General features: G+C 42.2%; 53 protein-coding genes, 1 pseudogene and 1 other annotated feature (2 of these 55 cut by a window edge). Of the genes and pseudogenes, 41 read left to right on the top strand and 13 right to left on the bottom strand.

What is annotated here, in order from left to right; translation table 11 throughout:
- The 7 genes from ACSLGF_RS07875 to ACSLGF_RS07845 form a co-directional block, all read right to left on the bottom strand.
- On the bottom strand, nucleotides 1–415 hold the 5' portion of the coding sequence (locus ACSLGF_RS07875; protein WP_327924856.1) for a response regulator transcription factor. The gene continues 275 nt to the left of window position 1, outside the view; the window shows 415 of its 690 coding nt (coding positions 1–415); it begins with the start codon at nucleotides 413–415; its stop codon lies beyond the left edge, outside the window.
- Between the two features lie 110 nt (nucleotides 416–525).
- Nucleotides 526–1,443 (bottom strand): iron-hydroxamate ABC transporter substrate-binding protein, encoded by a 918-nt coding sequence (locus ACSLGF_RS07870; RefSeq protein ID WP_099726872.1) that lies wholly within the window; start codon nucleotides 1,441–1,443, stop codon nucleotides 526–528.
- Between the two features lie 199 nt (nucleotides 1,444–1,642).
- Nucleotides 1,643–2,242, bottom strand: coding sequence for a response regulator transcription factor (locus ACSLGF_RS07865; protein WP_099726873.1), 600 nt, complete (start codon nucleotides 2,240–2,242; stop codon nucleotides 1,643–1,645).
- Between the two features lie 11 nt (nucleotides 2,243–2,253).
- Nucleotides 2,254–3,375, bottom strand: a complete 1,122-nt coding sequence (locus ACSLGF_RS07860; RefSeq protein ID WP_456004082.1) for a sensor histidine kinase — start codon at nucleotides 3,373–3,375, stop codon at nucleotides 2,254–2,256.
- Nucleotides 3,376–3,491: 116 nt separating this feature from the next.
- The gene (locus tag ACSLGF_RS07855) at nucleotides 3,492–4,541 is read right to left on the bottom strand and encodes a fatty acid desaturase (RefSeq protein ID WP_456004079.1); all 1,050 of its coding nucleotides are present in this window, start codon (nucleotides 4,539–4,541) and stop codon (nucleotides 3,492–3,494) included.
- 189 nt (nucleotides 4,542–4,730) lie between these two features.
- Nucleotides 4,731–6,173 carry a DEAD/DEAH box helicase gene (locus tag ACSLGF_RS07850; protein WP_456004076.1) on the bottom strand — a complete coding sequence of 481 codons (1,443 nt, stop codon included), beginning with the start codon at nucleotides 6,171–6,173 and terminating at the stop codon, nucleotides 4,731–4,733.
- Nucleotides 6,174–6,286: 113 nt separating this feature from the next.
- Nucleotides 6,287–7,090, bottom strand: a complete 804-nt coding sequence (locus ACSLGF_RS07845) for an NAD kinase (RefSeq protein ID WP_456004074.1) — start codon at nucleotides 7,088–7,090, stop codon at nucleotides 6,287–6,289.
- Nucleotides 7,091–7,536: 446 nt separating this feature from the next.
- Here ACSLGF_RS07845 and sppA point away from each other — a divergent pair, with 446 nt between their 5' ends.
- The 13 genes from sppA to ACSLGF_RS07780 all read left to right on the top strand — a co-directional run bounded on the left by sppA (nucleotide 7,537) and on the right by ACSLGF_RS07780 (nucleotide 20,211).
- Entirely contained in the window at nucleotides 7,537–8,538 is a 1,002-nt protein-coding gene (gene sppA, locus ACSLGF_RS07840; RefSeq protein ID WP_456004071.1) for a signal peptide peptidase SppA, read from the top strand.
- A 14-nt stretch (nucleotides 8,539–8,552) separates the two neighbouring features.
- Entirely contained in the window at nucleotides 8,553–9,077 is a 525-nt protein-coding gene (locus ACSLGF_RS07835) for an RDD family protein (RefSeq protein ID WP_456004069.1), read from the top strand.
- Between the two features lie 98 nt (nucleotides 9,078–9,175).
- The gene (locus ACSLGF_RS07830) at nucleotides 9,176–9,883 is read left to right on the top strand and encodes a DUF2953 domain-containing protein (RefSeq protein ID WP_456004066.1); all 708 of its coding nucleotides are present in this window, start codon (nucleotides 9,176–9,178) and stop codon (nucleotides 9,881–9,883) included.
- Nucleotides 9,884–9,897: 14 nt separating this feature from the next.
- The gene (gene ytfJ, locus ACSLGF_RS07825; protein ID WP_099681457.1) at nucleotides 9,898–10,350 is read left to right on the top strand and encodes a GerW family sporulation protein; all 453 of its coding nucleotides are present in this window, start codon (nucleotides 9,898–9,900) and stop codon (nucleotides 10,348–10,350) included.
- Nucleotides 10,351–10,462: 112 nt separating this feature from the next.
- Nucleotides 10,463–10,963: a thiol peroxidase gene (tpx, locus tag ACSLGF_RS07820; protein WP_456004064.1), complete on the top strand. Its 501-nt coding sequence runs from the start codon at nucleotides 10,463–10,465 to the stop codon at nucleotides 10,961–10,963.
- A gap of 88 nt (nucleotides 10,964–11,051) precedes the next feature.
- Entirely contained in the window at nucleotides 11,052–12,026 is a 975-nt protein-coding gene (locus tag ACSLGF_RS07815; protein ID WP_456004062.1) for a class I SAM-dependent methyltransferase, read from the top strand.
- Between the two features lie 230 nt (nucleotides 12,027–12,256).
- Complete coding sequence (locus ACSLGF_RS07810; RefSeq protein ID WP_456004060.1) at nucleotides 12,257–13,441, top strand: acetate kinase; 1,185 nt, start codon at nucleotides 12,257–12,259, stop codon at nucleotides 13,439–13,441.
- A gap of 248 nt (nucleotides 13,442–13,689) precedes the next feature.
- Nucleotides 13,690–14,205 carry a MogA/MoaB family molybdenum cofactor biosynthesis protein gene (locus ACSLGF_RS07805; RefSeq protein WP_456004123.1) on the top strand — a complete coding sequence of 172 codons (516 nt, stop codon included), beginning with the start codon at nucleotides 13,690–13,692 and terminating at the stop codon, nucleotides 14,203–14,205.
- Between the two features lie 174 nt (nucleotides 14,206–14,379).
- On the top strand, nucleotides 14,380–15,591 hold the full coding sequence (locus ACSLGF_RS07800; RefSeq protein ID WP_456004057.1) for an argininosuccinate synthase: 1,212 nt from the start codon (nucleotides 14,380–14,382) through the stop codon (nucleotides 15,589–15,591).
- Nucleotides 15,588–16,961 (top strand): argininosuccinate lyase, encoded by a 1,374-nt coding sequence (gene argH, locus ACSLGF_RS07795; RefSeq protein ID WP_456004055.1) that lies wholly within the window; start codon nucleotides 15,588–15,590, stop codon nucleotides 16,959–16,961. The genes ACSLGF_RS07800 and argH overlap by 4 nt, the downstream gene beginning before the upstream one ends.
- 275 nt (nucleotides 16,962–17,236) lie before the next feature.
- A complete protein-coding gene (locus ACSLGF_RS07790; RefSeq protein WP_456004053.1) occupies nucleotides 17,237–17,992 on the top strand; it encodes an SDR family oxidoreductase in 756 nt (251 codons plus the stop codon).
- A gap of 65 nt (nucleotides 17,993–18,057) precedes the next feature.
- Entirely contained in the window at nucleotides 18,058–18,741 is a 684-nt protein-coding gene (locus ACSLGF_RS07785; RefSeq protein ID WP_456004051.1) for a metal-dependent hydrolase, read from the top strand.
- A gap of 147 nt (nucleotides 18,742–18,888) precedes the next feature.
- Nucleotides 18,889–20,211, top strand: a complete 1,323-nt coding sequence (locus ACSLGF_RS07780) for a DRTGG domain-containing protein (RefSeq protein ID WP_456004049.1) — start codon at nucleotides 18,889–18,891, stop codon at nucleotides 20,209–20,211.
- 37 nt (nucleotides 20,212–20,248) lie between these two features.
- On the opposite strand, the gene ACSLGF_RS07775 is transcribed toward ACSLGF_RS07780, so the two are convergent.
- Entirely contained in the window at nucleotides 20,249–20,551 is a 303-nt protein-coding gene (locus ACSLGF_RS07775; RefSeq protein ID WP_099726889.1) for a YtpI family protein, read from the bottom strand.
- 147 nt (nucleotides 20,552–20,698) lie between these two features.
- On the opposite strand from ACSLGF_RS07775, the gene ACSLGF_RS07770 reads away from it, so the two are divergent.
- Entirely contained in the window at nucleotides 20,699–21,640 is a 942-nt protein-coding gene (locus tag ACSLGF_RS07770) for a DHH family phosphoesterase (protein ID WP_456004047.1), read from the top strand.
- 51 nt (nucleotides 21,641–21,691) lie between these two features.
- Here the strand turns inward: ACSLGF_RS07770 and ACSLGF_RS07765 are convergent, their stop codons facing one another.
- From ACSLGF_RS07765 to ACSLGF_RS07755, 3 genes are all read right to left on the bottom strand, one after another.
- On the bottom strand, nucleotides 21,692–21,877 hold the full coding sequence (locus ACSLGF_RS07765; protein WP_008346082.1) for a hypothetical protein: 186 nt from the start codon (nucleotides 21,875–21,877) through the stop codon (nucleotides 21,692–21,694).
- Between the two features lie 108 nt (nucleotides 21,878–21,985).
- The gene (ytrI, locus tag ACSLGF_RS07760) at nucleotides 21,986–22,489 is read right to left on the bottom strand and encodes a sporulation membrane protein YtrI (protein WP_007501718.1); all 504 of its coding nucleotides are present in this window, start codon (nucleotides 22,487–22,489) and stop codon (nucleotides 21,986–21,988) included.
- Nucleotides 22,486–22,827, bottom strand: a complete 342-nt coding sequence (locus tag ACSLGF_RS07755; protein WP_034320977.1) for a YtrH family sporulation protein — start codon at nucleotides 22,825–22,827, stop codon at nucleotides 22,486–22,488. The genes ytrI and ACSLGF_RS07755 overlap by 4 nt, the downstream gene beginning before the upstream one ends.
- A 137-nt stretch (nucleotides 22,828–22,964) precedes the next feature.
- Between ACSLGF_RS07755 and dnaE the strand changes: the two genes are divergently transcribed.
- From dnaE to ACSLGF_RS07720, 7 genes are all read left to right on the top strand, one after another.
- Nucleotides 22,965–26,300, top strand: coding sequence for a DNA polymerase III subunit alpha (gene dnaE / locus ACSLGF_RS07750; protein WP_456004045.1), 3,336 nt, complete (start codon nucleotides 22,965–22,967; stop codon nucleotides 26,298–26,300).
- Between the two features lie 141 nt (nucleotides 26,301–26,441).
- Entirely contained in the window at nucleotides 26,442–27,674 is a 1,233-nt protein-coding gene (locus ACSLGF_RS07745) for an NAD(P)-dependent malic enzyme (RefSeq protein ID WP_025092260.1), read from the top strand.
- Nucleotides 27,675–27,979: 305 nt separating this feature from the next.
- Nucleotides 27,980–28,855, top strand: coding sequence for an acetyl-CoA carboxylase, carboxyltransferase subunit beta (gene accD, locus ACSLGF_RS07740; protein WP_099726893.1), 876 nt, complete (start codon nucleotides 27,980–27,982; stop codon nucleotides 28,853–28,855).
- Nucleotides 28,840–29,817 carry an acetyl-CoA carboxylase carboxyl transferase subunit alpha gene (accA, locus tag ACSLGF_RS07735; protein ID WP_034320966.1) on the top strand — a complete coding sequence of 326 codons (978 nt, stop codon included), beginning with the start codon at nucleotides 28,840–28,842 and terminating at the stop codon, nucleotides 29,815–29,817. The genes accD and accA overlap by 16 nt, the downstream gene beginning before the upstream one ends.
- A 342-nt stretch (nucleotides 29,818–30,159) precedes the next feature.
- Complete coding sequence (gene pfkA, locus ACSLGF_RS07730; protein ID WP_456004043.1) at nucleotides 30,160–31,119, top strand: 6-phosphofructokinase; 960 nt, start codon at nucleotides 30,160–30,162, stop codon at nucleotides 31,117–31,119.
- 27 nt (nucleotides 31,120–31,146) lie between these two features.
- Nucleotides 31,147–32,907: a pyruvate kinase gene (pyk, locus tag ACSLGF_RS07725; RefSeq protein ID WP_456004041.1), complete on the top strand. Its 1,761-nt coding sequence runs from the start codon at nucleotides 31,147–31,149 to the stop codon at nucleotides 32,905–32,907.
- Nucleotides 32,908–33,006: 99 nt separating this feature from the next.
- Nucleotides 33,007–33,393: an FxsA family protein gene (locus tag ACSLGF_RS07720; protein WP_456004039.1), complete on the top strand. Its 387-nt coding sequence runs from the start codon at nucleotides 33,007–33,009 to the stop codon at nucleotides 33,391–33,393.
- Between the two features lie 24 nt (nucleotides 33,394–33,417).
- Here the strand turns inward: ACSLGF_RS07720 and ytvI are convergent, their stop codons facing one another.
- The gene (gene ytvI / locus ACSLGF_RS07715) at nucleotides 33,418–34,536 is read right to left on the bottom strand and encodes a sporulation integral membrane protein YtvI (RefSeq protein WP_456004037.1); all 1,119 of its coding nucleotides are present in this window, start codon (nucleotides 34,534–34,536) and stop codon (nucleotides 33,418–33,420) included.
- A gap of 100 nt (nucleotides 34,537–34,636) precedes the next feature.
- Here ytvI and ACSLGF_RS07710 point away from each other — a divergent pair, with 100 nt between their 5' ends.
- The 20 genes and pseudogenes from ACSLGF_RS07710 to ACSLGF_RS07615 all read left to right on the top strand — a co-directional run bounded on the left by ACSLGF_RS07710 (nucleotide 34,637) and on the right by ACSLGF_RS07615 (nucleotide 57,095).
- Nucleotides 34,637–35,101: a DUF441 domain-containing protein gene (locus ACSLGF_RS07710; protein ID WP_456004035.1), complete on the top strand. Its 465-nt coding sequence runs from the start codon at nucleotides 34,637–34,639 to the stop codon at nucleotides 35,099–35,101.
- Nucleotides 35,102–35,476: 375 nt separating this feature from the next.
- Nucleotides 35,477–36,595 (top strand): citrate synthase, encoded by a 1,119-nt coding sequence (gene citZ / locus ACSLGF_RS07705; RefSeq protein ID WP_456004033.1) that lies wholly within the window; start codon nucleotides 35,477–35,479, stop codon nucleotides 36,593–36,595.
- A 147-nt stretch (nucleotides 36,596–36,742) separates the two neighbouring features.
- Entirely contained in the window at nucleotides 36,743–38,014 is a 1,272-nt protein-coding gene (icd, locus tag ACSLGF_RS07700) for an NADP-dependent isocitrate dehydrogenase (protein WP_099726899.1), read from the top strand.
- Nucleotides 38,015–38,048: 34 nt separating this feature from the next.
- On the top strand, nucleotides 38,049–38,987 hold the full coding sequence (gene mdh / locus ACSLGF_RS07695; protein ID WP_008356047.1) for a malate dehydrogenase: 939 nt from the start codon (nucleotides 38,049–38,051) through the stop codon (nucleotides 38,985–38,987).
- Between the two features lie 188 nt (nucleotides 38,988–39,175).
- Nucleotides 39,176–39,904, top strand: a complete 729-nt coding sequence (locus ACSLGF_RS07690) for a response regulator transcription factor (protein WP_034320946.1) — start codon at nucleotides 39,176–39,178, stop codon at nucleotides 39,902–39,904.
- Nucleotides 39,897–41,639 (top strand): two-component system histidine kinase PnpS, encoded by a 1,743-nt coding sequence (gene pnpS, locus ACSLGF_RS07685; protein ID WP_456004031.1) that lies wholly within the window; start codon nucleotides 39,897–39,899, stop codon nucleotides 41,637–41,639. The genes ACSLGF_RS07690 and pnpS overlap by 8 nt, the downstream gene beginning before the upstream one ends.
- Nucleotides 41,640–41,892: 253 nt before the next feature.
- Entirely contained in the window at nucleotides 41,893–44,532 is a 2,640-nt protein-coding gene (gene polA, locus ACSLGF_RS07680; protein ID WP_456004029.1) for a DNA polymerase I, read from the top strand.
- A gap of 26 nt (nucleotides 44,533–44,558) precedes the next feature.
- Nucleotides 44,559–45,392, top strand: a complete 834-nt coding sequence (mutM, locus tag ACSLGF_RS07675; RefSeq protein WP_456004027.1) for a DNA-formamidopyrimidine glycosylase — start codon at nucleotides 44,559–44,561, stop codon at nucleotides 45,390–45,392.
- 173 nt (nucleotides 45,393–45,565) lie between these two features.
- Entirely contained in the window at nucleotides 45,566–46,198 is a 633-nt protein-coding gene (gene ytaF / locus ACSLGF_RS07670; RefSeq protein ID WP_456004025.1) for a sporulation membrane protein YtaF, read from the top strand.
- A gap of 13 nt (nucleotides 46,199–46,211) precedes the next feature.
- Nucleotides 46,212–46,817 carry a dephospho-CoA kinase gene (gene coaE, locus ACSLGF_RS07665; RefSeq protein ID WP_456004023.1) on the top strand — a complete coding sequence of 202 codons (606 nt, stop codon included), beginning with the start codon at nucleotides 46,212–46,214 and terminating at the stop codon, nucleotides 46,815–46,817.
- Between the two features lie 171 nt (nucleotides 46,818–46,988).
- Complete coding sequence (locus ACSLGF_RS07660; protein WP_099726907.1) at nucleotides 46,989–48,011, top strand: glyceraldehyde-3-phosphate dehydrogenase; 1,023 nt, start codon at nucleotides 46,989–46,991, stop codon at nucleotides 48,009–48,011.
- A gap of 234 nt (nucleotides 48,012–48,245) precedes the next feature.
- Nucleotides 48,246–48,626 (top strand): adenosylmethionine decarboxylase, encoded by a 381-nt coding sequence (speD, locus tag ACSLGF_RS07655; protein WP_456004021.1) that lies wholly within the window; start codon nucleotides 48,246–48,248, stop codon nucleotides 48,624–48,626.
- 184 nt (nucleotides 48,627–48,810) lie between these two features.
- Nucleotides 48,811–49,197 (top strand): cytosolic protein, encoded by a 387-nt coding sequence (locus tag ACSLGF_RS07650; RefSeq protein ID WP_456004019.1) that lies wholly within the window; start codon nucleotides 48,811–48,813, stop codon nucleotides 49,195–49,197.
- 4 nt (nucleotides 49,198–49,201) lie between these two features.
- Nucleotides 49,202–49,660, top strand: a complete 459-nt coding sequence (nrdR, locus tag ACSLGF_RS07645) for a transcriptional regulator NrdR (RefSeq protein ID WP_003216720.1) — start codon at nucleotides 49,202–49,204, stop codon at nucleotides 49,658–49,660.
- 101 nt (nucleotides 49,661–49,761) lie between these two features.
- A complete protein-coding gene (locus tag ACSLGF_RS07640) occupies nucleotides 49,762–51,186 on the top strand; it encodes a replication initiation and membrane attachment family protein (protein ID WP_456004017.1) in 1,425 nt (474 codons plus the stop codon).
- Between the two features lie 17 nt (nucleotides 51,187–51,203).
- Entirely contained in the window at nucleotides 51,204–52,133 is a 930-nt protein-coding gene (gene dnaI / locus ACSLGF_RS07635) for a primosomal protein DnaI (RefSeq protein WP_456004015.1), read from the top strand.
- A 33-nt stretch (nucleotides 52,134–52,166) separates the two neighbouring features.
- Complete coding sequence (locus ACSLGF_RS07630; protein ID WP_456004013.1) at nucleotides 52,167–52,805, top strand: TVP38/TMEM64 family protein; 639 nt, start codon at nucleotides 52,167–52,169, stop codon at nucleotides 52,803–52,805.
- Nucleotides 52,806–52,865: 60 nt separating this feature from the next.
- On the top strand, nucleotides 52,866–53,735 hold the full coding sequence (gene ytxC / locus ACSLGF_RS07625) for a putative sporulation protein YtxC (RefSeq protein WP_456004012.1): 870 nt from the start codon (nucleotides 52,866–52,868) through the stop codon (nucleotides 53,733–53,735).
- A gap of 43 nt (nucleotides 53,736–53,778) precedes the next feature.
- Nucleotides 53,779–54,027: a binding site (T-box leader), on the top strand.
- Nucleotides 54,028–54,072: 45 nt separating this feature from the next.
- Nucleotides 54,073–56,013 (top strand): threonine--tRNA ligase, encoded by a 1,941-nt coding sequence (gene thrS / locus ACSLGF_RS07620; RefSeq protein WP_456004010.1) that lies wholly within the window; start codon nucleotides 54,073–54,075, stop codon nucleotides 56,011–56,013.
- A 166-nt stretch (nucleotides 56,014–56,179) separates the two neighbouring features.
- Nucleotides 56,180–57,095: pseudogene (locus tag ACSLGF_RS07615) on the top strand (methyl-accepting chemotaxis protein).
- A gap of 211 nt (nucleotides 57,096–57,306) precedes the next feature.
- On the opposite strand, the gene ACSLGF_RS07610 reads toward ACSLGF_RS07615, so the two are convergent.
- Nucleotides 57,307–57,671: the end of an HAD family hydrolase gene (locus ACSLGF_RS07610; protein WP_456004008.1), read on the bottom strand. 415 nt of this gene lie beyond the right edge of the window; only the last 365 of its 780 coding nucleotides appear in the window; its start codon lies beyond the right edge, outside the window; the stop codon is at nucleotides 57,307–57,309.

Genomic DNA, 57,671 nt, shown 5'->3' with positions numbered 1-57,671 from the left:
GGTCAATGGTAGCGCCGCACCAAACCTTTAAGTTGGCCGGTTCTGCATTATAATCATGTACGCGGCGAAGAACAGCACTTACTTTGGCGATGAGGACGTCAAAGTGAAAGGGCTTCTGCACAAAATCATCGGCACCGAGCTGCATCGACATGACCATATCAGCAGGGTGGTCTCGAGATGAGAGGAAGATGATCGGAACATTTGAATGATGCCGAATCATCCGGCACCAATGAAAGCCATCGTATTTTGGCAGCTGAATATCAATAATGACTAGATCAGGCTGGATGGAAGTAAACTCCTGCATGACCTGATGAAAATCGTGAATCCCATAGACATCATAGGACCAGTTAACTAAGCGTTCTTTGATTTCTTGGAAGAGGGTTGTATCGTCCTCAATCAGCAAAATTTTAAACAAAACCAGCACCACACTTTTTGAATTAGCTTGTATGTAATTGTAGCGGAAAAAAGGCGCTGCCGCTAGAAGCAGACAAGAAAAAAGCAAGGGAAGAGGTCCCTTGCTTCAGCTTATTTACCTAAAAAATGCTTTTTAAAGAATGATAGTTGATATTCAAGTGTGAGTGGATCGTTAAAGTAAAATTCTTCAGCATTTGCTTCGAACACACGATGTTTTTTCACGGCAGGAATGGACTTGTAGATTTCACTGTTTTGATAGGAATTGTCCATTTCACTGTTTTTGCTAATGATCATATAGTCTCCAGCAAATTCAGGGATGACCTCTTGCGAAACTGCATAGTACCCGGCTTTTAACGCTTTTTCCTTAACCTTCTCAGGCATTTTCAGTTTCATTTCTTGATAGAGGATTTCTGTACCGCGACCCCATGCATCTCCAAACACATAAAGATCTTTTGTGCCGCTTTCAAATACAGAAACAGTCGCATCTTCACCGATCTTTGCTTTGATTTCTTTTCCAGCTTCAGCTGCGCGTTCTTTGAAATCTTTCACCCATGCTTTGGCTTCTTTTTCTTTGTTTAATACTTTTCCAATTTCAATGTGCTGCTGAAGGTAATCGACTTTGTTATACGTGAACAAGACCGTTGGTGCGATTTTTTTCAGTTTCTCTACATTTTTTGTATTGCTTAAGCCAATGATGACATCAGGCTTTAGCTTCATGATTTTTTCTACATTTTCATCCGATACTTCTTCCACATTTTTTAATTCCTTTTGGAAGCGTGGATTCTTTTTTGACCAAGAGTCAACGCCAACAAGGTTCACACCAAGTGACATGACATTGCCCGTGTAAGAGCCGAGAACAACGACACGTTTTGGATGCGCTGGCAGCTTAACAGGGCCATTTTCAGATTGATATGTAATCTTGTCTGACGTTGATTGTTTTCCTTTATTTGAGGAAGAGTTGCTGCTATTGCCACATGCGCTCAACGCAAGTACAAAGATGAGCATCAGAGGGAACAATATTTTCTTCATGAATGTAGACTCCTTTGAAATCGGCATATATGCCGGATATTTGGTTGTATTAGTGATAATGATAATTATTATCACTTGGATATCATATCATAAGACTGCGGTCTGTTGTCAATTACATTTTGTCAGTTGCTGATAAAAAATAGAGGGAATCTTTTAGAAAGAAAAAAAGATCAAGGCAGCGTATGACCTGATCTTTTTTCTATTTAAACCAGCCTTTTTCTTTAGAGCGTGTGATGGCCTCAATTCGGTTTTTGACTTCTAGTTTATCTAAAATAATGGAAATGTAGTTACGGACAGTGCCGCTTTTAATACTGAGTTCCTTTGCAATTTCTTTTGTGTTTTTGCCGTCTGCGACGAGTTCAAGGACGGATTTTTCTCGTTCGGTTAAAGGATTTTCGTCGCTATATAAATCCTCCATCAATTCCGGGGCGTACACCTTTTTTCCTTTCATCACGCTGCGAATGGCACTTGCCAGATCTTCACTTGGGCTGTCTTTCAGCATATAGCCGCTAACGCCAGCTTTCAGCGCCCTTTGGAAATATCCAGAACGGGCAAAGGTTGTTAAAATGATGATTCTCACATCTGATTCCTTGAGTTCTTCGGCTGCATCAAGTCCAGATTTCCCTGGCATTTCAATATCCATTAAACATATATCAACGGGGTGTTTTTTAGCAAAATCAATGGCGTCCTGGCCGTTTGTGCCTTTTCCAACAACCGTCATATCGTCTTCTAAATCAAGTAGTGAACCGAGTGCACCAAGCAGCATTTGCTGATCTTCTGCGATAAAGATGTTGATCATTTCATTCCCTCCTATTCTTTGGCTGCTGAATCATTTGGAATGCTCATGATCAGCTTCGTCCCATGTTTTGTCTCAATATGAAGGCGTCCATTTGCAAATTCCAATCTTTCTCTAATCCCTAAAAGGCCATGTCCCTTCGTTTGAGAGGAGGGGTGATCTCCTTTAAATGTTCCATCATCTTCAACCGTGATGACGGCTTCTTTTGCCTTTTGGTGAATGGTGATTTTACAGACAGTAGCTTCACTATGTTTAACGACATTCGTAACGGCCTCTTTTATGCACATGCTCACAATGTTTTCATTGAGAAGAGAGATGTGTTTCGGTGCTCCCTTTTCATCATAGATCAATTCAATCCCGGCCGCTTCGAGAATTTGCTTTATGTTCGACATTTCATCCTTGATTCGAATGCCTTTCATGGAGGAAACGATCTTCCGCACTTCATTAAGAGACGTTCTAGCGGTCTGCTGGACGCTTTTTAGTTCGGCACGAGCTTGTTCAGGATCTTTATAGATGAGTTTTCGAGCAAGGTCACTCTTTAAACCGATAAGAGAAAGCTTTTGGCCAAGGGTGTCATGCAGATCACGTGCAATGCGCTGCCTTTCTTCAAGCTTCACAAGATCGGCGATCCGTTCATTGGCATCTTCTAATTTCTCTTCAAGCCGTTCACGTTCTTTCCTGCTTCGAATGCTGAGAGGGAGGAGAATGGCACTAATGAGTGTGATCACAACAAAAGGAATTTGTGTGAGAAACCATCCCTTTTTTAAAATCAAGCTAAAGTTCACCGCAACAGCGGCGCTCCCGACATGAATATAGTATAAGATATAAAAAGGTACTTTTCTTTTAATATGTCCATTGAAATAGGCGATGCAAAAAGCGAAATAAATGTAGCTGTAGAGCATCACGTAGCCAGTAGAAATTGCAATCAATAGAAGGCCGAATACATATAAAGCCCAGCCTTTTGCGACAAAGGCAAAACGATACACGGCAAAAAAGATGACGTTTAAAATGATGCCGATCACAATACCTAAAGTCGAAGGCGTCTTAAGGATAAAATAAAAGGGCAGGATGAAAAAAACGGCCCATATATATGGGGAAATCCCATGCAATTTTTGAATTTTAAGTTGTTTTTTCATCCGTGAATCACCTTTTCCATTTTCATTCTTTTTCACTACTTTATCAAATTGAACACGATGCCGCATCCTGCAAATACCAACAAGCTCCTTCTATTGTAAGAAAGAGCTTGCGTCGTTTATGCATTCTTCTTGAGAATGTCTCCTTTGATGACAGGTGTGCTTTTCGTCTGGCGCGCCTCTCTAAAGGTAACAAATGCTTTTGTTTCCTCATCCCAAAGTCTGAATTTCATTGAATCAATACTTGTTTTCAGCGTAATGGTTGGAACATTTTGAAGCGGCTCACTATGCTCATGAGCATGCTCTAAATGATAATTCGGTACCCTCGGACTTAAATGATGGACATGGTGATAACCGATATTGCCTGTTAACCATTGAAGGAGCTTTGGCAGTTTATAAAATGAGCTGCCTTCTACAGCTGCCTGCACATAATTCCAATGCTCATCAGCTTCAAAGTAAGAATCCTCAAACGTATGCTGCACATAAAACAGCCATACACCAATTGATCCAGAAATTAGAAATATTGGACCTTGGACAAGTAACAAACCTTGCCAGCCAAAAAGGAGATAGGTCGCCCCTGCGAGCAAAACAATCGATACGTTTGTGAAATAGGTATTCCAGCGCTCTTTTTTACGAGCACCTTTGACGTTGAACCGGTTTTGAATGAGAAAAACAAAGATCGGTCCTAAAATAAACATCACAAAAGGGTTACGGTAAAATCTGTAGCGAATTTTTGTCCATACAGATGCTTCTTCGTATTCTTTCACTGTCAGGAGCCAAATGTCACCTGTGCCTCGTTTATCTAAATTACTGCTTGTGGCATGGTGAATCGAATGACTTCTTTGCCATTGAAGATAAGGGAAAAGGGTGAGTACACCTGTTAAGAAACCAAACAGGTGATTCAGCGGCTTCTGTTTAAAAAAGGATTGGTGGCAGCAGTCGTGAAAAATAATAAAGACACGTACTAAAAAACCAGCTGCAATAACCGCAAAGAAGAGGGTTAAAAGGTAGGAGATGTTCAGGCTATAATAGGCAAGAAACCAAAGCCCCAAAAATGGAACAAATGTATTAAAGAGCTGCATGATACTTTTTTTTGAATCAGCACCAGAAAATTGGCCTACTTGTTTTCTTAAAGTGGCTTGCTGCTGTGTGTTTGTTGAAGTCGTCATGAAAGTTCAAGTCCTTTCCGTTTCTTTCTACTTCAAAGTATAGAAGGAAAGGCGTCATGCTCATAGTAGCACCCATCATGTATTCGATATGACATTTGTCATGTTGGACATCAAAAAGGCTGATGGTATCACGGTTTGTGACCCTGTATCATCATCAATAAAAAAGTGAAGGCGCTTGGCCTTCACTTTTTATGAGCGTGCTTCATGTACTTTTAGCTGCTTGCCTTTAATGGTTGTGTGACGCATGGCATTCAGTACAAGAGGACCTTTCCCATTTAAAATATCGACATACGTTTTCGTGTCCTGAATCGTAATAATCCCAATGTCATCGAATGCAACGCCTTCTATTTTGGCAATGGTCCCAACGAAATCAACGGCCCGCAGTTTCTTTTTCTTTCCGCCGTTAAAATAGAGCTTCATAATATCCTTCTCTACGCCGGCCTGTTTATTTTCCTTTTGAATAGGTGTTTCAATCTTCTCTTCGAAGCTTGCTACATGCTGTTCTGCTTCTTCTTTCGTTGGATAAGGCTGACGCTGAAAATCAATGCCGGCCTCTTGCTTTAATTCATCAATAAGCGTCTGGGAATGCTTGGTCATAAACGCAATCGTTTTCCCGCTTTTACCCGCTCTACCCGTTCTTCCAGTGCGATGAATATAACGTTCTTTTTCATAGGGCAGGTCGTAGTGAATGACGTGTGTCATATCACTTACATCGATTCCCCGGGCTGCTATATCTGTTGCGATTAGATAGCGGAACTCACCGTTTTTGAATTCATCCATGACGTCAAAGCGGTCTTCCTGCCTCATGCCCCCATGAATTTTGTCGCAAGGAACATCCCAATCGTCCAGCTTCATGGTCAGTTCATTCACTCGTTCCTGTGTATTGCAGAAAATGATACAGCTATCAGGATTTTCGATGACGATCGTTCGCTGGAGAAGTGAGAATTTGGCTTCTTCCTCTGTTTCAATCACGGTGTGGGTGATTTGCTGTACAGATTTTTCCTCACGTGCAATCTCAATCACTTTTGGCGATTGTAAAAATTGCTCGCTCAATTCCTTCATTTCAGCAGACATCGTCGCTGAAAACAGCATCGACATGCGCTTTGGCGGCAGATGCTGAATAATAGAAGAGACTTGATCAATAAATCCCATGTTCAGCATTTCATCTGCTTCATCTAACACGAAAAATTTGAGGTTTTCTAAAGAAAGAGTACCCTTTTCTAGGTGATCCAATATTCGCCCTGGTGTTCCGCATACAATATGATTTTTTTGTGAAAGCTCTATTTTTTGTGCTTGAAAAGAGGCTTTTCCATAAATGGCGGCGGCTTTGATTCGTTTAAATCGTCCAAGGCTGGTGAGGTCCTGTTTGACCTGCATTGCAAGTTCGCGCGTTGGAACGAGGATGAGAGCTTGAGGTTTATTTTCAGCCCAATCCACCATTTCACATATAGGCAGACCATAGGCTGCTGTCTTGCCGCTGCCTGTCTGAGATTTGACGATTAGATCCTGCTTTGAAAAAGCAACCGATAACGTCTCGTGCTGAACGGGTGTAGGTGTATGGAAGTGAAGCGCTTCTAACGCTTGTTTCAATTCATCACTTAATGGATATTGATCAAAATGTTGTAATGGCATCGTGTTCTCCTTTTCGTACATTCATACTTGTGACATCATACCATATCTTTTCAAAGACACCATGACCTTGAATGAAAAGACATGGAAAAAAGCCCCATATAGGAGCTTTTTGATTAAAGGAATCTGCGTTTGACTTTTTCCCAGTATGAGTTGTCCTTTAATTTCACCGTTTTAATCACTTTTCCTGAAAGGCCAATGTCAATTTGTTTGACATGCTTTGTGCCGAGCGCTTCGTTATCAAGCCCGATAATCGGATGGTCGTTTCCGTCCTGCACGACCTTCATCGTCAGCTTGCGGCCACTGCTTAAGATGAAAGGCGCGCCAAGCGTACGGTACGAGTTGTTATTAAGCGATGCAAGCTCTGTCACTTGCATACAAGGGAGCATCGGATCAACCACGGCGCCGTTTACGGATTTATTGTAGGCCGTTGAGCCGGTCGGAGTCGAAATAATCATTCCGTCGCCTCTAAACGTTTCAAAGTGGAAATCATCTATATATACATCGATGACAAATGTTTTAATGATGCTAGAGCGGATCGACAGTTCGTTTAAGCAATGGAACTGATTTGTACTGTCAACGCTTACATCAATGATTGGATATTTTCTCACTTCAATCTGTTCGGTGTTCATGGCATCAATCATTTTATCAAAATGTTCTAATGAAAAATCGCAGTATAGATGCGAATTCTCAGTTTTTGATACCCCTACATACAAGCAGTCATCACGGAAATTCGTTTTGCGGACTGCTTGAAGAAATGTGCCATCCCCGCCAATTGAAGCAATAATATGGGCATCCTCTGCACGCTTTACGACTTGAAAGCCTTGATCAGTAGCGAGCTTCTCCAGAGAAGAAATGTGTCCATCCAATTCATGATCTTTTTTGTAAAAGAAAAATACATTGCGACGATTGTCTGTCATTGACGTTCTCCCCTTCGTTGTCAAAAATAGATTTCCAATATTAAAGGGCTTACATGTAAACCCTTGCTCACATTTTACACTTTTTTTATATGAAAGTAAAAACATTAGAAAGACGCCTATCATGATAGGGTTTGCTTTTTTAGAAATGAGTCGATGTAAGTGATTCGAAATGACTGACTTTGAGCATAATTGAATAGCTGTTTTCTAATGAAAGAATGGTCTGGGTGTTTTGTTGTGGTGAACATCTAGACTATTAGGTGTAGGGAGAGGATAAAAAAGCCAATTTTTCGTCATGAGCTTCTCATAGTAGACGATGCAAAGTTGATCGTCATTTAAGATAGGTGCTATCATATGTTGAAATGAAATGTAAAAAACCACAATTCCTGTGAAACATTTCATGTGGATATTCGTATGAATGAAGTGAGACAAAAAAGGAGGAGAAAGAGATGAATGCGAAAAGATGGGTAGCCTTAATCATTGCACTTGGTGTTTTCGGATCTTCAATTGTCATTAGTGTCACGATGGCCTTGTTCGAAAGCTTCAATGACAATAAAATGAGCTATCAATTCGGGGATGGAATAGAAGAGAAGGTACTAGAGGATGGCAGCGGTGCAGGTAAAATTGCTGTTCTTGAGATTAATGGAACGATTCAAGATAATGGCGGCGCATCAAGCCTTTTAGGCGGAGAAGCGTATGATCATCGTGCGTTCTTAAAAGAACTAGATAAAGCAAAAGAGGATGCATCTGTAAAAGGTGTCCTGCTGCGAGTGAATTCTCCTGGCGGCGGTGTCTATGAAAGTGCTGAAATACATAAAAAATTAGAAGAAGTGAAAAAAGCGAAGAAGCCCATTTACGTATCCATGGGATCAATGGCAGCTTCTGGCGGTTATTATGTGTCGACACCAGCGAAGAAAATCTTTGCTTCACCTGAAACATTAACAGGTTCTCTAGGCGTGATCATGCAAAGCTTGAATTATTCAAAGCTGGCGGATAATTTAGGCATTAAATATGAAACCATTAAGAGCGGGAAATTCAAAGATATCATGTCTCCAAATCGTGATATGACAAAGGATGAGCGCGACATCATGCAAAGCATGGTCGACAATTCCTATGAAGGGTTTGTCAAAGTCATTTCTGAAGGACGCGGCATGTCTAAACAGGACGTCAAGAAAATTGCCGATGGCCGAGTATATGACGGGACACAGGCGAAGTCCAACGGATTAGTGGATGAGCTTGGATACTATGAAGATGCACTAAAAGCGATGAAGAAAAATGAAAAAGGCTTAAAAGGGGCAAAAGTCATCAGCTATTCTCAAAGCTTTGGCTGGAACTCTCTTCTGAATATGAGTGCAAGCAAGCTCTTTAAAAGCGAAATTGATTTTCTGAATTTAAAAGAAACACTGGCTGGCTCAAACGGGTCTAAACCGATGTATCTCTATTCAAAATAAAGGAGGGATCATAGATGGATTCTACATTCGATGAAGTAAGCGAAAGCCGCAGCCAGCAGGAAGAATTGAAGCCCGCCCTTGCGAAGCGCGCTTCAATTGAAGCACAGGCCTTTGCAGGTTTTTGGATTAGATTTTGGGCGTTTATCCTTGATTGGCTCGTCGTTTGGGGTGTTAACCATTTGACGGTTTCTCCAATCTTTAGTCTGTTTGGCTGGTCAAAAGGAGGAGGATGGTTTTCTCCATTTTCCGTCACAACGACGATTGTTTTCCTGCTTTATTTCGCCATCATGACGAAAATTTTTCATCAAACACTCGGCAAGATGGTGTTTGGGATCAAAGTGGTCTCACTTCAGCCTGAGAAGCAGCTGGCATGGGATGTCATTTTCTTTAGAGAAATTGTTGGACGATATATTAATTCGCTTTTTGTTCTCTATGCTGTCGTTGGGTTCTCATCGAAAAAACAAGGGGTTCATGACTACTTTGCTGATACAGTGGTCGTCCATGAACATCTATATGAAAAAACAGAATCAAACGTGTAACCAAAGGGAGTTTGACCGAAGCCGGTCAAACTCTTTTTTGATGATTGGGTATAAAATCCAGAATGAGAGCCATAATCGTAGGGGAAGCATCATTTGTTATGGAGGAAGTGAGCACAGTGCTTTACGTTTGGATCGCAGCTTTTTTGTTCCTTGTGATCTTATTGATTTTCATGAAAGTGACCATTTCACTGGATTATTCACATGCAAATGACAATGACCACATGGGGCTGAAGATCATCACCTTATATGGAATGGTCAGACTCAAAAAAGAGATTCCGATGGTGAGGGTCAATCCGGAAGATCAAACGATTGATATTCGTGAAAAGAAAATGGCGAGCTCCAAAACGCCTAGTCACGAAAAAGGATCCATGCATAAAAAAGTGGGAAAACGTGATATGAAGCAAATCCTTCATCAAATGGAGCGCATCACAAAAGAGATAGTAGATCTAAACCGGATCATGCGGAAGTTCTTCATTCACATCAAAATTGTATCGTTTCACTGGTCGACATGGATCGGCTTTCATGACGCCGCTTTAACAGGTGTGGCAGCCGGCGGCGTGTGGTCAGTCAAAGGAGCACTGCTTGCCTTTATGCAGGAGCATCTCACCTTTAAGCATAAACCGGTATATGAAGTCATTCCTGCCTTTCAGCACAATGTGTCACAGACCCATTTTACATGTATAGCTTATTTTCGTATTGGACATGCTATGCTTGCAGCCATTCGATTACTTGTCCATTGGTTAAAAGGGAGAAAGGCAAGAAAAAGTGCCTCTCTTCAAGCAACGAAGAAAGAATCATCTGTTTAAGGAGGAACCCGAAAATGGCAGATCATCCAATCCAAGGTCTGATGAAGACAGCGATGGAAAACTTAAAAGAAATGATCGATGTGAATACGATCATCGGCGATCCAGTCGAAACCCCTGACGGCAGCGTCATTCTCACTGTGTCAAAGGTCGGTTTTGGATTTGCAGCCGGCGGCAGTGAATTTAACGGTAACCAAAAGAAAGAAAAACGTTCTGATGAACAAGAACGAAAAGAACCGAGACTCCCATTTGGCGGCGGAAGCGGCGGCGGGGTATCCATTACACCAATTGCCTTCTTAATTGTGGGAACAAACGGAGTTCGAATGCTTCATTTGGATGAAAACACACATCTGCTTGATAAAATATTGGATTCTGCTCCTCAAGCAATTGAACGTCTTCAGCATATGTTTAAGAAGGATGAACGGGAGCACCGCCACAAAGAACGAAAACTAGATGACATAGACCTTTAAAAAGTTAGCTGCGCTGCAGTTAACTTTTTTTTCAAAATGGACGATTAGGCTTTGCAGTTTTTTGCGTTCTCTACTATGATAGAACCATACATTTGATAAGGGAGGAATTGTTTTGGCATCAATCACATTTAAAGGGAGTTCTGTAACGCTTGTAGGAAATGAAGTGAAAGTAGGCGAGCAGGCTCCTGATTTTACGGTATTAACGAACTCACTAGGGGAAGTTTCACTTTCTGATTTAGCAGGAAAAGTGACGGTCATCTCAGTGATTCCTTCTATTGATACAGGTGTGTGTGACGCACAAACAAGACGTTTCAATGAAGAGGCAGCCGGTTTAGGTCCGGTCAATATTTATACGATTAGTGCAGACCTTCCATTTGCACAAGCACGCTGGTGCGGAGCAAACGGAATTGAAAATGTAGAAACATTATCTGATCACAGAGATATGTCTTTTGGTGAAGCGTTTGGTGTATATATGAAAGAATTGCGTTTATTGGCGCGTGCTGTTTTCGTATTAGACCCGAACGGGAAAGTGGTTTACACTGAATACGTAAGCGAAGCAACGAATCATCCAAATTATGAAAAAGCCATTGAAGCTGCGAAATCACTGTTATAAAAGCAGCATCGACAAGAGCTCCGGCTTCATAATGGGGCTCTTTTCAATGAGAACATATAGCTTTTAACAAAGCGAGGAGAGAAAAGCATTGCAGAAAGATCAAGTGAGTACTATTTTTGAGCTGCTCGATACAGCCTCGATTCGATTGAAAAAGGAACAGAGCATTTCCTATATTGAAGCATTGGCAGAAGCAGGAGAAGCCTTTTTCCAGGCAAATGATCGAAACGGTTTACTGAAGGACTTAATAGAGAAAGCAGATTTTGCCTCTTATGATCATGAGCAGATTCGTAAAGCGTTTCAGCTCGCCGTACTGAAAGGACAAAAGGACATTTCCCATCCAAACCGTCAAATGACGCCAGATACGATTGGACTGTTTGTCAGCTATTTGGTGAATAAATTTTTAGAAGGCCAAAAAGAGCTTGTTGTTTTTGATCCAGCAGCGGGAACAGGAAACTTACTGCTTGCTGTCTTAAACAATCTCACTGCAGAAACAAAGCGCGGCTTTGCGTCTGAAATTGATGATGTACTCATTAAAATTGCTTGGGCACAGGCGAATTTAGAGGAGAAAGAAGTAGAGCTTTTCCATCAGGACAGCCTTGAGCCGCTTCTCATCTCACCGGCAGATGTCACCGTATGCAGCCTTCCAGTCGGCTATTACCCAAATGATGAGCGTGCAGCGGACTATGAATTAAAGGCAAAAGAAGGTCATGCCTTTGCGCATCATTTATTCATTGAACAAAGTCTTCGTTACACGAAAGAAGGCGGCTTCCTATTCTTCATCATTCCAAACGACTTGTTTGAAGGAAAAGAAAGTGTGCAACTAAAGGATTTCATTAAAGATCATGCTTATATGAATGCGTTAATTCAGCTGCCAGTCTCCATGTTCAAAGACAAAAAGCACGCCAAAAGCTTATTTGTCATGCAAAAGAAAAAAGAGGGGCTGCAAGCACCCAAACGGATGCTGTTTGCCAATCTGCCATCTTTCTCACAGAAGGAAGCGATGGTTGGCGTGATGAGAAAATTAGACCAGTGGTTTATAGAAGAAAAAGAAACGAAAGAATAGCCAGAGTGATTTCTGGCTATTTTACTATTCAGAAAATAACGACTTATCGATGTAAGCGATAACAGTTCGAAGGTGTACTTGAAATGCAAAGTTTTCAATGTTTAAATGAAAAAGTCAGATATTTTTCGGACTTATCGTTAAACTATAAAAGACCCGTTCAAACAGGTTGAATATAGCACCGGAAAAAACGTGAAACCTTATATAACAACTGAGTAAAAGGAGCGACAAGAATGTCCAAAATTATTGCAATCAACGCAGGAAGCTCATCTCTTAAATTCCAATTGTTCGACATGCCAGAAGAAACCGTTTTAACGAAAGGTCTTGTTGAAAGAATCGGAATGGACAACAGTATCTTTACGATTTCTGTAGATGGAGAAAAGAAAACAGAAATCACTGATATTCCAGATCACGCAGTAGCTGTAAAAATGCTGCTTGAAAAACTAACTGAATTCAACATCATCAAAGACTTTAGTGAAATTGATGGCGTAGGACATCGTGTGGTTCACGGTGGAGAAAAGTTCAGCGATTCTGTTCTATTAACAGATGAAGCGATCAATGAAATTGATCAGCTTTCAGAGCTTGCACCACTGCACAACCCTGCAAACGTTGTAGGAATCAAAGCATTCAAACAAATTCTGCCTGACGTTCCAGCGGTTGCTGTGTTCGATACAGCGTTCCACCAAACAATGCCAGAGCAGTCTTACCTATACAGCCTTCCGTACGACTACTACAAAAACTTCGGTATTCGTAAATACGGATTCCACGGGACAAGCCATAAGTTCGTCACAGAGCGTGCATCAGAGCTATTAGGCCGTCCTCTTGAAGAGCTTCGTTTGATTTCTTGTCACCTTGGAAATGGTGCGAGTATCGCAGCAGTAGAAGGCGGAAAATCAATCGATACATCAATGGGCTTCACACCACTTGCTGGTGTTGCGATGGGTACACGTTCAGGTAACATTGACCCTGCCCTTATTCCATTTATTATGGAGAAAACAGGACATACTGCTGAAGAAGTTCTTTCTACTTTAAATAAGAAGAGTGGTCTTTTAGGTGTGTCTGGTCTTTCAAGTGATCTTCGTGATATCGAAGAAGCAACAGAAGAAGGAAACGACCGTGCAGAAGTAGCTCTTGATATTTTTGCGAGCCGTATTCATAAATACATCGGTTCTTATGCAGCGAGAATGAATGGCGTAGATGCGATTATCTTCACAGCTGGAATCGGTGAAAACAGTTCAGAAGTGCGAGCACGTGTACTTCGTGGTCTAGAATTCATGGGCGTTTACTGGGATCCATCTCTTAACAACATGAGAGGCGAAGAAGCATTCATCAGTTACCCTCACTCTCCTGTGAAAGTCATCGTGATTCCTACAAACGAAGAAGTGATGATTGCAAGAGACGTTATGCGCTTAGCGTAATAAAATGGTAAAGCTCTTAGCCCTTTGTCTTCCTATCAGCGTGATAGAAAACCTTTGCAATCTAGGAAGGATGAGTACTGGCGCGGAGCGAATTTGACATTCGTGAGCACCGGCACGCAGGACTGACAAAGAATGCGAGGGTTTGTCTACACGCTGAGCTCTTTTCCTAATGGGAAAAGAGCTTTTTTTTGTTCAAAGCAGCATGCTATAATGTGGTCCAATACGAAGCGAAAGGGACGGTGCGAACGATGAGCGTTGAAGAGCATAAACGAGAAGCGAAAGCGAGGCTTCATGTAAAAGTCATTACAGTCAGTGATACAAGGACGAAGGAAACGGATAAAAGCGGCCGTCTCATGATTGATTTGCTCAAAGAACAGGGACATCTCATTCTTGCATACGATATTGTAAAAGATGACATTGGAGCGATTCAAGACGCTGTGCTAGAAGGAACAAGTGAACCGAAAATTGATGCCGTCTTGTTAAATGGGGGGACAGGTATCGCGGCAAGGGATGTCACCATTGAATCCATCACCCCTCTTTTCTCAAAAGAGCTGCCTGGCTTTGGTGAAATCTTTCGCATGCTCAGCTATACAGAAGACATCGGTTCTGCCGCTATCTTGTCTAGAGCAACGGCTGGGGTCGTTAACCAAAAAGTGGTCTTTGCCACACCAGGCTCTACCGGAGCAGTTCGTTTAGCCATGACAAAACTCATTATTCCAGAGCTTCCTCACGTCTTGCGAGAGCTTGAAAAGGATCAAAAATAGCCCAAAATGACTCTGCCAAGAAGATTTGGCAGAGTTTTTTTCATAAAGGGGTTGAAAAAACAATTTTTCCTTGTTACAGTGTATACATACTAAATGCATGTTTATAAATTAAAACTTATTTTTATGCAAAAAAACATTCACAGAATCAAAACAAGTGAGAGGAGCTTTTCAATCATGTCACAAAATAAAAAAGTCGTATTAGCATATTCCGGAGGTCTTGATACCTCTGTTGCAGTTAAATGGTTACAAGAGCAAGGATACGAAGTCGTTGCTTGCTGCCTTGACGTAGGTGAAGGAAAAGACTTAGCATTCGTTCAGCAAAAAGCACTTCAAGTCGGAGCAGTTCAATCCTACATGATTGACGCAAAAGAAGAATTTGCTGAAGAATTCGCACTTGCTGCACTGCAAGCACACACCATGTATGAAGGAAAATACCCGCTTGTGTCTGCACTATCTCGTCCGCTCATTGCCAAAAAATTAGTGGAAGTCGCAGAGAAAGAAAATGCAGTCGCAGTTGCACACGGATGTACAGGAAAAGGGAACGACCAAGTTCGTTTTGAAGTATCCATTAAAGCATTGAATCCAGATCTAGAAGTTCTCGCACCAGTGCGTGAATGGAAATGGTCTCGTGATGAAGAAATCGATTATGCACAAAAGCATGGCATTCCAATCCCAATTAACTTAGACAGCCCATATTCAATTGACCAAAACCTTTGGGGCAGAAGTAACGAATGCGGCATTTTAGAAGATCCTTGGGCTGCGCCGCCAGAAGGTGCATACGATCTGACAAATCCACTTGAAAAAACACCTGACACACCTGAAATCATTGAAATCACGTTTGAAAAAGGAAAACCGACAGCAATTGACGGTATCCAGTATTCATTATCTGATCTCATCCTTCATTTAAATGAAGTCGCTGGTCAGCATGGTGTTGGAAGAATCGATCACGTTGAAAACCGTCTTGTTGGAATCAAATCTCGTGAAGTGTACGAGTGCCCAGGTGCAGTTACACTTTTAAAAGCGCATAAAGAGCTTGAAGACTTGACGCTTGTCAAAGAAGTCGCACACTTTAAGCCAATCGTTGAACAAAAAATGGCTGAATTAATATACAACGGCTTATGGTTCTCACCGCTTAAAGAAGCACTAGATGCATTCCTAGCAGAAACACAAAAGAACGTAACAGGTGTTGTGCGTGTGAAACTATTTAAAGGCCATGCGATTGTAGAAGGACGTAAATCACCATATTCACTTTATGATGAAAATCTAGCGACTTACACAAAAGCAGATGAATTCGATCATGATGCGGCTGTAGGATTTATTAACCTTTGGGGATTACCAACAAAAGTAAACAGCATCGTGAATAAAAAGGAGCAGGTTAAAGCATGAAAAAGCTTTGGGGAGGCCGATTTCAAAAAACACCAGAAAAATGGGTCGATGAGTTTGGCGCGTCCATTCATTTCGACAAACAATTAGTCAAAGAAGATCTGACCGGCTCCCTTGCCCATGCAAGTATGCTGAATACATGCGGTATCCTCAGCGATGAGGAGGCCGCTGCTATCAAAGACGGACTGAATACGCTCATGAAAAAGGCAGAGGCGGATGAACTAGATTTCTCAGTGGATTATGAGGACATTCATTTAAACCTTGAAAAAATGCTCATTGATGAGATTGGTCCGCTTGGCGGCAAATTGCACACAGCGAGAAGCCGGAATGATCAGGTCGCAACAGATATGCATTTATATTTGAATAACCAAGTAGAGCATATCATTGAGCTGATCTCTTCTTTTCAAAAGGTGCTTGTAGAGAAAGCAGAACAGCACGTTGAAACGATCTTTCCAGGATATACGCACTTACAGCGTGCACAGCCTATTTCCTTTGCCCATCATATGCTCGCCTACTTTTGGATGCTTGAGCGGGACAAAGCACGCTTTCAAGATTCATTGAAGCGGATTAATGTTTCTCCACTTGGGTGCGGTGCGTTAGCAGGAACGACATTCCCGATTGATCGTGAATATACAGCAGAGCTGCTTGGCTTTGACCATATTTACGAGAACAGCCTTGATGGCGTGAGTGATCGGGATTTCATTTTAGAGTTCTTGTCTAATAGCAGCCTTGTCATGATGCACCTTTCACGTCTTTGTGAGGAAATCATTTTATGGTGCTCTCAAGAATTCAAATTCATTGAACTTGATGACACATACGCAACAGGCAGCAGCATGATGCCGCAAAAGAAAAACCCGGATATGGCTGAATTGATCCGCGGAAAAACGGGCCGTGTATATGGCAACCTGATGGGGCTTCTCACCATTATGAAAGGTTTGCCGCTTACGTATAACAAAGACCTGCAAGAAGATAAGGAAGGCATGTTTGATACAGTGAAAACCATCGCTGGCAGCCTGCAAATCTTTACAGGAATGATTCAAACGATGACAGTGAACGAAGATGTCATGAAAAAAGCAACAAAAGAAGATTTCTCAAATGCGACGGAAGTGGCAGACTACCTTGCGAAAAAAGGAATGCCATTCCGTGAAGCACACGAAATTGTTGGAAAGCTTGTGTATACGTGCATTCAAAAAGGCATCTACTTAAGTGATCTTCCTTTCGAAACATTCACAGAAGCAAGCGGCCTCTTTGAACAAGACATTTACACCGTTCTTGATCCTTATGTTGCTGTTGAAAAAAGAACAAGTGCAGGGGGAACTGGATTCAAGCAAATCCAGCTTGCTTTAGTAAAAGCAAAAGCCTGCCTAGCGTAACCTTTTAAAAAACCATTCGTATGAGACGGATGGTTTTTTTGCTGTAATGCAGAAAGGAGAAGCATCCTCCTTGGAGAACATGAAAGCGTATGATGTTTTTAAGTTGGGGAGGGGGCGATAGCTCAAAAGCTGTAGGCTTTGTTTGATCAACCCATCGTTCGCATCATGAATAGCAGACAAAGGGTTCAGAAGTGCGCCCAGTGTTGGTTTATAGTAAAGTAAAGATAATAAAAGAAACACATGAACTTGCAACCTTTGCTTTAGGAGGAGATTGTGTGCGACACGCATTAATAACAGCGGGTTCTAAAGGGCTTGGCCGGAAAGTAACCGAGTCTTTACTGAATATGGGGTATTCTGTGACAGTGAATTATCGAAGTGATGATGAAGCTGTCCGGCAGATGAAAGAAGAATTGCAGGAATACGAAGAAAAGCTTCAATTTGTCCAAGGTGATGTGACAAACAAAGAAGATTTAAAAAACATGGTAGAGCTGGCAGCTGAGCGATTTGGGCGGATTGATGCCTTGATCAATAATGCCGGTCCTTATATTTTTGAACGAAAGAAACTCGCGGATTATTCCGAAGATGAATGGTATCAGATGATGGAAGGAAACCTATCAGCTGTGTTCCATTTGTTCCGAATGGTCATTCCCATGATGAGAAAGCAAGGCTTTGGCCGCATTATCACGTATGGCTTCCAAGGGGCAGATCATGCACCAGGCTGGATGCACAGGTCAGCCTTCGGAGCGGCAAAAGTAGGGCTGGCCTCATTGACGAAAACCATTGCCATTGAAGAAGCTGAAAATGGCATCACGGCCAATATGGTTTGTCCAGGCAAAATCGTTGGAGACATGAAAGAATCCACGATAGAAGAAGCCCGTCGGATTAAAGACGATGAAACACCGATTGGACGGTCTGGTACAGGGGAGGATATCGGTCGTATTATTTCGTTTTTATGTGATGATCGATCCGATCTGATTACAGGGACCGTCATTGAAGCAACAGGTGGACTTAACGTGATTCATAGGCATTAAGTTTTTCAGCTTTTTATACAGGGAATAGATGATATGAGAACAAATTCGAAAGGTGGATATACTACATGAAAGCTACATATCATGGACATTCAGTCGTACACATCGAAACAAACGGATATCATATTTGGATTGATCCATTTTTAAATGGAAATAAGCACACAGATATCAAACCGCAAGATGTCAAAGCAGATGTGATTTTGCTGACTCACGGACATGGAGATCACCTCGGTGACACCATTGAAATGGCTAAAAATAATGACGCTCTCGTCGTCGCGCCAAACGAGCTTGCTGTCTATTTAAGCTGGCAAGGGGTGAAAACGCACCCGCTTCATATCGGCGGCGGACGTGAGTTTGAATTTGGTAAAGTTAAGCTGACACAAGCGTTCCATGGCTCAGCTGTGATTGATGAAGAAGCGAAAACCATTACGTATACAGGCATGCCATCAGGTATTTTATTTACCGCAGAGGGCAAAACGATTTATCATGCAGGAGACACTGCGCTCTTTTCAGATATGAAGCTGATCGGTGAGCTGAATCATATTGACCTTGCATTCCTTCCAATCGGTGATAACTTCACCATGGGGCCAGACGATGCAAGAATAGCAGCAGAATGGCTTCGTGCAAAGCAGGTCGTTCCGATTCACTACAGCACATTCCCGCCGATTGAACAGGATCCGCATGCATTTGCAGACAGCCTGCACGGCGGCGTAGGTCACGTGTTAAACAGCGGAGAATCCATTGAAATTTGATCATCATGAACAAAAGCTGGCACACAAATGCCGGCTTTTTTGTTTGCCTGCATCGTGCTGAAGTAAAAGACAAATTGCTATTAAAAGCCTCCTGCCTTTATAATGAAACATAGATGAAAACGCTGAAAACAAAAAGGGTGAACGGGATTGGCGACAAAGCATGAACAAATTTTATCGTATATTGATTCATTAGATGTCGGAGAGAAAATCTCTGTCCGGCGGATAGCGAAAGAAATGAAAGTGAGTGAAGGGACCGCTTACCGGGCCATCAAAGATGCTGAAAATAAAGGATTCGTCAGTACCATTGAACGAGTCGGAACCATTCGAATTGAGCAGAAGAAAAAAGAAAATATTGAAAAGCTGACATATGCGGAAGTTGTGAATGTCATTGATGGACAGGTGCTTGGAGGACGAGCAGGCTTACATAAAACCTTAAACAAATTTGTCATCGGAGCGATGGAGCTGGATGCGATGATGCGATATACGGCAGCTGGAAACCTGCTGATCGTCGGAAACCGGATCAATGCCCACAAGCAAGCATTAGAGGCAGGAGCGGCTGTGCTGGTCACAGGCGGATTTTCAACAGATGAACAAATCATTCAGCTCGCAGATGAGCTTGAGCTGCCTATATTATCGACAAGCTACGATACATTTACGGTAGCGGCTCTCATTAACAGGGCCATTTATGACCAATTAATTAAAAAAGAGATTGTGCTTGTGGAGGATATTTTAACGCCGATTGAACGGACCGTATACTTATCACCAGAGGATAAGCTTGAGAAATGGTATGAGAAGAATTACGAAACAGGACACGGCCGCTTCCCGGTAGCAGATGATCAAATGAAGATTCACGGCATTCTCACCTCAAAGGATATTGCAGGTCATGACCGCTCTACACCGATTGAAAAGGTGATGACGAAACATCCGCTCACAGTCATTGGCAAAACATCTGTTGCCTCTGCTGCACAAATGATGGTGTGGGAAGGCATTGAGGTGCTGCCAGTTGTAGATGATTATGCGAAGCTGATTGGGATGATTAGCCGTCAGGATGTGCTAAAGGCGCTGCAAATGATTCAAAAGCAGCCGCAGGTCGGAGAAAAACTGGATGACGTTGTGTCGAGAGGATTTAAAGAAACCGATACAGAAAAACCGAAAGCAGATGCGGTTTATCAATATGAGGTCACACCACAAATGACAAACCAGCTTGGCAATATTTCATATGGTGTGTTTACACAAATTTTAATCGAAGCAGCCAACCGCTTCTTAAAATCTCATAAAAAAGGCGAGCTGATTGTCGAAAGTCTCTCTGTCTACTTCTTAAAACCGGTCCAAATGGAATCGACGATACAGATCAAGCCGAATATTTTAGAAGTAGGGCGCAAGTTTGGAAAGCTGGAAGTTGAGGTGTACCACCAATCAAATATCGTAGGGAAAGCGATGCTGATGGTGCAGCTGATGGAAAGAGGATAATCATAAAAAGGGCGAACTCATGTCGCCCCTCCTCTTATTACGCGTGATCTTTTTCGCCTTCCTTTAAAAAGAGCGGAAGATAATGCTTGTAGGCTTTATACCCAGCCCACGTACTGCCGATACCAACTGCAACAAAAATAAATCCAATGACAAATGCGAGTGACGAGCGGTTTAAAAATAATTGATTCACACCGAAGAGCAGGACAAAGCAGCCAAGTGCCATACTGGATTTGGCAGACCAGAATTTCTTCTCGACTGGCCGATTCGTACGGACATTCTTTGCTTTGTAGTATAAATAAAACATGGCAGAACTAATAATAAACACAATCAAAACAAGCATGTGTCAAGCCTCCATTGTAAGTGGTTACAACCCTATTTTAAACGTAAATAGGCTTGCTTACTAGAATAAATTGTCTATTCCTCACTTTTCCGTCAGGATAGATTATGATTTAATAATAAAAAAAGTATCGCATAAGAAGGAGTTTTTATGAAAAAAGAACTGATTAGAACCATATCATTATATGACACCATCATCATTCATAGACATGTAAGACCAGATCCTGATGCGTATGGATCGCAGTGCGGCCTTACGGAAATCTTGCGTGCCACCTATCCAGAAAAAAATATTTATGCGACTGGAACCCCGGAGCCAACCCTTTCATTTTTATATGAACTCGATGAGGTACCGGACGAAGTGTATAATGGTGCCCTTGTCATTGTCTGTGATACAGCCAATCAAGCAAGAATTGATGATCAGCGCTATTCAATGGGTGATCGATTAATGAAAATTGATCATCATCCAAATGAAGATCCTTATGGTGACTTGCTTTGGGTGGATACAGAGGCAAGCTCTGTGAGTGAAATGATTTATGAATTGTATCTAGAGGGGAAAGAAGAAGGATATCAGCTGAATACAAAGGCGGCTGAACTGATTTATGCCGGCATTGTAGGAGACACAGGCCGCTTCCTTTTCCCAAATACAACGAAAAAAACACTCAAATATGCAGGGGAACTAATCGAATATCCATTTTCATCATCAGACCTTTTCAATCAATTGTATGAGACGGATTTGAATGTCGTGAAATTAAATGGCTATATTTTTCAACATATCTCTTTGTCAGAGAATGGGGTAGCCTCTGTTTTTATTAAACGTGACATTTTGGAATCGTTCCAAACAACGGCGCAGCAAGCCTCGCAGCTTGTTGGGACACTTGGAAATATTGCAGGGATTAAAGCTTGGGTCTTTTTTGTGGAAGAAAACGATCAGATTCGTGTCAGATTCCGCTCTAAAGGCGTTGTCATTAACACCATTGCTAAAAAATATCATGGCGGCGGTCACCCGCTTGCAGCCGGTGCGTCCATTTATGATTGGGCCGTGGCAGATGAGATCTTACGTGATTTAGAAGAAGTATGTAAATCATCATCGTGAGAGAGGGAGGCTTCAAGTCTCCTCTCTCTTTTTTGATGCTGGAGAAAAGGGTTACTTGGATACAGGGATAAACCAGCAGCCGATGTCCGTTGAATCTTCATAGGCTTGGAGATTTTGATGCTTTAATTCTTTTTTAATTAAATGAGCCATCATTTCTGTCTCAGCATAAGCACACATGCCGTCTTTGATCCGGCTTGCTTTGTCTCGTGCCATTTGACGATAGCTATAAACCTCCATTTTCCTCACCTCTTTCTATTTAGGATATCGTTCTTCTTTTAGTGTATAAAAATTTGGAGTGAAAAGCGATCATTGAGGGCAGAAATTCATAAAAATTCCATAGGGTCATTATTCAGCAAATGAAATACGCACTTCCAGTGAAAGCTTCGTATAAATCGTCAGCTCTGTCACTTTGGCGCGGTATGCCTTTTCCCGAATCGTATATTCTTTATTTTCCACCGTTCGTTTTAATAATTCCTTTGTTTTGTAGACACTTTCAATATCCTTTGTGATGACTTCTGAGATGTCCTCTTTGACTTGATCTTCAAACTTTAGCGTATCCGGCTCTGGGATTTTATATTGCTCACGATTCACGAGATGAACATCTACGCTTTGGATCAGCAGCCGCTGCTTATTATCCTCATTTAACTTATGCAAATCTTCCCGATAGAGTGTGATTTGTTCTTTCAGACTGTCCATATGGTGCTGCTGGCTTCTGAGCAGTGTCACCTGCTTTTCCTGAAAGGTTCCATATGTAAAGAGGAAAATCAGCCAGCTGATAATCGCGCCGAACATCATTCCAGCAAAAAAACGCTGCCAGCCTGGGCGTTTATACAGCTCCGGCACTCTCATGATGACACATGCTCCTGAGTGAGCCACGTAATAATGAGATATCCCGTTTGTGCACCGCCCATGGCAGAGATAATTAATAAAATCTGTTTGAAAATATCACGCGTGTTTCCTTCGAAAATGCCTCTTTCAAAGCTATAGACCGCATCAAATGTGCCGCCGATTGCGGCGACAAGCGCCCAAATTTTTAAACGGTTGGCAAGACTTGAAATAATTGATAGGGGCGGCTGACCGGATAAATATGCACCTACACCGCCTATAATGGCACCACCTAAAATCACCCCAAGTGCGATAAAGTAACAGCTAATAAAGTTCGGAATAAAGGCTTCCTTCACATCCATTTTTTCCACCTCACTCTATTCAATATATGGCGTGCTCTGGACAAGTATGAACGGACGGAAAAGAAAGAACATTTGTTTCTCACCGCATCGCGTTTTATAATGAAAGAATGACTTTAGACGAAAGGAGTGGATTAAGCATGTCTTATGTTCATCTTCAGGTCCACAGTGGATACAGCTTGTTAAGCAGTGCAGCTAAGGTAAAGGAGCTCGTGCTAAAAGCAAAAGAACTTGGCTACAAAGCGCTCGCTCTTACCGATGACCATGTGATGTATGGAACGGTTGAATTTTATAAGGAATGTAAAAAACATGGCATCAAGCCGGTCATCGGTTTAACAGCTTCTGTCTTCATAGATGAACAAGAGACAGAGGCTTATCCCTTGGTACTCCTTGCAAAAAACAATGAAGGCTATCAAAATCTGATCAAAATTAGCAGTGTGCTGAAATCAAAATCAAAAGCTGGCCTGAAAGAAAAATGGCTGAAAAGCTATCATCATGGGCTTATTGCCATAACGCCAGGCGCATCTGGCTATATTGAAACGATGCTGAAGCATGATCAGTTAGAAGAAGCGCGCGATGCAGCAAGCCATTTGAAACGTATTTTTGGCGAGGGACATGTGTACATTGCGGTTCAGCCATTTCAGCAAGACGAGTCGCTTGCCGGAAAGCTGCGGGACGTCTCAAAAAGTGCGGAAATTCCACTTGTCGCGACGGGAGATGTTCATTACATCAACCGAGAGGACAAAACGGCGTATACATGTTTAAAGGCCATAAAAGCAGGACAGCAGCTTTCAGATATAGAGGAAGACCGAGGAGAAAAGCATTTCAGATCCATCGAAGAGATGATGGAATGGTATGCGGATGATCCTGAACTGCTTTCAAGAACGGTTGAGATCGCAGACCGCTGTGAAGTAGATTTAAATCTTGGACAGACAAAACTGCCATCCTATCCAACTCCTGATCAATCGACAGCAGATCAGTTTTTACGAAGAGTGTGCGCGGAAGGCATGAAACAAAGAAAGATCGCTTCAAATGAAACATATGTCAAAAGGCTTGAGTATGAGCTAAGCATTATCCAAAAAATGAATTTCAGTGATTATTTTCTTATTGTATGGGATTTTATGAAGTATGCGCATGACCACGGCATTGTCACAGGCCCAGGACGGGGGTCCGCAGCAGGCTCACTTGTTGCCTATGTTCTGTCTATTACAGATGTCGATCCGATCCGTCACGGCCTTTTATTTGAGCGTTTCTTAAATCCTGAGCGAATCAGCATGCCGGATATTGATATTGATTTTCCTGACACGAGAAGAGATGAAATGATTTCTTATGTAAAAGACAAATATGGGGACATGCATGTGGCTCAAATTGTCACGTTTGGAACACTTGCAGCAAAGGCAGCCTTAAGGGATGTCGGACGTGTGATGGGGATTGATTCAAAGGCAGCAGACCGTCTTGCAAAGCTCGTCCCATCGAAGCCAGGGACGACGCTGAAAGAAGCGGTGGCCGCATCTCCCGAATTAAAAACGCTGCTCCAGCAATCAGAAGAGCTTCGAACGGTCTTCCAGACAGCTTTAAAGGTAGAAGGCTTGCCAAGACACACGTCGACACATGCAGCCGGCGTTGTGCTAAGCGAAGAGCCGCTGACGCAGGTCGTTCCGATCCAAGACGGCCATGATGGTGTGTATTTAACGCAGTATGCCATGAATTATTTAGAAGATCTCGGACTTCTAAAGATGGATTTCTTAGGGTTAAGAAACTTAACGCTAATCGAATCCATTAAAAACCAGATTGAAAGACAGGAAAACGTCCACATTAACTTTAGTGACATTTCGTATCAAGATCAAAAAACGTTTGAATTGTTATCAGCAGGAGATACAACAGGGATTTTCCAGCTTGAATCACAGGGGATGCGCCAGGTGCTAAGACGGCTGAAACCTTCTAGTCTAGAAGACATCGTGGCAGTCAATGCCCTCTACCGGCCAGGTCCAATGGAGAATATCCCGCTCTTTATCGACCGAAAGCACGGCAGGGTCAAGGTCTCTTACCCGCATCCAGATTTGTATGACATTTTAAAGGACACATACGGGGTCATCGTTTACCAAGAGCAAATCATGCTGATTGCAGCGAAGATGGCGGGCTTTCAGCTAGGCGAGGCCGATCTATTAAGAAGGGCCGTTTCAAAGAAGGATAAAAAGGTCCTTGATGAAGAGCGAAGCCATTTTGTTGAAGGATGCCTAAAAAAGGAGTATCCTGTTAACATTGCAAATGACGTTTATGACTTAATCGTCAAATTTGCAAACTATGGTTTTAATAGAAGCCATGCTGTCGCATATAGCATGATTGGCTTTCAGCTTGCTTATTTAAAAGCGCATTATCCGTTATATTTTATGTGCGGACTTTTAACGAGTGTGATTGGAAATGAAGACAAAGTCGCTCAATATTTCTATGAGGCAAAGGAAAAAGGGATCTCTGTGTTGAAGCCTTCTATTAATAAGAGTGAATTTCCATTTACGGTTGAAAAAGGGGAGATCCGCTACAGCTTAAGAGCGATCAAAAATGTCGGAGTGTCAGCTGTAAAGGATATATACAGAGCAAGACAGGAAAAGCCGTTTGAAGATTTATTTGATTTTTGCGCAAGGGTATCACCAAAGAGTGTAAACCGAAAAACGATTGAAGAGCTCATTTTTTCAGGGGCGATGGATGAGTTTTATCCAAATCGTGCTTCGCTTTTAGCATCGATAGATATTGCGTTAGACCATGTGTCATTTTTAACACCTGAGGACCAGCTGGACTTTCTTGGGGATACAACCTTCTCCATTAAGCCAAAATATGCTGAGATAGACGAACTGCCGCTTGTCGACCTTTTGCAATTTGAAAAAGAGGCACTCGGTTTATATTTATCAAACCACCCAGTACAAGCGTATCGAGATCGCTTAAGAGAGAATGGAGCAGTAGAAATCATCAGACTTTCTTCTTATATAAAGCGAACGATTTCAATGGGGGGTCTTTTGACAAAAGTGAAATCGATTCGAACAAAAAATGGACAATCGATGGCATTTGTCACATTTGGGGATGAAACGGGAGAAATGGAAGGCGTCGTCTTTCCAGAGCAATTCAGAAAGCTGTCCCCCTTACTTGAGGAGGGCGCTATGCTTTATGTTGAAGGCAGAATAGATGTCAGAAATGACAGCAGTCAAATCATCGTGCAAGAAGCAGTTCTGCTTGAAGAGATGGGCACAAAAAGAAAAGAGTCTGTCTACATTCGGGTGAAAGAAGAAAACCATACGCAGGAGCTGCTTGAGCAAGTAAAACGAGTGATCTCTTTGCACAGCGGAGAAGCAGATGTCTATTTGTATTATGAAAAGCAAAAAAAGACGATGAGACTTCCAGATGCATACAAAGTTCATGCAGATCATGCCGTGATCTTCCAGTTAAAAGAGCTGCTCGGTGAACAAAACGTTGTGATTAAATGATGACAAATCGTCTGAATGTGTTTTACAAATCCACCTATTGTGTTATCATTTTAAAGATTCTGTGTATTTAAAACTGCCAGTATGTGCTTATCAACTTAGCAATTCATTAAATCATTTTCCACTTGAAGGAGTGTTCATCACATGTCATTAAGAGAAGAAGCATTACATATGCACAAAGAGAATCAAGGCAAACTCGAATCAAAATCAAAAGTACAAGTGAAAAATGCGAAAGACTTAAGCTTGGCTTACTCACCTGGTGTTGCAGAACCATGTAAAGATATTTATGACGACACAAGCAAAGTGTATGATTATACAATGAAAGGCAATATGGTCGCTGTTGTCACAGACGGAAGCGCTGTTTTAGGGCTTGGAAATATCGGTGCGGAAGCATCTCTTCCAGTCATGGAAGGTAAAGCTGTATTATTCAAAAGTTTTGCAGGCGTAGATGCCTTCCCAATCGCACTTGCGACAAACGATGTAGACAAAATCGTTGAAACAGTGAAGCTTCTTGAGCCGACTTTTGGCGGTGTCAACCTTGAAGATATTGCAGCTCCTAACTGCTTCATCATCGAAGAGCGTTTGAAAAAAGAGACAAACATTCCAGTTTTCCACGATGATCAGCATGGAACAGCGATTGTAACAGTAGCAGGACTTGTCAATGCCCTTAAACTGTCTGGAAAATCAATGTCTTCAATCAAAGTTGTGGCAAACGGCGCCGGGGCAGCAGGAATTGCGATTATCAAACTTCTCTATCATTTCGGTGTACGTGATATCATTATGTGTGATACAAAAGGCGCTATTTACGAAGGCCGCCCGAACGGTATGAATGCAGTGAAAAACGAAGTAGCTAAATTCACGAACCAAGACCGTAAAGAAGGTTCTTTAGAAGAAGTGATTGAAGGTGCAGATGTCTTCATCGGGGTATCAGTAGCAGGTGCTTTAACAAAAGAAATGGTTGGAAAAATGGCAAAAGATCCCGTGATCTTCGCAATGGCTAATCCAAATCCAGAGATCATGCCAGAAGATGCACATGCAGCAGGCGCAAGTGTTGTAGGAACTGGCCGTTCTGACTTCCCGAACCAAGTAAACAACGTACTTGCATTCCCGGGCATTTTCCGCGGAGCACTAGATGTGCGCGCAACACACATTAACGAAGAAATGAAAATTGCAGCTGTTGAAGCGATTGCTTCCCTTGTATCAGATGAAGAATTGTCAGCGGAATACGTCATCCCTGCACCATTTGATGCACGTGTAGCACCAGCGGTAGCTAAAGCAGTGGCAAAAGCAGCAATGGAAACAGGCGTTGCAAGAATCAAAGTAGACCCAGAAGCTGTTGCAGAAAAAACAAGAAAATTAACGATTATCGGCGAGTAATCGAATTGGAAAAGTGTGCACGTTCTTTCTGGAATAGGAGGAAAGGCGTGCACCATTTCCTCTCTGACACGAAAATTTTTTCATCCGGAATGAGATTTTTTTGTAGACGTTCACAATTCAAATATATCAACTGCTCAGCGCCCCAAACACATACTCATTTCTCATCAATTCCCCACTAAAAAAATGGAATGAAGGATGACAGCGTTTGACAAAAAAAGTACAATAGTTTCGGTACAGTTATGACATGTCCTATAATAGTGGATGTGCGTGTAAAGAAAAAACCCTTCAAAAAGGGAGGTAGTCATTTGTCAATCAAGAACATTTTCAGTAAAAAGAAAAAATATGCATCTGTACCCTCTGAACAGGCAAGTCAAGATGTCCCTGAAGGCATCATGACCAAATGTCCGCAATGTAAAAAAATAATGCTCACCAAAGAACTAGATAAAAATTTACGTGTTTGTATGAATTGCGGCAGACATTTGCAAATGAATGCAAAACAGCGTATTGAAAGCCTTGTAGACGAAGGCACATTTGAAGAATTTAACGGGCACCTGATTTCTGAAAACCCGCTCGGTTTCCCAGGCTACGAAGAAAAGCTTGAGAAAGACAGAGAAAAAACATCTTTGAATGAAGCCATTGTCACAGGTAAAGGTGAAATTGAAGGCCAAAGTGCTGTAATTGCTGTCATGGATGCCACGTTCCGTATGGGCAGTATGGGCTCGGTCGTTGGTGAAAAGATCACACTGGCTATTGAGAAAGCAAAAGCGGACAAGGTGCCATTTATTATTTTTACTGCATCTGGCGGAGCGAGAATGCAAGAGGGGATTCTCAGCCTCATGCAGATGGCAAAAACAAGTTCAGCATTAAAGCTGTTCAGCGAGGACCAAGGTTTGATTATCTCTGTGATGACCAACCCGACAACTGGCGGTGTATCAGCTAGTTTTGCGTCTCTCGGTGATTACAACTTTGCAGAACCTGGTGCATTAATTGGTTTTGCAGGCCGCAGAATCATTGAACAAACCATTCGTGAAGACCTGCCAGAGGACTTCCAAACGGCTGAATTTTTAATGAAGCATGGTCAATTGGATGCTGTCATTCACCGTGCAGAGATGAAAGAAAAACTGGGTCAAATCTTAGCATTACACAGCACAGGAGGTGAACGAGAGTGGCTGGAGAACTAGAATTTGAAAAACCTGTCATCGAACTTAGAGCGAAGATTGATGAATTAAAAAAGTTCACACAAAACTCAGAAATGGATTTAAGTGCAGAAATTGAGCGCCTTGAAACACGTCTGAGTAAGCTTGAAGCGGACATTTATACAAATTTAAAGCCGTGGGACAGAGTCCAGATTGCTCGTCATGCCATGCGTCCAACAACTCTCGATTACATTCAAGAGCTGTTTGACAACTTTTTCGAATGTCATGGTGATCGTTTCTATGGCGATGATGAAGCCATTGTTGGAGGAATCGCCACGTTTAAAGGGCTTCCTGTCACAGTCATTGGCCATCAGCGCGGAAAAGACACAAAAGAAAACTTGCGCCGTAATTTCGGAATGCCTCATCCAGAAGGTTACCGTAAAGCGCTGCGCTTGATGAAACAAGCAGATAAATTTAATCGCCCCATCATTTGCTTTATTGATACAAAAGGAGCATATCCTGGTAAAGCAGCTGAAGAACGCGGGCAAAGTGAAGCAATTGCGAAAAACTTATTCGAAATGGCAGGACTTCGTGTACCGGTTGTCTGTATTGTCATTGGAGAAGGCGGAAGTGGCGGAGCACTAGGCTTAGGCGTAGGAAACCACCTATTCATGCTAGAGAACTCAACGTATTCAGTGATTTCACCTGAAGGTGCAGCAGCACTGCTCTGGAAGGACTCATCACTTGCTAAAAAAGCTGCAGAAACAATGAAAATTACCGCTCCAGACCTAAAAGAATTAGATATTATAGATGATGTTATTAAAGAAGTGCAAGGTGGAGCACATCGAGACGTGAAACAACAAGCAGCCTACATGGATCAAACATTAAAACAGTCACTTACATCTTTGCTCAAACTATCGCCAGAAGAATTAGTCGAACAAAGATATCAAAAATACAAAGCAATTGGCAAAGTGTCGATTGAAAATCAATATATTGGGGTAAACTAAATAAACGTACAGCCTTTTTGGCTTACGTTTATTTTTTTTCATCTTTTTTCATGAAAACCTTCCTTGTGTAAGCGCTATTTGAAAATAATTTTCTTTTGTTTTCATAAAATTTGAAACGTCTGAAAACCCTGATATGATAAGGTTTAGAGAGCTTGACCCTACAAGTTTTTGAGAGATTTGCTTTCATGACTTTCTTAACTTTTGTTTAAAAACGGTTTATTTAATTGTATAATAAGTACGGTTTTAGAAATTCGTATTGAAAACATCCGGTTTTGCTCATGATTGTTTTCAAGCAGTGGAAATGGTATGTTTAATTCATATATGGTCTCTGAGGTGAAAAAGATGAAGCGTATAGGAGTTTTAACGAGCGGTGGGGATTCCCCAGGAATGAATGCAGCTGTGCGCGCAGTTGTAAGAAAAGCAATTTACCATAATGTTGAAGTTTACGGTATTTATAATGGATATTCAGGTCTAATTAACGGTAAAATTGAGAAACTCGAAATAGGTTCAGTAGGCGATATTATTCATCGTGGAGGAACAAAACTTTACACGGCAAGATGCCCTGAATTCAAGACAGTTGAAGGTCGCGAAAAAGGGATTGAAAACTTAAAAAAATTCGGTATTGAAGGACTTGTTGTCATCGGTGGAGATGGCTCATTCATGGGAGCGAAGAAATTAACAGAGCTCGGTTTTCCATGTGTAGGTGTCCCTGGCACGATTGACAACGATATTCCAGGTACTGATTTCACTATTGGCTTTGATACAGCACTGAATACTGTCATTGATGCCATTGATAAAATTCGTGATACAGCCACATCTCATGAACGTACATACGTAGTGGAAGTAATGGGAAGACATGCTGGTGATATTGCCCTCTGGTCAGGTCTTGCGGGCGGAGCTGAATCTATTTTGATTCCTGAAGCAGACTATGACATGGACGAAATTATTGCCAGATTGAGAAGAGGTCATGAGCGCGGCAAGAAGCACAGTATCATCATCGTAGCAGAAGGCGTAGGCAGCGGTGTTGAATTTGGCAAGCGAATTGAAGAGGAGACAAGCCTTGAAACACGTGTATCTGTCTTAGGACATATTCAGCGCGGAGGTTCTCCAAGTGCGTTTGACCGGGTGCTGGCAAGCCGTTTAGGAGCGTATGCAGTGGAGCTTCTTCTTGAAGGAAGTGGCGGACGCTGTGTGGGCATTCAAAGCAATGAACTCGTTCATCACGATATTTTAGACATCTTAGATAAAAAACATACAGTCGATCAACAGATGTACCGACTTTCACAAGAGCTCTCTATATAAAACGAGAAGACCTTAGGAGGAACAGTAATGAGAAAGACAAAAATCGTTTGTACAATCGGTCCAGCAAGTGAAAGCATTGAAACGCTGACTGAATTGATTGAAGCAGGAATGAATGTAGCCAGACTAAACTTCTCTCATGGAGATTTTGAAGAGCATGGTGCACGCATCGAAAACATTCGTAAAGCAGGTAAAACTTTAGGCAAGGACATTGCGATCCTTCTTGATACAAAAGGTCCAGAGATCCGTACACGTACTGTTGAAAACGGCTCAATTGAGCTAGTAGCTGGTGCTGATCTCATCGTGAGTATGGAAGACATTGTAGGGAATACGGAAAGAATTAGTGTGACGTACGAAGATTTAATTCATGATGTAGAAGTGGGCTCAACCATTCTATTAGATGATGGTCTCATTGGTTTAGAGGTCAAAGAACTCAACAAGGACCGCAGAGAAATCGTCACGAAAGTCATGAATACTGGCACGCTCAAAAACAAAAAAGGTGTAAACGTACCAGGTGTGAGTGTGAACCTGCCAGGTATTACAGAAAAAGATGCCAATGATATTCTGTTCGGAATTGAACAAGGCGTTGATTTCATCGCAGCTTCTTTTGTAAGACGAGCTTCTGATGTTCTTGAAATTCGTGAGCTTCTTGAAAAGAATAACGCAGCTGACATCCAAATCATTCCTAAGATTGAAAACCAAGAGGGTGTTGATAACATCGATGAGATCCTTGAGGTATCAGACGGTCTGATGGTTGCACGTGGAGACCTTGGTGTCGAGATCCCAGCAGAAGAAGTACCGCTTGTTCAAAAAATGCTGATCAAAAAATGCAATCGTTTAGGCAAGCCTGTGATCACAGCTACTCAAATGCTGGACAGCATGCAGCGTAACCCTCGTCCAACTCGTGCGGAAGCAAGTGACGTGGCAAATGCGATATTTGACGGCACAGATGCGATTATGCTTTCTGGTGAAACAGCAGCAGGGACATACCCCGTTGAAGCTGTACAAACGATGCACAACATTGCATCACGTTCAGAGGAAGCACTAAACTATAAAGCGATTCTTTCTCGCAGAAGCGAAGAAGTAGAAGTCAGCATTACAGATGCCATCGGCCAATCAGTTGCGCATACAGCAATGAAGCTTGACGTGGCAGCGATTGTGACACCTACTGAAAGCGGTCATACAGCGAGAATGATTTCAAAATATAGACCAAAAGCACCGATCGTAGCGGTAACAGCAAACGAATCAGTGGCTAGAAAGCTATCTCTTGTATTCGGCGTATTTGCTAAGAGCGGATCAAATACGAACTCTACAGATGAAATGCTTGAGAATGCAGTAGAGAAGTCAATTGAAACTGGCTATGTAAGACATGGCGACTTGATCGTGATTACAGCAGGTGTGCCAGTTGGTGAAACAGGTACAACGAACTTAATGAAAGTATATGTTGTCGGTGACATCATTGCGAAGGGTCAAGGGATTGGCCGTAAATCTGCATTTGGACCGGTTGTCATTGCACAAAGCGGAAAAGAAGCAGACGAAAAAATGTACGATGGTGCAATTCTTGTAGCGAACTGCACAGACCGTGATATGATGGGCGCTTTAGAGAAAGCATCTGCTCTTATCACAGAAGAAGGCGGTTTAACAAGCCATGCAGCAGTCGTTGGACTCAGCCTTGGCATTCCAGTGATTGTTGGTCTTGACAGCGCAACAACACTTCTAAAAGAAGGCGAAGAGATTACAGTAGATCCAACACGCGGAGCGATCTACAAAGGCCGTGCAAGCGTCCTTTAAATCACACACGAGAGGAGTTATCTGACTCCTCTCTTTTTTTATGTTACACTAAAAAAAGTAAACAGCTTTCGATGAAAGATACCCCATGAGGTGATATGGTTGAAATATTTTCTACTATTATTGATTCTGTTCCCTGCAGTGGAAATTAGTTTGTTTTTAATCTCAAGTAAAATCATTGGCATTTTACCAACGATGCTCATCATCGTGCTCACGAGTGTATTAGGTGCTTATTTTGCAAGAAAGCAAGGAATTGAAGCATTTCAGAAAGTGCAGCGAGATTTACAATATGGCAAGATGCCAGGGGCAACCATTGTAGATGGCTTTTGCATTCTCATTGGCGGTTTGCTGCTGCTCATTCCAGGCTTCTTATCGGATCTCATTGGGGCCTTGCTGCTCATTCCGATGACGAGAAAGCGAATCAAGCCGCTCTTTGAACGCTGGCTCAGAAACATGTCAAACCGGAAACGCTATACCATTATTCGCTAAAGAGACCTCATCAGAAGGTCTCTTTTACTTTTGCATGCCATACCTAATGTACTGATAAATATCCCTAAAAACACCTGCATTACGAAACGCCTGCCATACGACAAGAGAAGCAGGGCCAAGGGCAAGTCCGAGAAAACCAAACCATTTTAACCCGACAAATAGCGCTACAAGCGTTGCTAAAGGATTAAGCCCGATGGATTTACTTAAGACTTTCGGCTCTGATATTTGTCTTTGAATTAATACGACAATATACAAAATGCCCAGCCCGATGGCAAGTGAAAGATTGCCTGTCATGGCGGAGTAAATGATCCAAGGTAGAAAAACAGTTCCGCTGCCGATATAAGGAAGTAAATCGACAAGCCCAATACATAATGCGATCACAAAAGCATGATCGACTTTTAAGATGATCAGCCCAATGAGCACGATGCCGATGGTTATGGCAACGAGCAGAAGCTGAGCTTTCATAAAGCCAGTAATCGCTTTTTTGATTTCAGATAAAATGGCGCGTGTATGCTGCATCCACTTTGCGGGGAAGATACGTGAACCATATTTTTTTAAAGTAAACCAATCTTTTGTGATAAAAAAAGTCGCTAGTGCGGAAAATAAAAGTGTTGCTGCTGCATCAGGCAAAAGACCTAAAAAAGCTGGAATGAGTTCGAGTGTTTTTGAAAGAAAAGTCCCGATTTTCGCGGCTGCTTCGTCGCCAAGTGCTTGAATTTGTCCCAAAATCGATTCCTTTTGTCCTGCTTGAAGCGTATTAAATTGGGCAGTCAAATCATGATATAAAGGCAGAATCTTATTTGTGAAAAACTGCTCCACAATACTGATCATTTGATCAAGATGACCGGGTAGTACCTTTGCTAAATAAGCACTTCCTGAAATGATTTCCGCTACTAAAAGCGTCATTAAGCCGGCTGCTGTCACTAAAAAGAGCAATAGAACAATAACCACGACAAACCCTCTTGGCATCCCGGTGATCTCTTCTATTTTGCATACGGCAGGATGAATCAAACAGGACACAGCAAGTGCGATCCAAAAAGGATATAAAAACGGAAAAGACTGATATAAAAAGACAACCGCAAACACGGCAATGCTGATCATCATCAAACTTCGCAGAAAAATGGCCACATAGGCGTGATTCACACAATCCCCTCCAAAAAACAAGCATGTCCGATACTTCATTTTATTCAAAAAGATTAGTAATATGAAAAGGTCGGAATAAAAAGAAAGGAAGGGGCGGCGTATGTTTACTCAAGCAAATTTATTTTTGGTTCTTTTACTCGTTATTGCACTTATTGCGAAGAACAATTCGTTAATTTTCGCGGTTTCTGTGCTGATTGTGATTAAGCTCATTGGCCTGGATCAAAAAATTTTCCCGGTTCTGCAATCAAAAGGCATCAATTGGGGGGTGACCGTCATTACAATTGCTGTGCTTGTGCCCATCGCAACTGGTGACATTGGATTTAAGCAGCTTGGAGAAGCGATGAAATCTTCCTATGCTTGGATTGCACTTGGAGCGGGTATATTAGTAGCACTTATTGCAAAAAACGGCATTGTACTACTAGAAAATGATCCGCATATTACGGCAGCGCTTGTGTTCGGCACGATTTTGGCCGTCAGTTTATTTAAAGGTGTGGCTGTTGGCCCGCTGATCGGTGCAGGAATTGCCTATTTGGCGATGCAAGCTGTGAAATTTTTCAGCGGATGAATTGAGAGTGGCTCATGCCACTTTCTTTTTTATTTTTTTCTTGCGCGAGCTTTTGCAATAAAACATAATTAAATATATTAAAAGAAGCAAAATCCCTTTATTCCATGCCCTACACGGAAGGCTGGAAAAAAATTTATCAAAAAAAATTATAGTTAAACATTTAACAAATGTCTGATTATTGTTTATAATGGGAATAGGCTTAATTTTGAACTCATTGATCACACAAGAGATATGAGGCTAAAAGCGCTCTAACCGTATAGGTAAATGTAAGCATTTTCTTTTCTGAACCTGCCACCATATTCGGGTTGGATAGCGCTTTCAAAAAGTGAGAATTCTGCAACGAAGGGGAATCTTTTTAAAAAGGGGAGATTGAACATGACAGCAACAAGAGGTCTAGAAGGTATTGTGGCAACAACTTCATCCGTAAGCTCAATTATTGATGATACTCTTACTTATGTAGGGTACAATATCGATGATTTAACTGAAAAAGCTACATTCGAAGAAATTGTCTACCTGTTATGGCACTTAAAGCTGCCGAATGAGCAGGAGTTGAGTGAATTAAAACAGCAGCTCAATGAAAATGCTCACATTCCGCAAGAAATCATTGAGCACTTTAAATCTTATTCGCTGGATGGGGTTCATCCAATGTCTGCGATTCGTACAGCGGTATCCTTACTAGGTTTACTCGATGACGAATCAGAGATTATGAACAAAGAAGCGAATTACAGAAAAGCCATTCGATTACAGGCGAAAATTTCTGGTCTTGTCGCTGCGTTCTCACGCATTCGAAAGGGGCTTGAGCCTGTACAGCCAAAAGAAGAATACAGCTATGCTGCGAACTTCTTGTATATGCTAAACGGCGAAGAACCATCACCAGTAGAAATTGAGGCAATTGATAAGGCACTCATTCTACATGCGGATCATGAATTAAATGCGTCGACATTTACAGCACGTGTATGTGTTGCTACACTATCAGATATCTACTCTGGTGTAACAGCAGCCATCGGCGCGCTTAAAGGACCACTTCATGGCGGCGCCAATGAAGGCGTTATGAAGATGCTTTCAGAAATTGGCGAAGTCGAAAACGTAGATTCCTATATTCATGGTAAGCTAGAGAAGAAAGAAAAAATTATGGGCTTTGGCCACCGTGTATACCGCCAAGGTGACCCGCGTGCTAAACATCTAAAAGAAATGAGCCAGCGTTTAACAAACCTCACTGGCGAGCCGAAATGGTATGAAATGTCTGTTCGCGCAGAGGAAATCGTGACATCAGAGAAAAATCTTCCACCGAATGTCGATTTTTATTCTGCATCTGTATATCACAGTCTTGGTATTGATCATGACTTGTTTACACCAATTTTCGTGATCAGCCGATTCTCTGGATGGATCGCTCACATTTTAGAGCAATATGACAACAACCGTCTTATCCGTCCAAGAGCTGATTACATTGGACCTGATCTTCAAACGTTTGTTCCGATCAGTGAAAGAGACTAATGTTTATAGAATAAGCGGAGGCTGATCCAAATAAACCAATCAGCCTCCATATCAATCAAAAACAAATCATGTGAAAAACTTCTTCGCTTGCAGACATCAAGCCAAGAAGTTTCAAATATTCACTACATAACCTGGGAGGTAATATCATTGTCACAAGGCGAAAAAATTACAGTTACTGGCGGCGTATTGAATGTACCAAATAATCCAATTATCCCGTTTATCGAAGGGGATGGAATCGGTCCTGACATTTGGAAAGCAGCATCAAGAGTTCTTGAAGCAGCTGTAGAAAAAGCATATAAAGGTGAAAAGCAAATCACTTGGAAAGAAGTATATGCAGGTGAAAAAGCTTACAATAAAACTGGAGAGTGGCTTCCAGAGCAAACGCTTGAAGACATTCGTGAATACTTAATTGCTATTAAAGGACCACTTACAACACCAATTGGTGGAGGAATCCGTTCATTAAACGTGGCACTTAGACAAGAGCTTGATTTATTCACATGCTTACGTCCAGTTCGCTGGTTCCAAGGCGTACCATCTCCTGTGAAACGTCCAGAAGATACAGATATGGTGATCTTCCGTGAGAACACTGAAGATATCTATGCAGGAATCGAGTATGCAAAAGGATCAGACGAAGTGAAGAAGTTAATCGACTTCTTGAAAAACGAATTAGGTGTGAACAAAATCCGTTTCCCAGAAACTTCAGGTATCGGGATCAAGCCAGTTTCTGAAGAAGGAACATCTCGTCTTGTCAGAGCAGCTATCCAATATGCAATTGACCAAGGCCGTAAATCTGTGACGCTTGTTCACAAAGGAAACATCATGAAATTTACAGAAGGTGCCTTCAAAAACTGGGGCTACGAAGTGGCTGAAAAAGAGTTTGGTGACAAAGTCTTTACATGGGCACAATATGATCGTATTGTAGAAAAAGATGGAAAAGATGCGGCAAACAAAGCGCAAAGTGAAGCAGAAGCTGCTGGCAAAATCATTGTCAAAGACAGCATTGCAGATATTTTCCTTCAACAAATCCTAACTCGTCCAGCTGAGTTTGAGGTTGTTGCAACAATGAACTTAAACGGAGACTACATCTCTGATGCACTTGCAGCACAAGTTGGTGGAATCGGTATCGCACCAGGTGCGAACATCAACTACGAAACAGGACACGCTATTTTTGAAGCGACTCACGGAACAGCACCGAAATATGCTGGTCTTGATAAAGTGAATCCATCTTCTGTTCTTCTATCAGGCGTGCTTTTACTTGAGCACCTTGGCTGGCAGGAAGCAGCTGATCTAGTGATTCAATCTGTTGAAAAAACAATCGCATCAAAAGTCGTCACATACGATTTTGCTAGATTAATGGATGGCGCAACAGAAGTGAAGTGTTCTGAGTTTGCTGACGAGCTCATCAAAAACTTGTCTTGATTCTTAAACTTTAAAGTTAAAGGGGAAAAAAGAAATGGCAAACAAGCGTAAAAAAGTATCTGTCATCGGAGCAGGCTTTACTGGAGCAACTACAGCATTTCTAACGGCTCAAAAAGAATTAGCGGATGTCGTATTAGTCGATATTCCTCAGCTTGAGAACCCAACAAAAGGGAAAGCACTTGATATGCTGGAAGCAAGCCCTGTTCAAGGCTTCGATGCAAACATTACAGGAACTTCTAACTACGAAGATACAGCCGGTTCTGATGTAGTGGTCATTACGGCAGGAATTGCAAGAAAGCCGGGAATGAGCCGTGACGACCTCGTGTCAACAAATGAAAAAATCATGCGCAGTGTGACACGCGAAATTGTTAAATATTCTCCAGAAGCGATCATTGTTGTGTTAACAAACCCTGTTGATGCAATGACATATGCAGTTTATAAAGAATCAGGATTACCAAAAGAAAAAGTCATTGGACAATCGGGCATTCTTGATACAGCACGTTTCCGTACGTTCGTTGCTCAAGAATTAAACCTATCTGTCAAAGATGTGACGGGCTTTGTACTTGGTGGACATGGCGATGACATGGTTCCGCTTGTTCGTTACTCTTATGCAGGTGGTATCCCGCTTGAAACATTGATACCAAAAGATCGAATTGATGCGATTGTTGAAAGAACAAGAAAAGGCGGCGGCGAAATCGTCAACCTATTAGGTAACGGTAGTGCGTATTATGCACCGGCTGCTTCACTAGTTGAAATGGTTGAGGCGATCCTAAAAGATCAGCGCCGCGTCATTCCAACGATTGCATACCTTGAAGGTGAATATGGCTACGAAGGCATTTACCTTGGTGTTCCAACAATCGTAGGTGGAAACGGCCTTGAGCAGATCATTGAGCTTGAGCTGACAGAAGAAGAAAGAAGTCAGCTTGACCGTTCTGTTGAATCTGTTAAGAACGTCATGAAAGTATTGTCTTAATATGAATCAAAAAGAAGGCTTCTCTTAAATAGGGGCCTTCTTTTTGTTTACAAAACAAAACTTGTCGAAATTTTAAATTGTTCTCTTGTTAAGCTTTCGTTAAAATGAAAGAGAAAGCATGACTTCTCGCTTTTCACATAAGATACAAAAAACCGGATGCAGGGGAAATCACTAATTGGAGGCACAACATGAATAAAAAAATATTAGTTGTGGATGATGAAGAATCGATTGTAACACTTCTAAGCTATAACCTTGAAAGGGCGGGCTATGATGTCGTCACAGCAAGAGATGGGGAAGAAGCACTTGAAAAAGCAGCAAGTGAACAGCCTGATCTCATTGTATTAGATTTAATGCTTCCGAAGATGGACGGCATTGAAGTGTGCAAACAACTGAGAATTCAAAAAATGATGTTCCCTATTTTAATGCTGACAGCAAAGGACGATGAATTTGATAAGGTGCTCGGCCTTGAACTTGGAGCCGATGATTACATGACAAAGCCATTCAGTCCTAGAGAAGTTGGTGCTCGGGTAAAAGCCATTTTGAGACGAGCGCAGCAATCTCAGCCTGTCCCTTCACAAGAGGAGAAGGAAGAGATCATTGCAGACCAAATCAAAATTGGTGAACTCCGCATTTTACCTGAACATTACGAAGTCTACTTCCAAGAAGAACGTCTAGAGCTCACACCAAAGGAATTTGAACTGCTGCTTTATTTGGCCAAGCATAAAGGCCGTGTTCTCACGCGTGATCTATTATTAAGTGCCGTATGGAATTATGACTTTGCAGGAGACACACGTATTGTGGATGTTCATATCAGCCACTTGCGAGACAAAATTGAAAAGAATACAAAAAAACCAACATATATTAAAACCATTCGCGGCTTAGGCTACAAATTGGAGGAGCCAAAGCCAAATGAGTAAAATTAGGACCCGCCTGTTTTCAGGGCTCATCTTTCTCCTTTTTATTGTGTTTGTTGCACTTGGCCTTTTCCTGGATCACATGTTTCATGTTTTCTATGAAACAAAATTAACGGAACGAATGGAAAAGGAATCGAGCTTTCTCCTTTCTTCAATGAATGGTGATGATCTGAAGGCGAAGCAAAACAAGGAGATCCTCAAACAGGCAAAGCAGCATCTCGATATGAATGCGTCGATTGTGGACCTGAAGGGGAATATCATACATACAACGGGTCAAGCAGAACAAAGAGCCATCATTCAAAACACGCTGAAAAATGAACGCCTCCAAACAAAAGGAGCGGTCATTGATGATGAGAAGGATGCGCTATTTCATTATGCAGTCCCTATCATGAAACAAAACGAACCAGCGGGATATTTATTTCTCCATGCTTCATATCAGCCTTTAAATGAAATTGACGGCCAGCTGTGGCTTGCATTAGCCTTTTGTCTTGGCTCGGCTATCATAATCATCGTCTTCTTTGGCTACCGCATGTCGATGAAGTATGTGAAACCGATTGATTATGCGACAAAGGTAGCCAAACAGCTTGAACGCGGAAACTATGATACCAATAACTATGAAGAGCTGATCATTGAAACAAGTGAGCTCAATACATCGATGAAGCGCCTTGCAGAAAGCCTTCAAGAAATGACAAGCGCTGGTGAAATGCAGCGAGACCGACTGCAAACGGTCATTGAAAACATTGGAGCGGGGATTATTTTGATTGATAAAATGGGTTATATCAACCTGGTCAATCGAACTTTCCGCAAACAATTTAAGGTACAAAAGCATATTTACATGCACAAACTGTACCATGAAGCCTTCACACATGAAGAGATTATTGAGCTAATTGACGAAATTTTCATGACAGAAACCAAGGTTCGGAAGTTTTTACGTCTAGCCGTTGAGATCGAACGACGCTACTTCCAAGTCGATGGCGTCCCAATCTTAAGTACGGACGATGAATGGAAAGGGATTGTCCTTGTGTTTCATGATGTGACAGAAACAAAGCAGCTAGAACAGATGCGAAAAGACTTTGTCGCGAATGTCTCCCATGAATTAAAGACACCGATTACGTCGATTAAAGGGTTTTCCGAAACCCTTCTTGATGGAGCGATTGATGACAAAGAAGCGCTGACAGAATTCCTTTCGATCATCCTAAAAGAGAGTGTCCGTTTAGAAACACTCATTCAAGACTTACTCGATCTGTCTAAAATTGAACAACAGCAGTTTAAGCTGAACATACAAGAAGCCAATGCGACAGAAATTATTCAGGAGATTGAAGTCTTATTGAAACATAAAGCTTCAGAAAAAGGGGTACAATTGCATGTGTGTGTCCCGAAAGAACCGGTCTATGTCATGGCTGACCCGCTGAGATTAAAGCAAATCTTCCTCAACCTCGTGAACAATGCGCTCACCTATACACCGGAGGGGGGAAATGTCACGATCTCGGCAAGACCACGGAAAGACGGCTATGAATTTGATGTAGCAGATACAGGAATCGGCATGAAAAAAAGGGAGATTCCAAGAATATTCGAGAGATTTTATCGAATTGATAGAGATAGAAGTAGAAATTCAGGCGGTACAGGGCTTGGCCTTGCCATTGTCAAACACCTTGTCGAAGCGCATGAAGGGACAATTTCCGTCCACAGCAAACAAGGCAAAGGGACGACTTTTACAGTGAGCCTGAAATCGAAATAAAGAAAAAGGAAAGTCGCGTTAAAATTTACATGATCTTTACAATGAATTCATGTTTTGTTAAACAATCATTGGTAGGATGAATAGGAACCCCTTCATCCAAGGAGCCAATTTTGGAAGGACGAAAGCACTTGTTGCTTTCGTCCCTTTTTATGCAGGTTCGTCTATTTTCTTTTCAAAATAAACTTTGATAAAATAAAGATACAACGTGTGAAAGAGACGGCTGAGATGGCTCAGTCGATGGAGGATTAAAAACATGACAGACAAAAAGAAATTAGTACTAGTGGATGGAAACAGTCTCGCTTATCGAGCCTTTTTTGCTTTGCCGCTATTATCAAATGATAAAGGCGTACATACAAATGCCATTTATGGCTTTGCGATGATCCTCATGAAGATGCTGGAGGACGAGAAGCCGACCCATATGCTCGTCGCTTTTGATGCGGGAAAAACAACGTTCCGTCACGAGACATTTAAAGAATATAAAGGCGGAAGACAAAAAACGCCGCCAGAGCTATCAGAACAAATGCCGTTCATTCGTGAACTATTAGATGCCTATCACGTGAAAAGGTACGAGCTTCCTCAATATGAGGCAGATGATATTATCGGTACATTAGCTGTGGAGGCAGAAAAAGACGGCTTTGAAGTCAAAGTCTTCTCAGGAGATAAAGACTTAACGCAGCTTTCGACTGATCATACGACGGTGGCTATTACGAAAAAAGGCATCACAGAAGTAGAATACTACACTCCGGCTCATATTGAGGAAAAATATGGCCTGCGCCCAGATCAAATCATCGATATGAAAGGGCTGATGGGCGATTCCTCAGATAATATTCCAGGGGTGCCGGGTGTGGGTGAAAAAACAGCGATTAAATTGTTAAAGCAGTTTGAAACGGTTGAAAACCTGCTTGAACATATTGACGAGGTTAGCGGCAAAAAGCTAAAAGAAAAGCTTGAAGAACATAAAGAACAAGCTTTGATGAGTAAAAAGCTGGCGACAATTCATGTAGAAGCACCACTTGATGTGTCGAGCAAAGATCTCGCTTATGAAGGCCCTCACATGGATCAAGTGATTTCCCTTTATAAAGAACTAGGCTTTCAAACACTGCTAGAGCGTCTAGGAGAAGCACCAGAAACTGGTGAACAGGTCGAAGTAGAAGCGTTAGAAGTGAAAAAGGTGACAGATGTAACGGATGATATGCTGACAGATCATGCTGCGCTTGTGGTAGAACAGCTAGGAGATAATTATCACGAAGCGGATTTGATCGGTTTTGCAATCCATAATGAAAACGGTGCGTTTTTTATGACAAAAGAAAATGCACTCGAATCAGACGCGTTTAAACAATGGGTACAGGATGAAACGAAGAAAAAATGGGTCTTTGATTCAAAAAGAGCAGTTGTCGCCCTCAGATGGCATGATGTCGATCTAAAAGGTGTCGATTACGATGTCCTGCTCGCTTCATATGTCGTCAACCCGCAGAAATCATACGAGGACGTGGCAAGTGTGGCGAAGGAGTATGGTCTGAATATTGCCCTCTCTGATGAAAAAGTGTACGGAAAAGGTGCAAAGCAGGCGATTCCACCTGAAGATGAGCTAAAAGATCATCTTGGACGGAAAGCAGCGGCGATCTTTGCCCTGCATGATCTAACACTTGAAGAGTTAGAAAAAAATGATCAGCATGAACTGTATGAAGATTTAGAGCTGCCGCTTGCACTCATCTTGGGTGAAATGGAATCTCTTGGGGTAAAGGTGGATATTGAGCGCCTAGAGAAGATGCGTGAAGAATTAACGAAAAAGCTCAAGGAATATGAAGAAACCATTCACCGTTTAGCGGGAGAAACGTTTAACATCAATTCGCCTAAACAGCTTGGTGTGATTTTATTTGAAAAATTAGGTCTGCCGATGATCAAGAAGACTAAAACAGGCTACTCCACGTCTGCGGATGTTCTTGAAAAGCTTGAAGACAAGCACGAAATTATTCGGTCGATTCTGCATTACCGCCAAATTGGAAAGCTGCAATCGACCTACGTAGAAGGCTTAATGAAAGTAACGCACAAGGATACCCATAAAGTTCATACAAGATTTAATCAGGCGCTCACGCAAACAGGAAGATTAAGCTCAACGGATCCAAACCTTCAAAATATCCCGATTCGTTTAGAAGAAGGCCGGAAGATTCGTCAAGCGTTCGTTCCATCAAAAGAAGGGTGGCTCATGTTTGCAGCTGACTATTCTCAAATCGAGCTGCGTGTACTCGCTCATATTTCTCAAGATGAGAACTTGATCGAAGCCTTTACGCAAGATATGGATATTCATACAAAAACAGCCATGGATGTGTTCCATGTATCAGAAGAAGAAGTAACCTCCTCTATGAGAAGACAGGCCAAGGCTGTGAACTTCGGAATCGTTTATGGAATTAGTGACTATGGACTTTCTCAAAACCTTGGAATTACAAGAAAAGAAGCATCGGCATTTATTGAACGCTATTTAACAAGCTTTAAAGGCGTGAAAACATATATGGAAGAGGTCGTGCAGGAAGCAAAACAAAAAGGCTACGTCACGACGCTTCTAAAACGCAGAAGATATATACCGGATATCACAAGCCGTAATTTTAATATCAAAAGCTTTGCAGAAAGAACGGCGATGAATACACCGATTCAAGGCAGTGCTGCAGATATTATTAAAAAAGCAATGATTGATATGGCGCGAAAGTTAAAAGAAGAGAACTTGCAGGCAAACCTTTTATTGCAGGTGCACGATGAACTGATCTTCGAAGCGCCAAAAGAAGAAATCGCCATACTAGAAAAAATTGTCCCTGAAGTCATGGAAGACACACTTCAGCTTGATGTGCCGCTAAAAGTTGATTTTGCTTCAGGCCCATCTTGGTATGACGCAAAATAAATAGAGAGAGAAAAGGAGCGAGGAGCATGCCGGAATTACCAGAAGTTGAAACCGTCCGGCGCACTCTCAAGCGGTTAGTCAAAGGAAAAACGATTGAAACGGTCGATATCAAATGGCCAAACATCATCAAACGTCCTGGGGAACCGGAAGAGTTCGCAAGAAGGATGGTAGGAGAAACCATACAAACCATTGAAAGAAGAGGGAAGTTCTTACTCTTTCATTTAGACCACTACGTGATGGTCTCCCATTTAAGGATGGAAGGAAAATACCGCGTACATGAAGCAGATGAGCCTTATGATAAACACGTACACGTCGTCTTTACGTTTACAGATGGTACCGAGCTTCGGTACCATGATGTGCGGAAATTTGGCACAATGCATCTATTTCAGCCAGGTGAAGAGGAAAAAGAACTCCCGCTCTCACAGCTGGGATATGAACCTTTTTCTGAACAGTTCACTCCGGAGCATTTATGGGAGCAATTGAAAAAAACATCCCGCGTGGTCAAAACAGCGTTACTTGATCAAAAGATTGTCGTGGGACTTGGTAATATTTATGTGGATGAAGTCCTTTTTAAATCAGGCATTCATCCAGAAACAAAAGCAAATCAGCTAAGTCTGGAATCCTGCAAAGTGCTTCACAAGCATATTATCGACACACTTCAAGTGGCGGTAGATGCGGGAGGAAGCACGATTCGTTCATATATTAATTCACAAGGCGATATTGGAACATTTCAATTGCAGCTTCTTGTATATGACCGGCGGGGAGAGCCTTGCCAAACATGCGGAAGTATCATTGAGAAAACGGTTGTTGGAGGGCGCGGCACTCATTTTTGTGTGACCTGCCAAAAACGTCCTCAATAAAGGTAAGCCATCAGCATGCTTCCTTTTTGCTATGCATACGATAAAAAACATTCATTTTTCAGCAAGGTGTAGACTGACACACAGCCCACCTGCTCTTCATATAGTGAAGAAGAGTCTAGGACGCCTAGAGACTCTTGATCATCGTTGCATGAACAGAAAGGAAGAGTTCAGGTATGATTTCGATTTCGCTCCTGTTTTTAGCTATTGCAGTCAGCATCGACAGCTTTTCTGTGGGTTTTACGTATGGTCTTCGCAAAATGAGGATTCCATTTAAAGCCATTGTCATTATTGCTTGCTGTTCAGGGATTGTGCTGCTCATTTCCATGCTGATTGGCAGCCTGCTTACGACATTCCTCCCTGTCTCAGTGACAGATAAACTTGGTGGAGGTATTTTGATTGCCATTGGACTTTGGGTTTTGTATCAGTTTTACAAACCAGCGAAAGAGCGTGACTTGCTCCTTCATGAAAAAACGTTGCTTAATGTAGAAGTGCAATCTCTTGGGCTTGTCATCCAAATTTTGCGAAAGCCTACAAGTGCAGATATTGACCGATCTGGGACGATCAATGGAATGGAAGCAGTGCTCCTTGGGATTGCTTTATCTATCGATGCATTTGGTGCAGGGATTGGCGCAGCGATTCTAGGGTTTTCTCCAATTGTGATGAGTATCACGGTAGCAGTGATGAGCTCACTCTTTGTGTGTATCGGGCTGCGTGCCGGACATTATTTGGCAAATTGGCGCTGGATTGATAAGCTCGCATGCTTACCAGGGATGCTGCTTATTTTAATTGGGGTTTGGAAGCTGTAAAGGAGGAAATCAATTGACGCTCGTCATTGGATTAACTGGCGGGATTGCTAGTGGAAAAAGCACAGTCTCGCAGATGATAAAAGAGCAGGGCATCCGGGTGGTGGATGCAGATGTCATTGCAAAAGAAGCTGTTTCTAAAGGGACACCAGCCCTTCATCAAATCGTTCAAACCTTCGGTGAGGATGTCCTCCTGCCAAATGGTGAGCTGAACCGGCAGCAGCTAGGAGCGATCATTTTTTCTGATGAAGAGAAAAGAAAGCAGCTCAATGCCATCGTTCATCCAGAAGTCAGAAAGGAAATGCTCAAGCAGCGAGATGAAGGGATCAATCAGCAAGAAACATTCGTTGTGCTTGATATCCCGCTTTTATTCGAGAGTCAGCTGGAGAGCCTTGTTGACCGCATCATTGTGGTGTATACAACGCCTGAATTGCAGCTATCGCGGCTCATGAATCGAAACGACCTTAGCGAGGAAGAAGCGCTGAATCGTATTCATTCCCAGCAGCCTCTTGAGGAGAAATGTCAAAAAGCAGACCGCGTGATCGAAAACACAAAAGATCTCGCTTTTATGAGAAAACAATTACAGAACATATTAAACGAATGGGAACATACAGATAAGTAAGAGTACATACACGTACTCTTCTTTTTTTATGCTTTTTTCTTATTTCCTTTGAAAAGAACAGCCCTTTTTAGAAAATATACGTTTATATACTGGCAATTACATTCTAATGTGATATACTAATTTCATAAATAAATTATTGAGTATAACACATAATAGAGGAGTGACCTGTTCATGAAGGTAAAAGCAGCGATCAATGGGTTTGGCAGAATTGGACGCATGGTCTTCAGAAAAGCAATGCTTGATGATCAAATTCAAATTGTAGCGGTTAACGCAAGCTATCCTGCCGAAACGCTAGCACATTTAATTAAATATGACACAAATCATGGACGTTACGAATGCGATGTGACAGCAGAAGATGACGCTTTGATTGTGAATGGAAAAAGAGTGCTTTTGCTCAATAACAGAGACCCAAAGCAGCTTCCATGGGGAGAGCTTGGGATTGATATCGTCATAGAAGCAACGGGTAAATTTAATTCAAAAGATCAAGCGATGGGCCATATAGATGCCGGAGCGAAAAAAGTCATTTTAACAGCTCCAGGTAAAAATGAAGACATCACGATTGTGATGGGTGTGAATGAGGATGATCTTGATCCTGAAAAGCATGTCATTATTTCAAACGCATCTTGTACAACAAACTGTTTAGCTCCAGTTGTCAAGCTGTTAGATGATGAATTTGGCATCGAGAACGGCTTAATGACAACGGTTCATGCGTATACAAATGATCAAAAAAATATCGACAACCCGCATAAGGATCTGCGCCGGGCGAGAGCGTGTGCTCAGTCCATCATTCCAACAACGACGGGTGCCGCTAAAGCGCTTTCTTTAGTGCTTCCGCACATGAAAGGGAAATTACATGGACTTGCGCTTCGCGTGCCAGTCTCAAATGTGTCGATGGTTGATCTTGTGGTCGACTTGAAAAAAGATGTGACAGCAGAAGAGGTAAATGCAGCCTTCTCAAATGCATCAAAAACATCTCTTGCCGGCATTTTAGATTACACGGATGAACCGCTTGTCTCCACAGACTTTAACACAAATCCTTATTCAGCTGTCGTTGATGGACTCACAACGATGGTGATGGAAGATAGAAAAGTGAAAGTCCTTGCATGGTATGACAATGAATGGGGCTATTCATGTAGAGTGGTAGATCTTGTCAAGTATGTTGGCTCACAGATGAAAGAGCTGTCTGCTGTTTGAAATGAAGAAGACGAACGTCCCTTTTCAAGAAATGAGAGAAAATCCCACTAAAAACACAGCTTGCAAAATGGGTCTAAACAAAGTATACTATTTTTCGTGAACTTCTTGTTCGCAGACTCATTCGGGTATACTTAAAGGGTTAGGACCTCTTAGGACTAACTTTCCCCCGTGGTATATGTCCGGTCCGGCTGCTTAGAACTTCACTCTTTCATTCTTGTTTAAGGGGGGTCCATGATGGAAACAATCGGACGTCACGTTATCTCCGAGCTATGGGGATGCGACTGTGATAAACTGAACGACATGGATTTTATTGAAAAAACGTTTGTAAATGCAGCTTTGAAATCAGGAGCTGAGGTAAGAGAGGTTGCTTTTCACAAATTTGCACCTCAAGGAGTAAGTGGAGTTGTCATTATTTCTGAATCTCATCTGACAATTCACAGCTTTCCTGAACATGGTTATGCGAGCATAGATGTCTATACTTGCGGCGACCTAGATCCGAATATCGCAGCAGATCATATCGGAGATGAACTAGGTGCTGAAACAAGAGAGAACATCGAAATTCCTCGAGGCATGGGACCTGTACAAGTGAAACAGGCACAAGCCGAAGCACTGTAAACATAAAAAAGATTGCAATGGGAGCTGGCCAAAAGCATTGAATGCCTTTGTGTTATGCTCCTTTTTATATTTGTTTCATATACAACATCCAACATTCCCAAACTTGTCTATACTTTTGTTCTAGGAAAACAAAGGTTTTTTTTATAAAATAAAGAAGAGGCGTAAAGGCAAAGGGGATATGTGTATGACTTTAGGACAAAAGTTCAAACGATTGATTTCAAACCATACGGAAACATCTGACCATCATCCGGTGTCAGAGCTGAAAAGCCGTTACTACAAATCGACAAATGCAAAAGTTTTTCAAGCGGTGGAAGTCCTTCTTTCCCGAAACGATTCCTATCAAGTGACATCTGTTTCAGCAGAACGAGGTGAAATCAGCGCAGACATACGAATGCCGAAAAAAGCCTTTCTCGTGGCGACTGTCATTTCAATTCGTCCTTTTGAAACAGCTGTCGATTTTAACGTGACAACAGAAACGGCCCTGCCAACAGATTTTGGCTACAGTCAAAAGACCGTTTTGTCCCTTTATGAAGAACTAGACAAACAACTTCCAAGAATAGATCGGAGCTGATGAAATGAAATGTCCCACATGTCAGCACCTTGGCACAAGGGTGCTTGATTCAAGACCAGTAGATGAAGGGAAATCCATCCGTCGTAGAAGAGAGTGCGAAAGCTGCCAATATCGCTTTACGACGTTTGAAAAATTAGAAGAATTACCGCTTATTGTAGTGAAAAAAGAAGGTATACGAGAAGAATTCAGCCGGGAAAAGATGCTGAGAGGACTCATCAAAGCGTGTGAAAAGCGTCCTGTCGCTTTAAAACAGCTGGAAGATGTTTGCTTTAACATCGAAAAAGAATTGCGTAATCAAGGCATGTCAGAAGTAAAAAGTGAGCTTGTTGGTGAAATGGTGATGGACGAGCTGGCGAAAATTGATGAAGTGTCTTACGTCAGGTTTGCTTCGGTTTACCGGCAGTTTAAAGACATCAATGTATTTATTGACGAATTAAAAGATTTATTAAAGAAAGAACGCTAAAAAAGAGCTGAAGATTCTTCATGCTCTTTTTCCTGCGTAAAGCGTAAAACGCAAAAAGAGTGTACAATGGAAACAATCGTATTCAGGGGGAGGATCAGCATATGACAGAGCATTGGAAGGAAGTGCTAGCCGTCGATCCGTATGTCGTCAAAAGCGCTTCATTGCTCGGTGACATCGATAGACAGCTCATCACTCTTTTATATCAGCCGCTAATTGGCATGTCCGCTTTCAGCTTATACATGACGCTGTGGGGAGAGCTGGAACAAAATCGTATGTGGGGAAAGCCCGCACCTCATCGGCAGCTCATGGTCATGCTGCAAACGAATTTAAATGAGATTTTTGAGGAACGTTTAAAACTTGAAGCGATCGGATTACTCCGCACATATGAACAGGAAACGGAAGAGGGCAGACTGTTTACATATGAGCTCGTGCCGCCGCTAAGGCCTGATGAGTTTTTCCAAGACGGTATGCTGAATGTCCTTTTGTACCATCGTGTAGAAAAAGCAAAATATATGCAGCTTCGTGATTATTTTTCTTATCCAGGTGTTCCTGCAGAAGCGAAGAACATTTCACGTTCGTTTGAAGAAGTCTTTCACGTATTGCAGCCAGGCGAACGCAAGATGACAGAAGAAATCAATCAGGCATCATCGCTTGATCATGGCTATGAATATGTGACAGTTGGATCTAGTCAGCCGGCACCGCTCTCAGACGAATCCTTTGATTTTGATCTGTTGTTAGCGGGCATGTCTGACATGATGATTCCAAGAAAGGCTTTGACAAAGCAGGTGAAAGAGACGATTAAGAAGTTAGCTGTTGTATACGGCATCACCCCGCTGCAAATGCAAAATATTGTAGCTGGCGCCTGTGGTTCGGATCAAATGATCTCAACAGAAGAGCTAAGAAAAGCAGCAAGAGACTGGTATCAAATTGAATACAGAGGCGAACAGCCGAAACTGATTGATCAAAAACAGCCAAGACATTTACGTCACGATGCCTCAAAGCCGCCGCCGGCAGATACACCTGATGCCAAATTGATTGAAAAGCTAGATCATATTTCGCCCAGGGAGCTTCTAAAAGATATGGCAGATGGCATTGAGCCAACGTATGCTGACTTAAGAATTGTCGAAGATATCATGCTCGAGCAGCAGCTAGAGCCAGGTGTCATGAACGTTCTGATCTACTATACACTGCTGAAAACAGATATGAAGCTGTCCAAAACGTATATGCAAAAAATCGCTGCCCATTGGGTGAGAAAGAAAATTAAAACCGTTAAGGCGGCCATGAAAATGGCAAAAGAAGAGAACAGGCAAATGACTGAGTGGGCGCAGCAGAAAAAGCAGCGAAGCACATATGGATCAGGAAAAGTCGTCCGCGAGGAGAAACTGCCTGACTGGATGAAAGAAACTGAAACGAAAGAACAGCCGGCAAAAGAACAAGCGGACAGTCTGTCTACAGAGGATCTTGAACGAGAAAAAGAAAAACTGTTAGATCAGTTTAAAAATATGAAAAAATACAATGCACATTAATGTGAGGTGAGATGGAGATGAAACCGATCGGTCGTTCATTTGAACAGCTAAAAGGACGAGTAGATTTTCGCGTGAGATACAATCAGATTAAAGAAAGTGTGTTAGCTGATGAAGATGTAAAAGCCTTTTTAAAGGAGCATCAAGAAGAGATACAAGAAGACATGATCAATCGCAGCTTGAATCGGCTCTTTGAATATGTGCAGCAATCGAAAGGCTGCTCTTACTGCTTAGAGGAAGAGAACGTAAATGCCATTTTAGATGGGTATCATCCGAAGCTTGTGATCAAAGGGCAGAGTATTGATATTGAATATTCCCCTTGTCCAGTAAAGCTGCGTCTCGATAGACAGAAAAAACAGCAAGAGCTCATGAAAAGCATGTACATTCCGCAGAATGTTCTTCAAGCAACGTTCGCTGATCTGAACGTCACGGGAAGACAAGAGGTCATCCAAAAAGTAGGCCAATTCCTGCAAAGCTATGATGAGACTGGTAAAGGGAAAGGCTTGTATTTACACGGGAAGTTTGGGGTAGGCAAAACGTTTATTCTAGCAGCGATTGCGCAGCAGCTAGCGGAAAAAGAATACCCATCTCTCCTTGTATACGTGCCTGAATTTGTGAGAGAGTTAAAAAATTCTTTAGCCGATCATACACTGGAAGAGAAGCTGAATATGGTCAAATCAACACCTATCTTAATGCTTGATGATATTGGGGCAGAGTCGATGACAAGCTGGGTACGAGATGAACTGCTAGGAACGATCTTACAATATCGTATGGCCGAACAGCTGCCAACTTTCTTCTCTTCTAATTTCTCACCGAGTGAACTAAAGCATCACTTTACGTACTCACAGCGCGGAGAAAAAGAAGAGGTCAAAGCAGCTCGTTTAATGGAACGGATTCTCTATTTAGCAGAGCCAGTCGTACTTGAAGGAGAAAATCGCCGTCATTTATAAAAAAGTACGTCACATGAAGGAGGAGCTGATGAGATGAACAAAAGAAAATGGCTGCTTTTTCTCGTGATTGGCATTCTCGTTGCTACGCTATGGTGGCTGAATAAGCAGCATCTTCAGCTGGCGCCGAAAGATGTGAAGAATTGGATACTTCAATTTGGGATGCTGGCTCCCTTTGTTTTTCTTTTCTTATCACTTTTTCGCCCGTTTGTTCTTGTTCCTCTCACTGTCTTTTCGCTGGCAGCAGGTTTGGCATTCGGCAGTGTCCTTGGGACCGTTTATGCCCTCGTCGGTGCTACCGCTGGCGCAACAGGCTCATTTTGGCTTGCTTCAACCTTCCGTTCAAAGCAGAATGAAACGAATGCAAGCAGCCGGAAGCTGAAATCAGTGACGTCCCGCATTCAGGAGCATGGGTTTCTTTATATTTTGTTATTGCGTATTGCGCCTATTCATTTTGATTTTGTCAGCTATGCGGCAGCAGCTTCACATGCTCAATATCGTGCGTTTGCTGCAGCGACCTTTTTAGGCCTAATACCGGGTACGGTTGCGTTAAATGTCCTCGGGTCAAGCTTTGTTAGCGGCAATTATGCCGCCTTAGCGATTGTTTGTTTGATTTATCTGACCTTTATCTCAGTTCCACTGATTTTAAAAAGAAAGATGCCTGATTTATTTTAGGCGTCTATTTTTTATGTTCTCCCCATATATATGTAACAGATGTCGTTAGGGGGGACAAACATGCTTGAAATAATCTTTGAAGATGAATATGATACCGCCGCTTTTTTACATCTTGCTGAACACTTGGACAGTCGGCATCACATTTCAATTCAACAAGGGAAAGACCGGCTTCTCATTGAGGCGAAGGATTCAGAAGAAGCACTTGAGCACATCGTGCGGCCATTACTGGTTCACTTTTTTTTGGAATGCAAAGAAAACGAGCGCATGCGCAGCATCCTTGAAAACACATACTTATTTAAAGATCCCGAAGAGCAGCACCAAATTCTTTCAATCGCCCATAGCATCATGAAAGGAGATATAGATGATATTCCCGGGATTCATCAGGACCCATCAAGGGAAGCCCTGTTAAAAAAGGAGCTTGAGACGATCTCTTTACAGCAAGGTATCTTTTCAATTGGTTCATTTATGACATTTAGGCTGTCAGAGTATGACAGGAGGCTGAAGAATTATGTTGAAGTATCCATTGAAGAATACAAAATGGAACAAGAATATCAAAACTTTATTCAATCACTTCGAGACTATGTGATGGCAAGAAAGCCCAAGCTTGAAAAAGTACATGTTGTGCATCAGGACCGCCTGGTGATTTGGGAATTTCGCTACGCTTCTGAGCGTGATCAAAAACAATACATAGACAGACAGTTTGTAAGAGAGCATCCAATGTATATTGATTCGCAGCTGATTGCACCGCTTGTTTCCATTGCACCGCAAAAGATTGACCTGTTTACAAATGACACAGGTCATTCGATGGTGCAAACCATTCAAAATATTTTTCAAGAAAGGGTCGAGGTGTTCCCGCCTCATTCGTTTGATGAACAAAATGTTCAATTTGTTCATGATCATTTGGAAAAGAAAAGTGAAAAGCTTTCTTGATTTTCACGAAAAAACGTTTTATAATACGGTGTAACTTCATACAGAGACCGTATTGATAAGGACATGAACAAATGAACACCCGCTTAAAGAGAGGGAAGCCGCGGCTGAAAGCTTCCTAGCAGAGGACCATTTGCTTTACCACCTTTGAACATCAGCTGTGAACTTGTTTAGTAATAGCTGACGGGAATTCCCGTTATCGAACCACAAGCCGTATTTGCTTATGAAAAAGCAAGCTGCAAATACGGGAAAAAGGGTGGAACCACGATTCCGTTTATTCAACCTCGTCCCTTTCCAGGGGGCGGGGTTTTTATATTGCCAAAAAAAGGAGTGACCAGAGATGTCAGAACAAATTCAACTTACATTTCCAGATGGAGCAGTCAAGGAGTTTGACAAAACAGCAACAACAGAAGACATCGCGGCATCAATTAGCCCGGGCCTAAAGAAAAAAGCGCTTGCCGGTAAATTGAACGGCAAAGAAATAGATCTTCGTACGCCGCTATTAGAAAGTGGAACAATCGAGATCATCACAGATAAAAGTGATGAAGCACTCGATATTATGCGCCACAGCACAGCGCATTTACTGGCGCAGGCGATTAAACGTATTTATGGAAAAGAGCATCACGTCCAGTTTGGCGTAGGTCCTGTGATCGAAAATGGGTTCTACTACGATGTGGACATTGATGTTGCCATCACACCTGAAGACTTACCAAAGATTGAAAAAGAAATGAAAAAAATCATGAACAGCAATCTGCCGATTGAGCGCATTGAAGTATCAAGAGAAGAAGCGAAAAAACGCTTTGAAGCGATTGGTGATGAATTGAAGCTTGAGCTGTTAGAGGCGATTCCAGAAGGCGAAGCTGTCACCATTTATGAGCAGGGTGAATTCTTTGACTTATGCCGCGGAATTCACTTACCGTCTACAGGGAAAATCAAAGAGTTCAAGCTGCTTAGCCTTGCAGGTGCATACTGGAGAGGCGACAGTAACAATCAAATGCTTCAGCGTATTTACGGGACAGCTTTCTTCAACAAAGAAGATTTAAACGAACACTTACGTCTGCTTGAAGAAGCAAAAGAACGTGATCACCGTAAACTTGGAAAAGAGCTGAAGCTGTTTGCGAACTCTCAAAAGGTTGGTCAAGGTCTTCCGCTCTGGCTGCCAAAAGGGGCAACGATCCGCCGCGTGATTGAGCGTTACATTGTCGATAAGGAAGTGCGCCTTGGTTATGAGCATGTGTATACACCAGTTCTTGCGAGTGTAGAATTGTATAAAACATCAGGCCACTGGGCGCATTATCAAGAAGATATGTTCCCAGTCATGGAAATGGATAACGAAGATCTTGTCCTTCGTCCTATGAACTGCCCGCACCATATGATGATTTACAAAAATGAACCGCATAGCTATCGTGAATTGCCAATTCGTATTGCAGAGCTTGGTACAATGCACCGCTATGAAATGTCAGGCGCCTTATCTGGCCTGCAGCGTGTTCGCGGCATGACATTAAACGATGCACATATCTTTGTGCGTCCAGATCAAATCAAAGACGAGTTCATCCGTACAGTTCGCTTAATTGAAGAAGTGTATCAAGATTTCGGCTTAAATGATTACACATTCCGCTTATCTTACCGTGATCCAGAGGATACAGAGAAGTATTTCGACGATGATGCGATGTGGAATAAAGCACAGTCGATGCTGAAGGATGCAATGGACGAGCTTGGTCATGACTACTATGAAGCAGAAGGCGAAGCGGCATTTTATGGACCGAAGCTTGACGTACAAGTGAAGACAGCTCTTGGAAAAGAAGAGACGTTGTCCACTGTACAGCTTGACTTCTTACTTCCAGAGCGCTTCGATCTCACATATATCGGAGAAGATGGGAAGCATCATCGTCCAGTGGTTATTCATAGAGGGGTCGTCTCCACAATGGAGCGCTTCGTTGCCTTCTTAATTGAAGAATACAAAGGAGCCCTTCCAACATGGCTGGCACCTGTACAATTCCAAGTGATTCCGGTTTCACCATCTGTTCATCTAGACTATGCGAAAAAAGTGCAAGAACGCTTGCAGCTTGAAGGCCTGCGTGTAGAGCTTGACAGTCGTGATGAAAAAATTGGGTACAAAATTAGAGAAGCGCAAATGCAAAAGATCCCATACATGCTTGTTGTTGGGGATCAAGAAGCTGAAAATGGCGCTGTCAATGTAAGAAAATATGGTGAACAAGATTCAGAAACAATGGATCTTGAAGCTTTTGTGAAACATGCAGTAGCAGAAGCGAAAAAATAATCCTTTCAAACGAAGCAGTCAGTGATCTTTTTCCTTGAGATCGCTGGCTTTTTTCTTATGAAAAAATTCTCCACTGGTGATCCAGATGCTTGAATGATACGTTTAGATAGTACAAAAGTATGGGTAAGTATATACTATTGGTTAGAGACAATGGGGAATGAAAGCGATGATTCAAACAACAAACACTGTATCATCACAAGTATTGGAGCAATCAGCTGTTCTTCGTGCATTGGAGCACTCACTTGCAATGATTGAATTTGATGTCACAGGTGAGGTGCTATGGGTGAACGATATTTTTGCAAAAGCTATGAGGTATTCTAAGGAAGAGATGGTTTGTCTAAAGCATAGACAGTTTTGCCCTCCGCATATTGCAGAACACCCAAGTTATCAAATGTTTTGGGAGCGTTTGAAGGAGGGGCAAATCTTTCAGGAAAAAGTGCCGGATCACGAAGCACGGTGACACCTTATGGCTTGAAGCGACGTATACACCTGTTCGCAATGAAGAGGGGAGCGTAGCGGGTGTTGTGAAAGTGGCGACAGATATTACGGAGAGAGAAAATACGATGAAACAGGTCGTAGAAGAGTTAAATGTCTGCAAAATTAATGGAACGAGCAGAAATTGGCATCCAGCATAGTCAAAGTGTCAATGCCTCCTTTGAACATATCGCCAATGAAACAGATCAAAACATGAGCTGACTAGAGGGGTTAACGGAGCAGGTAGAGTCTATTAGTTCAATTGCTACGACCATTAACAGCATTGCTTCCCAAACTCAGCTGCTCGCAGGGTAAATGCGGCCATAGAAGCTGCACATGCGGGTTCCTATGGAAATGGCTTTAGTGTAGTAGCGGCAGAAATTCGAAAGCTTGCGACAGATTCAAAAGAAGCGATCGTAAAGGTGGATCAATATGTGAAGGCGATTCATGCAGAAGTAGAAAAGGTCAGCAGCGGAACGAGCCGGGCAAAGACAAGTGTGTTTACAAACCGCGATCTTGTGAAGCAGGCAAGCGAAGAATTCATCAATGTGGGAGAAGCAGCCCGCGGTTTAGACCAGCAAGCGCAGAGTCTAGCGGCAATTGTTTAGCTGAGGATACAAAAACACCCTATCTCGAAAGGAGAAGGGTGTTTCAGCGTGTAGACAAACCCTCGCATTCTTTGTCAGGTCTGCGCGCCGGTGCTCACGAATGTCAAATTCGCTCCGCTTCGGTGCTCGTCCTTCCTAGACTTCAAAGGTTTTCTATCACGCTGAAAGGAAGACAAAGGGCTAAAATAAACATCATTTTAGCCCTTTGGTTCTACTTTAATATATCAAACAATTCATGTAAGTCTTTGATTTCGTAATCCGGTGTCACATCTGTTTCATTTTTCTTGCCATGGCGATTGATCCAAACGGTTTGGATGCCTGCACGAGATGCCCCGAGAATATCTGTTTTAGGATTATCTCCAACCATGATGACATCGTCTTTTGTTAAGTTTAATAGCTGAAGGCAATGCTCAAAGATGCCAGGGTCAGGCTTGCCTTTCCCGTAATCTCCTGAAATCACAATCTCATTAAAATAAGGCGCAAGCTCCGGTACACCTGCAAGCTTTTCCTTTTGAAGACTAGGGTCACCGTTTGTTAAAAGGAGTAATTCGTAGCTGCCTTTCAGGCGGTCTAAAA

Source organism: Bacillus sp. A015 (genome assembly GCF_053851875.1).
This window is presented reverse-complemented; position numbering and strand designations above follow the sequence as displayed.

Bases quoted from the DNA above. Each gene is read 5' to 3' on its own strand.
- ACSLGF_RS07870 (WP_099726872.1), bottom strand. From the start codon at position 1,443: ATGAAGAAAATATTGTTCCCTCTGATGCTCATCTTTGTACTTGCGTTG.
- ACSLGF_RS07865 (WP_099726873.1), bottom strand. From the start codon at position 2,242: ATGATCAACATCTTTATCGCAGAAGATCAGCAAATGCTGCTTGGTGCA.
- ACSLGF_RS07860 (WP_456004082.1), bottom strand. From the start codon at position 3,375: ATGAAAAAACAACTTAAAATTCAAAAATTGCATGGGATTTCCCCATAT.
- ACSLGF_RS07855 (WP_456004079.1), bottom strand. From the start codon at position 4,541: ATGACGACTTCAACAAACACACAGCAGCAAGCCACTTTAAGAAAACAA.
- ACSLGF_RS07850 (WP_456004076.1), bottom strand. From the start codon at position 6,173: ATGCCATTACAACATTTTGATCAATATCCATTAAGTGATGAATTGAAA.
- ACSLGF_RS07845 (WP_456004074.1), bottom strand. From the start codon at position 7,090: ATGACAGACAATCGTCGCAATGTATTTTTCTTTTACAAAAAAGATCAT.
- sppA (WP_456004071.1), top strand. From the start codon at position 7,537: ATGAATGCGAAAAGATGGGTAGCCTTAATCATTGCACTTGGTGTTTTC.
- ACSLGF_RS07835 (WP_456004069.1), top strand. From the start codon at position 8,553: ATGGATTCTACATTCGATGAAGTAAGCGAAAGCCGCAGCCAGCAGGAA.
- ACSLGF_RS07830 (WP_456004066.1), top strand. From the start codon at position 9,176: ATGGAGGAAGTGAGCACAGTGCTTTACGTTTGGATCGCAGCTTTTTTG.
- ytfJ (WP_099681457.1), top strand. From the start codon at position 9,898: ATGGCAGATCATCCAATCCAAGGTCTGATGAAGACAGCGATGGAAAAC.
- ACSLGF_RS07810 (WP_456004060.1), top strand. From the start codon at position 12,257: ATGTCCAAAATTATTGCAATCAACGCAGGAAGCTCATCTCTTAAATTC.
- ACSLGF_RS07805 (WP_456004123.1), top strand. From the start codon at position 13,690: ATGAGCGTTGAAGAGCATAAACGAGAAGCGAAAGCGAGGCTTCATGTA.
- ACSLGF_RS07800 (WP_456004057.1), top strand. From the start codon at position 14,380: ATGTCACAAAATAAAAAAGTCGTATTAGCATATTCCGGAGGTCTTGAT.
- argH (WP_456004055.1), top strand. From the start codon at position 15,588: ATGAAAAAGCTTTGGGGAGGCCGATTTCAAAAAACACCAGAAAAATGG.
- ACSLGF_RS07785 (WP_456004051.1), top strand. From the start codon at position 18,058: ATGAAAGCTACATATCATGGACATTCAGTCGTACACATCGAAACAAAC.
- ACSLGF_RS07775 (WP_099726889.1), bottom strand. From the start codon at position 20,551: ATGCTTGTTTTGATTGTGTTTATTATTAGTTCTGCCATGTTTTATTTA.
- ACSLGF_RS07770 (WP_456004047.1), top strand. From the start codon at position 20,699: ATGAAAAAAGAACTGATTAGAACCATATCATTATATGACACCATCATC.
- ACSLGF_RS07765 (WP_008346082.1), bottom strand. From the start codon at position 21,877: ATGGAGGTTTATAGCTATCGTCAAATGGCACGAGACAAAGCAAGCCGG.
- ytrI (WP_007501718.1), bottom strand. From the start codon at position 22,489: ATGAGAGTGCCGGAGCTGTATAAACGCCCAGGCTGGCAGCGTTTTTTT.
- ACSLGF_RS07755 (WP_034320977.1), bottom strand. From the start codon at position 22,827: ATGGATGTGAAGGAAGCCTTTATTCCGAACTTTATTAGCTGTTACTTT.
- dnaE (WP_456004045.1), top strand. From the start codon at position 22,965: ATGTCTTATGTTCATCTTCAGGTCCACAGTGGATACAGCTTGTTAAGC.
- ACSLGF_RS07745 (WP_025092260.1), top strand. From the start codon at position 26,442: ATGTCATTAAGAGAAGAAGCATTACATATGCACAAAGAGAATCAAGGC.
- pfkA (WP_456004043.1), top strand. From the start codon at position 30,160: ATGAAGCGTATAGGAGTTTTAACGAGCGGTGGGGATTCCCCAGGAATG.
- pyk (WP_456004041.1), top strand. From the start codon at position 31,147: ATGAGAAAGACAAAAATCGTTTGTACAATCGGTCCAGCAAGTGAAAGC.
- ACSLGF_RS07710 (WP_456004035.1), top strand. From the start codon at position 34,637: ATGTTTACTCAAGCAAATTTATTTTTGGTTCTTTTACTCGTTATTGCA.
- citZ (WP_456004033.1), top strand. From the start codon at position 35,477: ATGACAGCAACAAGAGGTCTAGAAGGTATTGTGGCAACAACTTCATCC.
- mdh (WP_008356047.1), top strand. From the start codon at position 38,049: ATGGCAAACAAGCGTAAAAAAGTATCTGTCATCGGAGCAGGCTTTACT.
- ACSLGF_RS07690 (WP_034320946.1), top strand. From the start codon at position 39,176: ATGAATAAAAAAATATTAGTTGTGGATGATGAAGAATCGATTGTAACA.
- pnpS (WP_456004031.1), top strand. From the start codon at position 39,897: ATGAGTAAAATTAGGACCCGCCTGTTTTCAGGGCTCATCTTTCTCCTT.
- polA (WP_456004029.1), top strand. From the start codon at position 41,893: ATGACAGACAAAAAGAAATTAGTACTAGTGGATGGAAACAGTCTCGCT.
- mutM (WP_456004027.1), top strand. From the start codon at position 44,559: ATGCCGGAATTACCAGAAGTTGAAACCGTCCGGCGCACTCTCAAGCGG.
- ytaF (WP_456004025.1), top strand. From the start codon at position 45,566: ATGATTTCGATTTCGCTCCTGTTTTTAGCTATTGCAGTCAGCATCGAC.
- ACSLGF_RS07660 (WP_099726907.1), top strand. From the start codon at position 46,989: ATGAAGGTAAAAGCAGCGATCAATGGGTTTGGCAGAATTGGACGCATG.
- speD (WP_456004021.1), top strand. From the start codon at position 48,246: ATGGAAACAATCGGACGTCACGTTATCTCCGAGCTATGGGGATGCGAC.
- ACSLGF_RS07650 (WP_456004019.1), top strand. From the start codon at position 48,811: ATGACTTTAGGACAAAAGTTCAAACGATTGATTTCAAACCATACGGAA.
- nrdR (WP_003216720.1), top strand. From the start codon at position 49,202: ATGAAATGTCCCACATGTCAGCACCTTGGCACAAGGGTGCTTGATTCA.
- ACSLGF_RS07640 (WP_456004017.1), top strand. From the start codon at position 49,762: ATGACAGAGCATTGGAAGGAAGTGCTAGCCGTCGATCCGTATGTCGTC.
- dnaI (WP_456004015.1), top strand. From the start codon at position 51,204: ATGAAACCGATCGGTCGTTCATTTGAACAGCTAAAAGGACGAGTAGAT.
- ACSLGF_RS07630 (WP_456004013.1), top strand. From the start codon at position 52,167: ATGAACAAAAGAAAATGGCTGCTTTTTCTCGTGATTGGCATTCTCGTT.
- ytxC (WP_456004012.1), top strand. From the start codon at position 52,866: ATGCTTGAAATAATCTTTGAAGATGAATATGATACCGCCGCTTTTTTA.
- thrS (WP_456004010.1), top strand. From the start codon at position 54,073: ATGTCAGAACAAATTCAACTTACATTTCCAGATGGAGCAGTCAAGGAG.